The 57,671-nt window shown below is 47.9% G+C and carries 50 protein-coding genes, 1 pseudogene and 1 riboswitch (2 of these 52 cut by a window edge); of the genes and pseudogenes, 22 read left to right on the top strand and 29 right to left on the bottom strand.

Annotated features, from left to right (window positions below; all coding sequences use genetic code 11):
- Positions 1 to 820, top strand: the 3' end of a protein-coding gene (smc, locus tag PP769_RS00470) for a chromosome segregation protein SMC (protein WP_312643852.1). Its footprint begins 2,855 nt before the window's first position; the window shows 820 of its 3,675 coding nt (coding positions 2,856–3,675); its start codon lies beyond the left edge, outside the window; the stop codon is at positions 818 to 820.
- Between the two features lie 104 nt (positions 821 to 924).
- Here the strand turns inward: smc and PP769_RS00465 are convergent, their stop codons facing one another.
- Complete coding sequence (locus PP769_RS00465) at positions 925 to 1,272, bottom strand: 4Fe-4S dicluster domain-containing protein (protein WP_312643850.1); 348 nt, start codon at positions 1,270 to 1,272, stop codon at positions 925 to 927.
- Positions 1,273 to 1,805: 533 nt separating this feature from the next.
- Here PP769_RS00465 and PP769_RS00460 point away from each other — a divergent pair.
- Positions 1,806 to 2,729 (top strand): DMT family transporter, encoded by a 924-nt coding sequence (locus PP769_RS00460; RefSeq protein WP_312643848.1) that lies wholly within the window; start codon positions 1,806 to 1,808, stop codon positions 2,727 to 2,729.
- A gap of 37 nt (positions 2,730 to 2,766) precedes the next feature.
- Entirely contained in the window at positions 2,767 to 3,159 is a 393-nt protein-coding gene (locus PP769_RS00455) for a nuclear transport factor 2 family protein (protein ID WP_312643846.1), read from the top strand.
- Positions 3,160 to 3,306: 147 nt separating this feature from the next.
- Here PP769_RS00455 and PP769_RS00450 read toward each other — a convergent pair whose 3' ends face one another.
- The gene (locus PP769_RS00450) at positions 3,307 to 3,528 is read right to left on the bottom strand and encodes a hypothetical protein (protein WP_312643844.1); all 222 of its coding nucleotides are present in this window, start codon (positions 3,526 to 3,528) and stop codon (positions 3,307 to 3,309) included.
- Between the two features lie 238 nt (positions 3,529 to 3,766).
- Between PP769_RS00450 and PP769_RS00445 the strand changes: the two genes are divergently transcribed.
- Positions 3,767 to 4,243 (top strand): hypothetical protein, encoded by a 477-nt coding sequence (locus PP769_RS00445; RefSeq protein ID WP_312643841.1) that lies wholly within the window; start codon positions 3,767 to 3,769, stop codon positions 4,241 to 4,243.
- Positions 4,244 to 4,291: 48 nt separating this feature from the next.
- Here PP769_RS00445 and ygfZ read toward each other — a convergent pair whose 3' ends face one another.
- From ygfZ to rffA, 8 genes are all read right to left on the bottom strand, one after another.
- A complete protein-coding gene (gene ygfZ / locus PP769_RS00440) occupies positions 4,292 to 5,386 on the bottom strand; it encodes a CAF17-like 4Fe-4S cluster assembly/insertion protein YgfZ (RefSeq protein WP_312643839.1) in 1,095 nt (364 codons plus the stop codon).
- Positions 5,383 to 5,766 (bottom strand): histidine kinase, encoded by a 384-nt coding sequence (locus tag PP769_RS00435; protein WP_312643837.1) that lies wholly within the window; start codon positions 5,764 to 5,766, stop codon positions 5,383 to 5,385. The genes ygfZ and PP769_RS00435 overlap by 4 nt, the downstream gene beginning before the upstream one ends.
- Positions 5,767 to 5,788: 22 nt before the next feature.
- The gene (locus PP769_RS00430) at positions 5,789 to 6,304 is read right to left on the bottom strand and encodes a tetratricopeptide repeat protein (protein WP_312643834.1); all 516 of its coding nucleotides are present in this window, start codon (positions 6,302 to 6,304) and stop codon (positions 5,789 to 5,791) included.
- A gap of 51 nt (positions 6,305 to 6,355) precedes the next feature.
- A complete protein-coding gene (locus PP769_RS00425; protein ID WP_312643832.1) occupies positions 6,356 to 7,156 on the bottom strand; it encodes a sulfide-dependent adenosine diphosphate thiazole synthase in 801 nt (266 codons plus the stop codon).
- Between the two features lie 124 nt (positions 7,157 to 7,280).
- Positions 7,281 to 9,215, bottom strand: a complete 1,935-nt coding sequence (gene thiC, locus PP769_RS00420) for a phosphomethylpyrimidine synthase ThiC (RefSeq protein WP_312643830.1) — start codon at positions 9,213 to 9,215, stop codon at positions 7,281 to 7,283.
- A gap of 105 nt (positions 9,216 to 9,320) precedes the next feature.
- A riboswitch (TPP riboswitch) is annotated at positions 9,321 to 9,423 on the bottom strand.
- Between the two features lie 106 nt (positions 9,424 to 9,529).
- The gene (locus tag PP769_RS00415) at positions 9,530 to 10,744 is read right to left on the bottom strand and encodes a glycosyltransferase family 4 protein (protein ID WP_312643827.1); all 1,215 of its coding nucleotides are present in this window, start codon (positions 10,742 to 10,744) and stop codon (positions 9,530 to 9,532) included.
- A 96-nt stretch (positions 10,745 to 10,840) separates the two neighbouring features.
- Positions 10,841 to 11,578 (bottom strand): GNAT family N-acetyltransferase, encoded by a 738-nt coding sequence (locus PP769_RS00410; RefSeq protein ID WP_312643825.1) that lies wholly within the window; start codon positions 11,576 to 11,578, stop codon positions 10,841 to 10,843.
- 76 nt (positions 11,579 to 11,654) lie between these two features.
- Complete coding sequence (rffA, locus tag PP769_RS00405) at positions 11,655 to 12,851, bottom strand: dTDP-4-amino-4,6-dideoxygalactose transaminase (RefSeq protein ID WP_312643823.1); 1,197 nt, start codon at positions 12,849 to 12,851, stop codon at positions 11,655 to 11,657.
- Positions 12,852 to 14,378: 1,527 nt separating this feature from the next.
- Between rffA and nadA the strand changes: the two genes are divergently transcribed.
- The 4 genes from nadA (at position 14,379) to PP769_RS00385 (ending at position 19,622) form a co-directional block, all read left to right on the top strand.
- A complete protein-coding gene (gene nadA, locus PP769_RS00400) occupies positions 14,379 to 15,476 on the top strand; it encodes a quinolinate synthase NadA (RefSeq protein ID WP_312643821.1) in 1,098 nt (365 codons plus the stop codon).
- A gap of 176 nt (positions 15,477 to 15,652) precedes the next feature.
- Entirely contained in the window at positions 15,653 to 18,511 is a 2,859-nt protein-coding gene (gene ileS, locus PP769_RS00395) for an isoleucine--tRNA ligase (protein WP_312643819.1), read from the top strand.
- Positions 18,508 to 19,029, top strand: coding sequence for a signal peptidase II (lspA, locus tag PP769_RS00390; protein ID WP_312643817.1), 522 nt, complete (start codon positions 18,508 to 18,510; stop codon positions 19,027 to 19,029). The genes ileS and lspA overlap by 4 nt, the downstream gene beginning before the upstream one ends.
- Before the next feature lie 92 nt (positions 19,030 to 19,121).
- Entirely contained in the window at positions 19,122 to 19,622 is a 501-nt protein-coding gene (locus tag PP769_RS00385) for a DUF2141 domain-containing protein (protein ID WP_312643815.1), read from the top strand.
- A 400-nt stretch (positions 19,623 to 20,022) separates the two neighbouring features.
- On the opposite strand, the gene PP769_RS00380 is transcribed toward PP769_RS00385, so the two are convergent.
- Positions 20,023 to 21,288, bottom strand: coding sequence for a glycosyltransferase (locus PP769_RS00380; RefSeq protein WP_312643813.1), 1,266 nt, complete (start codon positions 21,286 to 21,288; stop codon positions 20,023 to 20,025).
- Positions 21,289 to 21,334: 46 nt separating this feature from the next.
- Positions 21,335 to 22,339 carry a glycosyltransferase family 2 protein gene (locus PP769_RS00375; protein WP_312643811.1) on the bottom strand — a complete coding sequence of 335 codons (1,005 nt, stop codon included), beginning with the start codon at positions 22,337 to 22,339 and terminating at the stop codon, positions 21,335 to 21,337.
- A gap of 387 nt (positions 22,340 to 22,726) precedes the next feature.
- On the opposite strand from PP769_RS00375, the gene PP769_RS00370 reads away from it, so the two are divergent.
- Positions 22,727 to 23,428 carry a hypothetical protein gene (locus tag PP769_RS00370; RefSeq protein ID WP_312643809.1) on the top strand — a complete coding sequence of 234 codons (702 nt, stop codon included), beginning with the start codon at positions 22,727 to 22,729 and terminating at the stop codon, positions 23,426 to 23,428.
- 38 nt (positions 23,429 to 23,466) lie between these two features.
- On the opposite strand, the gene PP769_RS00365 is transcribed toward PP769_RS00370, so the two are convergent.
- Both PP769_RS00365 and PP769_RS00360 read right to left on the bottom strand, forming a co-directional pair.
- Complete coding sequence (locus PP769_RS00365; protein WP_312643807.1) at positions 23,467 to 24,180, bottom strand: 2OG-Fe(II) oxygenase; 714 nt, start codon at positions 24,178 to 24,180, stop codon at positions 23,467 to 23,469.
- 28 nt (positions 24,181 to 24,208) lie between these two features.
- Positions 24,209 to 25,111 carry a 2,3-bisphosphoglycerate-dependent phosphoglycerate mutase gene (locus PP769_RS00360; RefSeq protein WP_312643805.1) on the bottom strand — a complete coding sequence of 301 codons (903 nt, stop codon included), beginning with the start codon at positions 25,109 to 25,111 and terminating at the stop codon, positions 24,209 to 24,211.
- Positions 25,112 to 25,285: 174 nt separating this feature from the next.
- Here PP769_RS00360 and PP769_RS00355 point away from each other — a divergent pair, with 174 nt between their 5' ends.
- Positions 25,286 to 26,224, top strand: coding sequence for a phytanoyl-CoA dioxygenase family protein (locus tag PP769_RS00355; RefSeq protein WP_312643803.1), 939 nt, complete (start codon positions 25,286 to 25,288; stop codon positions 26,222 to 26,224).
- Between the two features lie 471 nt (positions 26,225 to 26,695).
- Here PP769_RS00355 and PP769_RS00350 read toward each other — a convergent pair whose 3' ends face one another.
- A complete protein-coding gene (locus PP769_RS00350; RefSeq protein WP_312643801.1) occupies positions 26,696 to 28,015 on the bottom strand; it encodes an SGNH/GDSL hydrolase family protein in 1,320 nt (439 codons plus the stop codon).
- A 607-nt stretch (positions 28,016 to 28,622) separates the two neighbouring features.
- On the opposite strand from PP769_RS00350, the gene PP769_RS00345 reads away from it, so the two are divergent.
- Positions 28,623 to 29,309, top strand: a complete 687-nt coding sequence (locus PP769_RS00345) for a phytanoyl-CoA dioxygenase family protein (protein WP_312643799.1) — start codon at positions 28,623 to 28,625, stop codon at positions 29,307 to 29,309.
- Between the two features lie 400 nt (positions 29,310 to 29,709).
- Complete coding sequence (locus PP769_RS00340; protein ID WP_312643796.1) at positions 29,710 to 30,327, top strand: class I SAM-dependent methyltransferase; 618 nt, start codon at positions 29,710 to 29,712, stop codon at positions 30,325 to 30,327.
- Between the two features lie 86 nt (positions 30,328 to 30,413).
- On the opposite strand, the gene PP769_RS00335 is transcribed toward PP769_RS00340, so the two are convergent.
- From PP769_RS00335 to PP769_RS00275, 12 genes and pseudogenes are all read right to left on the bottom strand, one after another.
- The gene (locus tag PP769_RS00335) at positions 30,414 to 31,250 is read right to left on the bottom strand and encodes a class I SAM-dependent methyltransferase (protein WP_312643794.1); all 837 of its coding nucleotides are present in this window, start codon (positions 31,248 to 31,250) and stop codon (positions 30,414 to 30,416) included.
- 353 nt (positions 31,251 to 31,603) lie between these two features.
- Positions 31,604 to 32,311 carry an acylneuraminate cytidylyltransferase family protein gene (locus PP769_RS00330; protein WP_312643792.1) on the bottom strand — a complete coding sequence of 236 codons (708 nt, stop codon included), beginning with the start codon at positions 32,309 to 32,311 and terminating at the stop codon, positions 31,604 to 31,606.
- A gap of 113 nt (positions 32,312 to 32,424) precedes the next feature.
- Complete coding sequence (locus PP769_RS00325) at positions 32,425 to 33,117, bottom strand: HAD family hydrolase (RefSeq protein ID WP_312643790.1); 693 nt, start codon at positions 33,115 to 33,117, stop codon at positions 32,425 to 32,427.
- On the bottom strand, positions 33,114 to 34,697 hold the full coding sequence (locus PP769_RS00320) for a D-lyxose/D-mannose family sugar isomerase (protein ID WP_312643789.1): 1,584 nt from the start codon (positions 34,695 to 34,697) through the stop codon (positions 33,114 to 33,116). The genes PP769_RS00325 and PP769_RS00320 overlap by 4 nt, the downstream gene beginning before the upstream one ends.
- A gap of 24 nt (positions 34,698 to 34,721) precedes the next feature.
- Positions 34,722 to 35,813 (bottom strand): Gfo/Idh/MocA family protein, encoded by a 1,092-nt coding sequence (locus PP769_RS00315; RefSeq protein WP_312643787.1) that lies wholly within the window; start codon positions 35,811 to 35,813, stop codon positions 34,722 to 34,724.
- 93 nt (positions 35,814 to 35,906) lie between these two features.
- Positions 35,907 to 37,298 carry a surface carbohydrate biosynthesis protein gene (locus PP769_RS00310; RefSeq protein ID WP_312643785.1) on the bottom strand — a complete coding sequence of 464 codons (1,392 nt, stop codon included), beginning with the start codon at positions 37,296 to 37,298 and terminating at the stop codon, positions 35,907 to 35,909.
- Between the two features lie 64 nt (positions 37,299 to 37,362).
- Positions 37,363 to 39,798: an ELM1/GtrOC1 family putative glycosyltransferase gene (locus tag PP769_RS00305; RefSeq protein ID WP_312643783.1), complete on the bottom strand. Its 2,436-nt coding sequence runs from the start codon at positions 39,796 to 39,798 to the stop codon at positions 37,363 to 37,365.
- 61 nt (positions 39,799 to 39,859) lie between these two features.
- Positions 39,860 to 41,090 (bottom strand): annotated as a pseudogene (gene spt, locus PP769_RS19695) (serine palmitoyltransferase).
- A gap of 2 nt (positions 41,091 to 41,092) precedes the next feature.
- Positions 41,093 to 41,338, bottom strand: coding sequence for an acyl carrier protein (locus tag PP769_RS00290; protein ID WP_312643775.1), 246 nt, complete (start codon positions 41,336 to 41,338; stop codon positions 41,093 to 41,095).
- A gap of 39 nt (positions 41,339 to 41,377) precedes the next feature.
- A complete protein-coding gene (locus tag PP769_RS00285; RefSeq protein ID WP_312643773.1) occupies positions 41,378 to 42,322 on the bottom strand; it encodes an NAD-dependent epimerase/dehydratase family protein in 945 nt (314 codons plus the stop codon).
- Positions 42,323 to 42,358: 36 nt separating this feature from the next.
- Positions 42,359 to 44,125 carry a fatty acyl-AMP ligase gene (locus PP769_RS00280; RefSeq protein ID WP_312643771.1) on the bottom strand — a complete coding sequence of 589 codons (1,767 nt, stop codon included), beginning with the start codon at positions 44,123 to 44,125 and terminating at the stop codon, positions 42,359 to 42,361.
- 217 nt (positions 44,126 to 44,342) lie between these two features.
- Positions 44,343 to 44,786: an HIT family protein gene (locus tag PP769_RS00275; RefSeq protein ID WP_312643769.1), complete on the bottom strand. Its 444-nt coding sequence runs from the start codon at positions 44,784 to 44,786 to the stop codon at positions 44,343 to 44,345.
- Positions 44,787 to 45,174: 388 nt separating this feature from the next.
- Between PP769_RS00275 and PP769_RS00270 the strand changes: the two genes are divergently transcribed.
- The 3 genes from PP769_RS00270 (at position 45,175) to PP769_RS00260 (ending at position 47,970) form a co-directional block, all read left to right on the top strand.
- A complete protein-coding gene (locus tag PP769_RS00270; protein ID WP_312643767.1) occupies positions 45,175 to 45,909 on the top strand; it encodes a sterol desaturase family protein in 735 nt (244 codons plus the stop codon).
- 99 nt (positions 45,910 to 46,008) lie between these two features.
- A complete protein-coding gene (locus tag PP769_RS00265) occupies positions 46,009 to 47,133 on the top strand; it encodes a GNAT family N-acetyltransferase (RefSeq protein ID WP_312643765.1) in 1,125 nt (374 codons plus the stop codon).
- Between the two features lie 27 nt (positions 47,134 to 47,160).
- Positions 47,161 to 47,970: a nucleotidyltransferase family protein gene (locus PP769_RS00260; protein WP_312643760.1), complete on the top strand. Its 810-nt coding sequence runs from the start codon at positions 47,161 to 47,163 to the stop codon at positions 47,968 to 47,970.
- A gap of 96 nt (positions 47,971 to 48,066) precedes the next feature.
- Here PP769_RS00260 and PP769_RS00255 read toward each other — a convergent pair whose 3' ends face one another.
- A complete protein-coding gene (locus PP769_RS00255; protein ID WP_312643750.1) occupies positions 48,067 to 48,786 on the bottom strand; it encodes a phosphocholine cytidylyltransferase family protein in 720 nt (239 codons plus the stop codon).
- 59 nt (positions 48,787 to 48,845) lie between these two features.
- Between PP769_RS00255 and lptF the strand changes: the two genes are divergently transcribed.
- The 6 genes from lptF to PP769_RS00225 all read left to right on the top strand — a co-directional run bounded on the left by lptF (position 48,846) and on the right by PP769_RS00225 (position 55,383).
- Complete coding sequence (lptF, locus tag PP769_RS00250) at positions 48,846 to 49,904, top strand: LPS export ABC transporter permease LptF (RefSeq protein ID WP_312643746.1); 1,059 nt, start codon at positions 48,846 to 48,848, stop codon at positions 49,902 to 49,904.
- Between the two features lie 96 nt (positions 49,905 to 50,000).
- On the top strand, positions 50,001 to 51,071 hold the full coding sequence (gene lptG, locus PP769_RS00245) for an LPS export ABC transporter permease LptG (RefSeq protein WP_312643743.1): 1,071 nt from the start codon (positions 50,001 to 50,003) through the stop codon (positions 51,069 to 51,071).
- Positions 51,072 to 51,349: 278 nt separating this feature from the next.
- Complete coding sequence (locus PP769_RS00240; RefSeq protein ID WP_312643740.1) at positions 51,350 to 52,555, top strand: CDP-alcohol phosphatidyltransferase family protein; 1,206 nt, start codon at positions 51,350 to 51,352, stop codon at positions 52,553 to 52,555.
- 107 nt (positions 52,556 to 52,662) lie between these two features.
- Entirely contained in the window at positions 52,663 to 53,628 is a 966-nt protein-coding gene (locus PP769_RS00235; RefSeq protein ID WP_312643733.1) for a diacylglycerol/lipid kinase family protein, read from the top strand.
- Between the two features lie 5 nt (positions 53,629 to 53,633).
- Positions 53,634 to 54,587, top strand: a complete 954-nt coding sequence (locus tag PP769_RS00230; protein ID WP_312643730.1) for a hypothetical protein — start codon at positions 53,634 to 53,636, stop codon at positions 54,585 to 54,587.
- Positions 54,588 to 54,798: 211 nt separating this feature from the next.
- A complete protein-coding gene (locus tag PP769_RS00225; protein WP_312643728.1) occupies positions 54,799 to 55,383 on the top strand; it encodes a hypothetical protein in 585 nt (194 codons plus the stop codon).
- A 615-nt stretch (positions 55,384 to 55,998) separates the two neighbouring features.
- Here the strand turns inward: PP769_RS00225 and PP769_RS00220 are convergent.
- Positions 55,999 to 57,003, bottom strand: a complete 1,005-nt coding sequence (locus tag PP769_RS00220) for a polyprenyl synthetase family protein (RefSeq protein ID WP_312643727.1) — start codon at positions 57,001 to 57,003, stop codon at positions 55,999 to 56,001.
- A gap of 311 nt (positions 57,004 to 57,314) precedes the next feature.
- Here PP769_RS00220 and gltB point away from each other — a divergent pair, with 311 nt between their 5' ends.
- Positions 57,315 to 57,671 carry the start of a glutamate synthase large subunit gene (gene gltB / locus PP769_RS00215; protein ID WP_312643726.1) on the top strand. The gene runs 4,215 nt beyond the window's last position, so the window shows 357 of its 4,572 coding nt (coding positions 1–357); it begins with the start codon at positions 57,315 to 57,317; its stop codon lies beyond the right edge, outside the window.

The raw sequence follows: 57,671 nt of genomic DNA, 5'->3' as shown, positions 1-57,671 counted from the left end.
GGCGAAGTTTCGTGCTGTGGAAGAAACGCTAACCATGACATACGAAATATCGACGGATGACCTCAAAAATCCTCCTGATGCCGGACGGATCGCGGAAGGTCTGGAAGGGAGTGAACAGGCTTCTGAGGAACAAACCGGCCAGTGGAGAGAGCAATTACAGGGTATCAGGAAAAAATTAGAGCGTATCGGTCCAATTAATTTGGCTGCTATTGAGGAGCATGCTCAATTAGAAGAACGCTATCAATTTTTATTGGCGCAAGAGGAAGATTTAGCCGGTTCAATTCAATCCCTTCAGGAAATTATTCAGCGGTTGAATCAAACGACCAATAAGCTGTTTGCGGAGACCTTTAAAGAACTTCAAGTGAAATTTAGCGAAGTCTTTTCAGCCTTGTTTGCTGGAGGACGTGCTGAATTGATTTTAGTCGAAGATACTCAGGAAGGACAGGAATCAGAAGGGCCCAATCTTGAGCCAGGCGTGGAAATTGTCGCTCAACCACCAGGGAAGCGCTTAAAAAATCTCAACATGCTTTCCGGAGGGGAAAAGACCATGACGGTCATGGCTCTTCTCTTTGCGAGCTTTCTCATTCGACCTTCCCCATTTTGTGTGTTGGATGAGGTGGATGCGCCATTAGATGAGACGAACGTGGTCAGGTTTGGTCAGTTTTTACGCCAAATGGCGGACCGATCTCAATTTATTGTGATCACACACAATAAACGAACCATGGAGACGGCCAACTCCCTTTTTGGTGTGACAATGGAGGATCCTGGCGTATCGAAATTGATTGCTGTCCGGCTCCATGAATTAGAAGAGGTAAGCTGAGGTTACACAGTGGGTCTCCATCAATAGTTGGAGTCCCAAAAAAAAGCCCCTTCCTTGGAAAAATCGGAAGGGGCTTTTCTACAGAGCCATGTTTTTCGGGTTGATTAATTTCGAACGCCGGCCCAAACTTTCGCTGGATCGATTTCTTTGTCAGGATTCAGCTGTTTGGCCTTATCCAGTAGTGTATCCGTTGTCTCAGGGATTTCTGGATCAGGTATGCAGCAATCGTCGACAGGGCAAACAGCCGCACATTGAGGCTCATCAAAATGCCCGACGCACTCTGTGCAGCGCTCATAGGTGATCACGTACACCGTGTCCCCTTCACCCTGACCTTCCCCGACCTTATTGCCCTTTTCCTCCGCGGCACTTCGTGTCTCAAAAATTGCCTCGTTGGGGCATTCCGGGAGACAGGCACCGCAATTAATGCACTCTTCTGTGATTAGCAACGACATAATTCCTCCTTAGGGGACAGATAAACCGTCATGTCAATTGTAGGAAGCCAACGCCTACGATTCTTATTAAAATTTGCCTTGGCATGAGGGCCGGTACAGTATCAACTCTCTGGCGATTTTAACGGTGTAAATTTCTTTGCGTCAACCGGACAGAAGACCTATCAGATAAGCCATTCGGACCTGGGGTTAAATGATGAATATTTAGAAACTTTTCAAAGTAATTGTTGGACCCCGTAATCATACCAATCAAGAATGTATTTATACATTGGCTGGAAGACTGTCATATAGTCTGAGCTTGACGAACCTAGGGACGATTGTTATAGCAGCGATGCCTCATCATAGCTGAGGGAGAGGGCGCATCGCATTCGGAGTTATCTTTGAGTAATGGAGAGCGAAAGATTTTGTATGTGCGGATGGACTCTTGGTAGGCTCGGCTCAGAGTTCGTTCGAGATAGGGGTTGTCTTGCCTGACAGTACGATTGGAGATACAGCCCCTTCCGTATTTTTCTCACTTTTTTCTCATTTACCTCCCCATGAAAAACGCTAGCTCGGAATCCTCAGCGTTTTCCGCCTACGCTGCCCTCACGACTGCTGCAGTGGTCTGGGGAGGGTCGGTGGTTGCACAAAAAGTCGCTTTAGGTCCTTTCTCGCCAGTAGAGACATCTGTTTTTAGAGGGTTGGGAGCCTTACTGATCCTTATTCCTCTTTGGCTCTGGAGGGAAGGGGTCGTTCCTTTTTCACGAAAAGATTGGCAAAACTTTTTTTTTCTAGGAATCGGAGTCCTTGGCAATCACCTGTTCGTTCTCTTTGGCCTGCAATTTATTGGGGCAGGGGCTGCTGGCATCATAATAGGTTCAAGCCCGGCCATTACCGCCTTCTTGTCCTCGCTCATCCTTAAGGATATTCCCCTGCGTGTGATTTGGCTTGGCTGTCTTGTCTCGTTTTTAGGAGTATTGAGTATTTCCGGGCGCGAGGCGGTGGATGGATTGGGTTCCAATCCTTTACTCGGAGGGAGTCTGGTGGTCTGTGCATTGGTCAGTTGGGCCTTATATACCATTGGCTGTCGAAAAACCATGGAACGGTTTTCTCCGCTGACGGTGACATGGACGACTCTTCTACTCTCCATGATCTTTGAAATCCCTTTGTTAAGCCTAAGTCACAAAGTCCTGGTTACAGGGGTAGAGTCGGTTCCGGTATCTGGCTGGCTGGCACTTCTTTACGTTATGGTGTTTGCTACGGCATTGGGTCAACAGGCCTGGTTGTTTGGCGTCAAAGGAATCGGTCCTTCCAGAGCAGGAATTTTTGGGAATCTTATTCCCGTTTCTGCGCTGTGTTTTTCGGTGATGATTTTGGGGGAACCGGTTGGCATGAGAGAAATAAGTGGGATAGGATTGATTCTGATTGGGGTCTGGTTGGTTGATCGACAATCCTGTGCCGTGTTAGTGAAGGTCCCCTGATTAGGAAATGGGCGAAAATGAAGAAAGAGAGCGCACGATGCTGAAGGAACGGATTGAGGAAGTGACGCAGATGAATGAGTTGTTTTACCGCGGGTTTGAACAGCTGGATGTTGCGCTGATGGATTCTATTTGGGCTCATCAAGAGTATGTAACCTGCATTCATCCAGGGTGGAGTATCCGGGTCGGGTGGCCGGCGGTTAGGGATTCCTGGGTGGTCATATTCAATAATACATTTTCAATGAAATTTGAACTGACGGAAGTACAGGTTCAAGTTGCCGCCGATGTTGCCTGGGTCATTTGTACGGAAAATATCACCAGTCGGGTGGGAGAGAACGAACAGAATAGCCAGGTGGTATCGACCAATTTATTCGAGCGGATCGGAGACGAGTGGAAGATCATCCATCACCACGGATCACCGCTCATGGAATAAGGTTTAATCGTCCATTGGGTATTGGCGACGCGGGTTATTCTTTCTTTTGCTTGGGTAGCAGGAGAGATTTCCTCACTTTTGGGATCGAAAAAGAGGCGTGAAGGCGGGATGATGATTCAACGCGTGTGAAGGCCAAGAGAAAACTGTTCAAGAGGCAGATGTACTGAATGTCGTCTTAGCCCATTCTTCAACAATCACGTCTCGTTCTTCCATGTTCAACGCGCAATATTTTTTAAACATACCCAGTCCGCCTTTTTTCCGGCGCCATACGACGAATTGTAAAAAGTGTTCCTTGCATAAGGATTGGGTTCCGGCAGGGGCGTAGAGGGGTTCGGTGCATCCCCCGATCAGACATGTATCAGCATCCATAAGCTGGTTCTCCTTGAAGGTTCATCCGGCGACTTTTTCCATTCGAAGTATGCCCAACTGAGAGCGGAGAAGGCAATCAATTCACGCCATGAAATAAATAATTATAGGTGGATGCCATTAATAGAGGGGATTGGTTCCCTTGCTTTCTCTGTCAAATGGCGGGTATCGTAGGCACCCTGTTATAGCCAAACCAATTCGACATAATTTAATAGTGTCGTGGAAGAAAGGAGCGTATTCTGTGTTGACTGCTACAGATGTTTTTGAACAAACGAGGGAGATGGCTTTGCGTGCTACCAGCCAGGAAGAGCGGGCTCTTCAAATCGATTATCCGGCTCTGAGCACGAAGATCGAACAGGCATTGGCAGGTCGGAAGGTTACTCTTCTGTATGTCAATGAATTTTTGCCGGAAGGCTATGAAGATCAAGGGCGTTTTAACGTCATGGTTATGACCTCTGGCCAGGTTCTTTTCGATATGGTAATCGGGGACTCCTACTTTCGGTATGACGTATTTTCTTGCTGTGATTTGGATAAAATTCAATTGATTGATGGGACTTGGGATAATAAGGAAAAACGCACGGAAGAATCATTTCTTAGTCTACGATTGATGCATGGTGATGAGGCGCATATTCTTCTTGCGCTGAACGACGCACAACGTCCGGCGGTATTGTCTTTTGCGGAAAAAATCTCTCATGGCCGACACCCGGAAAAAGCCTGATCCCTATCAGAGTGCGGAAGAATTATTTTGGAATCTTGCGACAGCTGCTTAAGAGACCGTAAACGGTAAGGCGCAGACAGAGGCTGGGAAGCGCTGGTCTCTGATCTCGATTTCTAGGTTTGTCCGGGGTTGGGTAAAATCTCGTAATGGAAATCCAAGGGCAATCGGTTTTTTTACAAGAGGGGAGTGGGTGGAACTGGACACCCACCCCACTTCCCGAGTCCCACTAAAAAGTTTCGCCCCGAGTTCAGGAAGTTGTGGGATTTCGGTTTCAAGAACTAAGCCGACCATGCGTCGCTTCACCGACCCGTACGTATCCATTCTAGCGACGACTTCCTGCCCGGGATAACATCCCTTCGATAGACTAAAGGCGTTCCCCTCAAGGTTGGCTTCTGGCGGAACGATTTTTTCATTTAAGTCTGGCCCAAGGCGAGCCAATCCACTTTCAATTCTGGATGTCTCAAGTGCCTCTCTTCCGACTGGGAGCAGGCCTAGCTCTTTTCCGGTATTCAAGAGATGAGACCAGAGCGAAGGGATGGCTGCGACCGGTATAAACATTTCGTAGTCTTGTCCACCCGTTTCTTCCGTGCGAGCAAGAAATCCTTGTGTATTACCTAAAGTGAAGGTGATGGAATCCAAGACCTGGAGCGATCCCACTTCCAAATTCAAGGCTTGCTTAAGAATCTCCGGACCATTTGGCCCGGTAACAAGGAGAAGTCCCCAACTTTCCAGGCCATTGTGAAGTTTGGCTTTTGTCCCATAGAGTAGAAATTTTCGAAAGGCTTGATAGGTGAGGTCTCCCACCTCTCCCACATCTTCAATGATCAGGGATTCGGGTTGCCGGAACACCCGAAAATAGGAGAGCATTTTCCCTTTATGGTTCATAAAGGCAGAATACCGACCCTCCCCGGATTTTAGAGGAAGAATATCATTGCTGATGAGGCTTTGCAGCCAGGTGACCCGGTCATCTCCAGTGACCATGATTTTTCCGCGTATGGAGAGGTCGGCGAGCCCAGCTCGCCGATGAATAGACTCATACTCTAGGAGAGCATTTCCGTAATGCAAAGGGACTTCCCACTCGCCACAAGCTTGAAACGTGGCTCCCAGGGCTTCATGTTGCTTATGAAGAGGAAGGGTTTTCATGATGTAGCTGCCGCCATGGTTTCCTCAAACAGCGCGAGTGTCCGCGCAGAAAACTCATTGCGCGAGACAATTTTTTGAATTCCCAGGTCTTTGGCCAGTTTCCATGTTTGAACCTCTTCATGATTGGCAAAGGCCAGAATGGGCAATGAGTGTGTTTGAGGAAGGGTTCGTAGAGATTTCACAATATCGGAAGCATTAAGACGGTCATCATTCATGTTAATAATGATGCCCATGGGTTGGCTGGCAAGAGCTTTCGTTTGCCAGTCATCTCCAGTACGGAGACGTTCCAGTTTGTAGCCTTGTGGTAAAAAGGCATCGCGTATTTTGGTGTAGAAGAAAATATCACTCACGGCTACAAGAATCGTTTTGGTGTCTGGCATTTGGTAAGGCCTTTACAAGGTACTAGTTCATGAGAGTTAAAATGCGCATGAGCGCTTGTTTGGCTGTTTTGTATTCGGGATTAAGAGCCAGAGACTTTTTGTAGGAATCGACGGCCTGGTCCCATGCCCCTTGTCGTTCGTACACCCGGCCGAGATTCATATGAGGAAAGGAGGGATTTTCATATCTTTTGGCTTTCATCGCTTTTTCAAGCCAGGGAATGGCCTCTTCCAGCTGGTTGAGCTCAATAAGGTAGGCCCCGATATCGTTGTAAGGATTTCCGAATTCAGGGTCCTGGCGAATAGCCATTTGGCATTCCTCAATGGCTTCCTGCAATTGACCCATGAAACTATAGGCCCAGCCTAGGAATGTGTGGGCTTCGGCGGTCGGAAAAAGGTCGATGGATTGCTTGTAGAGATCCACCGCTTCTTCCAGTTGTCCCTTCATTTGCAGCTCATAGGCCTGCTGGAAAAGGTTCCAGGCTGCCACCTTATCCTCTTCGTTGCCCTCACCCTGGTCGAGAAAATCTTGAATATCCATAGGAAATTGTGTTGCGCACCGTCCTTTTTGTGTTCTCAGGAAAAGAGGCGGTTACTCGCCTTTGAGCTTGTGTTGAACTAATTCAGCTGCGCGTCGGCCGGAAAGCAACATCGACCCAAACGCCGGTCCCATGCGTGGACTGCCATCAACTGCAGCAACGGCCAAGCCGGTCACAAAGCAATTTGGATAGATCTCACGGGTGTTTTCTACCACTAATGCTTCAGAACGCGCTACCCACATGGCCCCGTTTCCAGGAACTTTCTGATATAAATTACGTTGGTGGAGTAAATTAACCACGACGGCGTCATGACCGGTAGCATCAACCACAATTTGACTTTCAAGGGCAATGGGATCTACGTGAATGGTATCATGTCCCGCCATTTCCACAGTGGAATTATTGACAACGACACCTTCGATTCGATGATCTTGCCGAAGAATGAGATCGACCACTTTGGTGAGATTCATGATCTTTACACCGGCTTCGTAAGCAGCGGAAATGAGCCGGCTGGTCACATGGGGGGGGTCAACCATGGTCATCCCAGGGCAGTCTTTAATCGGTTTAAAGGGTATGCCCAATTCTTCAAGAATCCGATCCGCCGGTTCGCAAATCGTGGCCTTATTCATGAGAAATCCACCGGACCAGAAGCCGCCACCAAGAGCCAGTGATTGTTCGATAAGAAGAGTCCGGAAGCCGATCGCGGCGAGATCGCGGGCACAGAGGAGTCCGGATGGACCTCCACCGACAATAATGATATCGCTTTCAATCAGTGAATCGAATTCTTTGTAATACTCCCGTGCAATGTGACGGGTAATGTCCCGTTCTCGTAACGGAGCGATATTAATAGGATTCATAGGGGAGCTCCAGGTAAAATTTCGATTTTTCCACCATACATACAATGCCAATTACGTTTTGGCCCTTGTCTCTGTTCAAATTCCTGCTGGTTTTCTGCAGGTTCCATCATTGACTCTTCCCGCTTTATCGATATAAGTCTCCACCGGTTTTTCGGAACTCTTCTGATTTTTCCTCCATGCCTTGTTTCAAGGCGGCATCATCTGCCAATTGTTTTTCAGCAGCATACTCTCGCACGTCCTGGGTAATTTTCATAGAACAAAAATGTGGGCCACACATGGAGCAGAAATGGGCCAGTTTAGCCCCCTGAGCGGGGAGTGTGGCATCATGGAAATCCTTCGCCGTTTCCGGGTCAAGCGATAAATTAAATTGATCCTGCCATCGAAATTCAAACCGTGCCTGGGAGAGGGCATTATCCCGGTGTTGAGCCCCCGGGTGGCCTTTAGCCAGATCTGCGGCATGTGCCGCTATTTTGTAGGCCATCACTCCGGCTTTCACGTCTTCCTTGTCAGGAAGCCCTAGATGTTCTTTGGGGGTGACGTAACACAGCATCGCGCACCCGTACCAGCCGATCATGGCTGCGCCGATCGCGGATGTGATGTGGTCGTAGCCTGGAGCAATATCAGTGGTTAGCGGGCCCAGGGTATAGAATGGGGCTTCGTCACAGGCAGCCAATTGCTTGTCCATGTTTTCTTTGATGAGTTGCATGGGGACGTGCCCCGGGCCCTCAATCATGACTTGGACGTCATGTTTCCAGGCGATCTTTGTGAGTTCTCCCAGCGTTTCCAGTTCGGCAAATTGAGCCGCATCGTTGGCGTCCGCCAGTGAACCCGGTCGCAATCCGTCTCCTAAGCTAAATGACACATCATAACTTTTCATGATCTCGCAAATTTCTTCAAAATGCGTATAGGTAAAGTTTTCCTGATGGTGAGCAAGGCACCACTTAGCGTGGATGGATCCGCCCCGTGAGACGATGCCGGTCATCCGAGAGGCCGTTAGTGGGACATAGGCCAGGCGAACACCGGCATGGATGGTGAAGTAATCCACGCCTTGCTCGGCCTGTTCCACGAGAGTATCTCGAAAGATTTCCCAGGTCAGTTCCTCAGGTTTCCCCCCCACTTTTTCTAAGGCCTGGTATATGGGTACGGTCCCTATGGGCACGGGAGAATTTCGTATGATCCATTCACGGGTTTCGTGGATGTTTTTTCCTGTGGAGAGGTCCATGACGGTGTCTCCTCCCCATCGGATGGACCAGATTAATTTTTCAACCTCTTCTTCAATAGAGGACGTAACGGCAGAATTTCCAATATTGGCGTTGATTTTTACCAAAAAATTGCGCCCGATAATCATAGGCTCAATTTCTGGATGATTGATATTGGCAGGAATAATGGCCCGTCCTCGAGCTACTTCATCACGAACAAACTCCGGTGTGATGTAGGAGGGAGTGGACGCGCCCCAATTCTGTCCGGGATGTTGAGCCACCCCGAAAGTCTGTCCTGTCCCCTGTTGGGCGGATGGGTGCTCCTCACGTGCCTGGTTCTCCCGAATAGCAATAAATTCCATTTCCGGTGTGACGATTCCCTTCCGGGCATAATGCAATTGCGTGACGTTCCGGCCTGATTTTGCCCGAAGGGGCGGGCGTTGCAAATGGAACCGGATGGCCTGTAAAGCGGGGTCGGTTGCACGCATTCGTCCATACCGTGAGCTGACCTCTTTCAAGGGTTCGACGTCCTGACGTTCGGCGATCCAACCCTTTCGGACGGGATAGAGCCCCTTGCGCACATCAATCTGAACCCCGGGATCCGTGTAGGGTCCTGAGGTATCATAGACAATGACAGGCGGGTTCTGAACTTCGGTGTTATCGAGCACGCTCCGACTGCTTGTTTGATGAATTTCTCGCATGGGGACCCGTACATCCGGTCTCGAGCCCGTTCGATAGATTTTTTGTGAGCCGGGAAACGGTTGAATCGATAGGGAAGAAAGAGGAATGCGGGGCTCCTCCGAAATGACGTGTAATGATGGTGTCGAAGGACTGGATGTGGTGGTTTGGGCTGGTGTCATGCAAACCCTCTCTTTCTGGGATTAGGGAATTGGTCCAGGAAGCTTATTCCAAAAAACAAAAAGCCGCCCCTTTTTTTAGCTAAAGAGTGCGGCTGCTTGTGCGGGCTTTCGTGGCTCCTGCTTCCCTACGCTGGTATTATCCAGGTCAGGTCGTGAGGGTCGTCCCCCTTATTGGGACTCTCAGCGTGTCGCACCCCTAGCGACCTCATGGTAAGTCTCGTTCAGTTTGTTTGTCAAACAGTGACAGGCTCCCATTTTTTATAGTTTGTTAAAAGTTCCTTAACAAAAGCCATTTTCTTAATGGTAGGGGTATGTCAACCTCCATTCTTAAGGTACTTATACACTGTGGTTATATCCTCGATTCCCAATCGAATGTCCAAATTGGCCTGACAAAATTCTATGCCACGACCACCAAGTTCTCTTCCATGATCAGGCAGTGTCAGGATCTGAGCGACAGCCGCCGATAAACCAGCAACACTTTTATTGGGTACTAAAATTCCATGACCAACCTTTTTTAGGAGCTCCGTTTCACAGCCTGTATCAAATCCCACGATAGGTATTCCCATAGCCATGGCTTTATAGGTCGAAAGATTAGTTTCCTCAAAAACCATGGTACGAAGGTACACTGTGGCCGCTGCGTAATAGGGCAGAAGGTCTTCTTGATAGCCAACGAGACGTACATGGCCATAAATATTTAATTTTTTTGCGCGGGCCTCGAGTTCTGATAGCTGATTTCCATCACCAACTAAAAGCCAATGAAGCTTGGGAAACTGTCGGAAAAGGTCAGGAAGGGCTTCCAAAGCATATGCGTGTCCTTTGGATGAATCCAATCGCCCGACAGAAAGAGCAATTAAAGCATCTGATGGCAAATGATAATTTTCTCTAATTGCCTGATGGAATTGTTGTCGTTGATGTCGAATCTTATTAATTTCCTCAAGATCAAGAAGCCCGCGAAGAGGAACGATTTTGGAATCGGGAATGCCTATTGAGAGCAACTCATCTCGGCATCGGGAGGCAGCCGTGAAGAAACAATCGAACAAAGCATGAAATCTGGCGAATACCTTAGGCACCCAGGCTTTTCCATCATCTACCATTTGGGAAAAGAGGGATGGAACCAGATGAACCACCGGGCGTCGCAATATTATTTTTAAAGGCAGGCCAATAGTTAAAACATAATTCGTATGCAAATTGATAATGTCAGGCCGAAACCAGATTAAGGCCTTACCAACATTCCACAACGCATTCATGTACCGTAGGAGAAACCATGTCATATCCCAGCGATCTAATATTTTGAGGATACGCCGTTTGGGAACTTGGGCATAGGCGCCTTTCTCTCGCAGAAGATCTGCATAGATCCATTTCCCTTTGTTCGGTGAAAAGGAAATGACCAAGTGCTTGACCTTATCTGATGGGGTTAACCGGACAATATCCCAGAGCAATCTTGTTGTCCCATATCCGGTAATTCTATCAATCAGATGGAGGACCCGTATCGGCGCTTTATCCTCGATCACTTCGGTTACTTTTTCCATGCCAGGCTGCTTGTTTATTTCTGAGTGTCGTATTCCTTGAATGCCTCGATTTCTGATGTACGTCCTTTAGGCAATGTTGATCCAGGCAGGACCCACCTACTGTGGGATCCAAAAATGATAATAATTCTGAAGAGATTCCGGTAGGTAGCCGGACCTTTCATAAAATTTACAGGCTTGCACATTGTCTTTCTGGGTAATCGCCTCAGAAATCTTTATACCATTGGATAACAGCCATTCATGTAATCGCTTAATCAACAATGAGCCGATTCCTTGACCTTGGACTTTTTTTTGAACCCCCATCAGGCCAATTTTCCCCATACCATTTTTTGTAGACCCGGTAACCATCCCGAGATATTCCTCTCTATTTCTGGAATCCGGCACGACAAACACCACATCAGCAACTTCATGTAAAGTGCTTCGATTGATCCAAATATGATACAGGCTTGCAAACTTGTCCCTGGGAATACATGGATCTATATAAAATCTGGAATGGCCACCTCCGATTAATGCTAGATTCACGAGCTGCTTATTGGCGGGCAAGAGAGGGTATTCAATTGCTTGAACCGGAATGCTCGGCATCTTTTCCCCACCCACGGTGGAGTCGGAACTTAGCTTCCGTCGATAGGTGATCTTTTTATCTACGAGGGAACCTGAAAAACTTCGAAGGATAGGCAAAGGGATCATCCGTTTCGGGGACGTGGCCCAGTAAATCAAGCGATAGCCATTTTCTTTGGCATAAATCAGAATGCTCATGAGTTCTGAGTCGGTTAATTCTGGAGTAATAATCTGCCCTACCGAAATCTCAAAATGCTGAGAGTCCCAGGGTAGTGGCATAAGAAATGTGAAAAGATTATCCCTGATTTTCTATTCTCACTTCGTGCAATGAGTTTACTCTTTAACCCTCTCGGCACTAATTGACGAATCGGAGTGCCGGTGGTTCTTCTCGTTTTAGGTTTATATTTTCTTTCACGATTTTTACCCCTTCGGTAATACATTTTACGATGTATTCCTGCTCCACTTCAGTCATTTCGTAATAAAAAGGCAAACGCAAAAGTTGCCCGCTTAATTGCTCTGAGATTGGAAAATCGCCCTCAGCATATCCGAACTTTTTCCCCATGGGCGAAGTGTGGAGTGGAACAAAATGAAAAACTGCCAAAACATTCTGTTGTCTTAAATGCCCCATGAGGGCATCTCTGGTTTCCATATCTGGCAGAAGAATATAAAACATATGGTAATTGGTTTTGCAGTCTTCGGGTATGGTAGGAAGACTGAGTAGTCCTTGAATTTCAAGGGGTCTCAACAGTTGCCGGTACTGTTTGTAAATAGCCTTTCTTCGCTCCGCTATTGAGTCCAACATTTCCAATTGGGCATAGAGGAATGCACAGACGATTTCACTTGGCACATAGGACGATCCAATATCCACCCATGTATACTTATCAACTTCTCCACGAAAAAAATCGCTCCGGTTGGTTCCCTTGTCTCGAATAATTTCCGCTCGCTTAATCATTCCCGGATCGTTGATACACAGGGCCCCTCCTTCTCCGCAAATATAATTTTTGGTCTCATGGAAACTATAGGTACCAAGATGTCCAATACTTCCGAGGGGGCGTTCGTTATAATATGCGCCTACTCCTTGTGCCGCATCTTCTATGACGAAAAGATCATGCTTGTTTGCAATCGCCATAATGCGGTCCATTTCGCACCCGATCCCGGCATAATGAACAGGGATAATGGCCTTTGTTTTAGGGGTAATGGCTTCTTCAATCCGATTTTCATCCAGATTCAGCGTGTCAGGTCTGATATCCACAAATACGGGCCTGGCGCCCAATCGAACAATCGAATTGGCAGTGGAGACAAAGGTATAGGATGGGAGAATGACCTCATCACCGGCCTCCAGCTTACATAGCATTGCGGCCATTTCCAAAGCTGCCGTGCAAGAAGGGGTCATGAGCACTTTGGGAATTCTGAACTGTTTTTCAAACAAATCCGAACATTTTTTAGTGAAATACCCATCACCAGCCAGATTTCCAAACGTCACGGCTTGCGCAATATAATAAAGCTCTTTTCCCGCAATGAACGGTTTGTTAAAGGGTATAATATTTTTCATCTTTCCCCCTCCATTTATTTGCAGTCCCTCTCTATTCCTTCTCCGTTTGAGATTTCTTGACTGAGCTGAGAATTTCGTTCCTCACAGGGTTCTGAAAAAATCCGGAGGCGATTAGTCTTGACAGTGGAAGTTCCAAATGCGCTGTTGAACTTTAACTCTTTTCCCCTTGCACCTATTCGAAATACCAAAGGGCATACTTTGCTGGAATTGCATGGATTCGGCAAAGTTTGGTTGCCCTCACTGGGAATTTTTGGCACCTCTATCCAGTCAGGCAAACTCTTGACCATGTATTGCTGAGCCCAGCTGTCCCGGACTAATTAGTTTATTTATAGCAGGATATCCATTTTCTTACGGCTGAAGTCTATAGAACTTCGAGAATCCTGGCTGCCTGATTTTTGAAAGTGTAAACGTCTGCGGTTCTTTATGTGAACAAGGCGATGCCGATTTATTAAAGGGAAAATCTGCATCTCCGTTCCGTGATGTTAACCCCAATTATGGAATGTGATGATGCCAGGTTCTTCCGGAACATCAGGGCCCAACTGTTTACTTTATCTGAATTTTTTTAAACAAATTTCTCCCTATCCTTAAAGCAACTCCCCAATTGGTGAGGAAGGAGCATGCTTTATTTTTGAAGTTTAGCTGAAAGGCATACTTATGGGAATTACCGATTTTTCTCCACCATCTAACAGCATTGCTAGAGCCATCAACTTTGCGGAGAGACAGGCCACCGGACTGTTATGGATAGCGGCCGATATCACCCTCGGCAGAGGCTCTTAGTTTATTGACCGATCCAAACAGGAAATTCTCCAAAAACGGTTCCTATTGGGATTTCCAAGAGTCCTTATTAATGAAGAAATGATGGAAATAGTAGGCTGTAAAAATAAGTCCGGCGGAGACAAGCCTGATATACTAGATAAAAGGTCCCTCGGTTGACGTTAAATTTGGCATCACCCTTTTGGGGAGACGGTCCAGATGGGAGATGTAAAAATACTTTGTCAGACTGCTATTCCGGCTATCCAAGCTAAAAGGTAAGCTAGGAGGACAACACATTCTCGTGACTTCTCCCATGGGCGACCCCAAGGGGATCTTTTAGAACACTGTCTCAGGGATAGCAAAAAGTGGCAAGTGAGAGCCCTAGGGACTGGAATCAATACCACGCAACCATGCTAAAAAAAATTGGTCAATGGCCAAGCTGTTCCCTCATGGAGAGGATGAGAGCCTATGTGTGTATGCATGGCACGAGGAAGGGCGCTTACAACAAGTTTAGGAGATCACTTATAGTTTTATTGATCTCAAACCAACCCAGAAGGTCGATTTTGGTCACTGCATGTACCTAGCCGATCGCCAAGAGGTGGATTATTTGGAAAGCTCAAAATAGTAGTTATTTAAAGAGAATTCCTTTCTTAGGCACCTATAGATTTGCTAAACTTAAGTTTTACTTATTGATTTCCTAGGAATGGTAGTTATCATCGAACAGATAGCCATCTTCAAATCGAAAAAATTCTGAAAGCATCTTTGGAAATAATTATGCCTACAATTACCGAATTCCCTATCACTGACTATCAAACTCTTCCGGATCAGGAGTTGTTTGATCGAATTGTGGAAGCAAAGGTCAAGTTAGGACGGAAAGTATTGATATTGGGGCACAATTACCAGCGGGACGATGTGATTGTGCATGCCGATTTCCGCGGCGATTCTCTTCTTCTTGCCAAGTATGCGGCCGAGCACCCTGAGCATCCCTACGTAGTATTTTGTGGGGTGCATTTTATGGCTGAAACAGCCGACATTTTGAGCCGTTCCAATCAAACCGTCATTCTGCCTGACATGGCTGCAGGCTGTTCAATGGCGGATATGGCATCCATGGAACAGGTGGATGATTGCTGGGACCGCCTCGGACGGTTTTTGCCGGTGGAAGACACCGTAACCCCAATTGTGTATGTGAATTCGGCTGCTGCGCTCAAAGCCTTTTGCGGGGAACATGGCGGTGTGACGTGTACTTCCTCCAATGCCAAAGCGATTATGAATTGGGCCTGGAAACGGAGAGAAAAAATTCTCTTTTTCCCTGATGAGCATTTAGGGCGGAACACCGCGAATGCCATGGGGTTTCCTCGCGAAGAGATGATTGTCTGGGATCCTTTCCAGCCCAACGGTGGACATACCCGGGAAACGATACAAAGGGCTCGCCTGATTCTTTGGAAGGGGCATTGTAGTGTGCACCAGATGTTTCAACCGGCACACGTGGCCTATTTCCGGAAGCAGTATTCTGATGTTCAGGTTATTGTGCACCCTGAATGTCATGAAGATGTGGTCAATCAGGCAGACCTGGTGGGATCGACGGAATTTATTATTCGGACGGTGACCCAAGCCGATCCGGGAACAATTTGGGCCGTGGGAACTGAGCTGAATTTGGTGAATCGGTTGAAACATGATCAAGCTGACAAGCAAATCTATTTCCTTTCCCCAATGGTGTGTCGGTGTTCGACCATGTACAGAATTGATGGGCCTCATTTATGTTGGGCCATGGAAAATCTCGTACAGGGCCATGTGGTCAATCACATACAAGTTCCCGACGAGGAGAAAGTGTTTGCCAAGCTGGCTTTGGACCGCATGATGGATCTGAGCTGATTTGCCTTCCTTTTGTGGTTTCTTCTTCCCTTAATTTGTGGCGCTTTCAACTTAATAATATGGTCCTCGCTTATGGCTGTTTGTTGGCCAGATGCCTGAAGGGCATTGTTTGACGGGTTTGAGGGGCATGGCTAGAATGGCCTTGAGTTTATCCCACTATTCTTGAGAATTTCCCCATGGACTACAAAGCGACATTGAACCTTCCCCGGACTGAGTTTCCGATGAAGGCCAACCTGCCACAAAAGGAACCGGAGCGATTAGCATGGTGGGAGCAGGAGCGGGTGTACGACCGTATTCAGGAGGCCAGAAACGGCAGGCCCCGTTATATCCTTCATGATGGCCCTCCCTATGCCAATGGGCATATTCATATTGGGCATGGGCTGAATAAAATCCTTAAAGATATCATTATTAAATCGAAAACCATGGAGGGTTTTCAGGCTCCCTATATCCCTGGGTGGGATTGTCACGGGTTGCCGATTGAACATCAGGTGACCAAGCAACTTGGACCCAAGAAAAAAGACCTGAGTGCGGTGGAACTCCGAAAACTTTGCCGAGAATACGCCAAGAAATTTGTTCAGATCCAACGAGACGAATTTTGCCGGTTGGGAGTATTCGGGGATTGGGAGCATCCCTATCTGACCATGGATCATGGCTATGAGGCAGCGATTGTCCGGGAGTTCGGAAAGTTTGTGGAAAAAGGGAGGGTCTATAAAGGGTTGAAACCGGTCTTGTGGTGTCCCGTGGATCAAACCGCGCTGGCTGAAGCCGAAGTGGAATACGAGGATCATCTCTCACCGTCGGTGTATGTGAAATTTCCCTTTACCGTCTCGCCAACTGAAATGGGTTCCGACCAACGATTGGATCTGCCAACAGTCAAAGCGTTAAAAGCCGTTTCGGCTGTTATTTGGACCACGACCCCTTGGACCCTTCCCGCGAATCAAGCCATTTGCCTGCATCCGGATTTTGACTATGCCGTTCTTCAAGCCGGTGAAGAGGCTTTTATCGTGGCTTTGGGATTGGAAGACGCATTTGCCAAGGCCTGTAACATTGAAAAGTTTGAGGTATTGGGCATAAAGAAAGGAAAAGATTTTGAAGGGTGGACGTGCCATCCTCCATTTGCCAAGAAAGAGGTCCCCATCCTCAATGGAAATTTTGTCACATTGGAGCAAGGGACGGGGTGTGTCCACATTGCTCCCGGACATGGGATGGATGATTATCTTTTAGTTCTGAAATATAACAAATCCCCTTATGTCGAAATACTTCCAGATCGGAAGCCTTTAGAGATATTGGTGCCGGTCAATGATGCTGGACGGTTTACGGAGGAATTCCCTGCGTTTGCCGGTCAACCCGTTTTGGAAGCGAATCCCGGGATTGTAGAAGTCTTAAAGACCAAAGGATTGTTAGTTGGCGAAAAAAAACTTGAGCATTCTTATCCACATTGTTGGCGCTGTAAGCAACCGGTCATCTTTCGGGCTACCCACCAATGGTTTGTATCCATGGAGGTAGCCGATCTTCGTCAGAAAGCCTTGAAAGAAATTGATAAAGTTCAATGGATTCCTGAGCGGGGGCGAGATCGTATTTATGGCATGATTGTGAACCGTCCGGATTGGTGCTTATCCCGGCAACGCATGTGGGGGACCCCCATTCCCGCGTTTTCGTGCGAAAGTTGTTCGACCCCCCTTTCTGATCAAAATGTGATTGAGCATATCAGTGTTCAAATACAGGAGAGTGGAGCCGATATTTGGTTTAGTCGATCCGCCGAAGAATTACTTCCGCAGGGAACTACATGTGTGCAATGCGGCCATGGGTCGTTTAAAAAAGAACATGATATTTTAGATGTCTGGTTTGAATCGGGCGTGAGTCATGCGGCCGTGTTGAGGCCTCGGGGCGATGGCTGGTATCCCGCGGATTTATACCTTGAAGGTTCCGATCAACATCGGGGGTGGTTCCACAGTTCGCTCTTGACGTCTGTGACCACGGATGAGCAAGCGCCCTATCGGGCCGTGCTCACACATGGGTTTGTTTTGGATGGGGAAGGCAAGAAAATGTCGAAATCGGCAGGCAATGTCGTGACCCCACAAGAAATCATCAAAGAGTCTGGTGCGGAAATTCTGCGACTATGGGTGGCCTCGCAGGATTATCAGGAAGATCTGCGGATCTCAAAAGAGATTTTAAAACAATTGACGGATGCGTATCGCAAAGTGCGCAATACCTGCCGCTTCCTCCTGAGTAACCTGTATGATTTTGTTCCGGGCGTTCATTCGGTGCCCCATGCCGATTTGCCGGAATTGGATCAATGGGCACTCTGGCGGCTTGGGCAACTAATCGACAACGTGAAAAAGGGATATGCACAATTTCAATTTCGACAGGTTGTGCATGAGTGGGATTATTTTTGTTCCACGGATATGAGTGCGACCTACCTGGATATCTTGAAGGATCGGTTGTATACCTTTCCAGCGAACTCTCCGCTTCGGCGTGGATCTCAAACGGTCTTGTATGAAATTGTGTCAGCCTTAGCTAAGCTTATGGCGCCTATCCTGAGCTTTACAGCTGAAGAAATCTGGCAGGTTCTTCCGGAATCCACGAAAGATGGATCTAGGCCTGTGAGTGTGCATTTAGCCGATTTTCCGGAATCCCCCACAGTCTTTCAAGAGCCCCAGCTCCACAAGATGTGGACCTACTTGTTTCAAGTCCGGGATAAGGTGCAGTCCGCCTTAGAGAAGTCGAGACGGGACAAAGTGATTGGTTCTTCCCTGGATGCCGCCGTGATCTTGCATTCGACTGAACCCCATTGTACGTTGCTCAAACGATATCTCACTGATTTGCCGGCGTTGTTTATTGTCTCGTGCGTGAAGGTGGAAGGGGTTGCAACCCTGCCTGGAGCCGGATTGGTAGAGGCAAGTCTTGGGCTGGCGATTGAGGTCGTCAAAGCCGAAGGCACCAAATGTGATCGATGTTGGAATATTCGCCAGGATGTAGGCTCACAGGCCCAACATCCAACCCTCTGCGGGCGATGCGTGGAGGCCTTGGGATGAGCGGGGGCCTTCATCGGTTTGTGTTGTTGGGCCTCGTCGTCGCGTCCATCGTAAGCCTTGATCAGGTCACCAAGTATTATATTGCCACTTCGATGTATCTTCACGAATCCATCCCCATTATTCCGGGATATTTTTCTTTGACCTACATCAGAAACCCTGGCGCCGCATTTGGGATCATGGGCACGACCAGCAGTGGGTTTAGGCTCATTTTCTTTTTCCTGACCTCCCTATTTGCCATGGGATTATTAATCACCATCTTCTTGCGGCTGGAACCCCACGATTGGTGGGGGCAATTGACCATTGCGTCTATTTTTGGTGGTGCGATTGGGAATTTTATCGATCGCCTCCAATATGGAGAAGTCATTGATTTTTTAGATTTCTATATCAATGGCTACCATTGGCCCGCTTTCAATGTGGCCGATTCGGCGATTAGCGTGGGGGTGTGCTCCCTTCTCCTCCTGTTTGCCTTTGAAAAACGGAAACCCAACTTGACCCCTCAGGAAAATCATCCTCTCTAATCTTTCGGATTATCTTCAGTTGCGGATTACGTGTGTATCCGCCTATTTTGCTCTCATCATATGATGTTCATGTGTGAAGTATGGAGGACGAGATGTTTTCGCGCATAGCCTTTTCACGACCACATGGGGTCGGCCTGTATTTTTTTTGTATAATGTTGTTGCTCAGTGTTTCAGTAAGTATCGGTGCAGAGTTTCAGCTACCGGTTAATACCTGCCCCTCTGAAGGGAAGCCCATTCACGTTCATGTGCATGGAATCAAAAACGCTGCAGGATCCCTTAAGGCAGTCCTGTATGGACCTGATCCAGAGAGTTTTTTAGTCAAGGGAGCCAAGGCTGATAAGGAACGGGAACCTGCCCTAAAAGGTTCTATGACCCTGTGTTTGGCCGCACCGGCAGAAGGAAAATACGCCGTAGTCGTCTATCATGATGAAAACGACAATCATAAATTCGACCGGAATTTTTTCGGTTTACCTACCGAAGGTTTTGGTGTGTCGAACAATCCCTCGTTATTTTTAGCCGCTCCGAATTTTGAAGAATCCTCGTTCGAGGTGAATGGGGAAGTGACCCATGTAGATGTCGACATGAAATATTAGTCCCATTTCATCACCGATACCTGGGCATGTATTCCCTTACAGCCACTGGATTGTTGCTAAAGGGATAGACAGGTAAACTGGAGATGTCGTCACAGAGTCGTCGACGTCAATTGATTATCTGCCAGTTGGCTATTTTGCGTATTTGCTCGAAGCTTCAAAGCGATAAACTTCCTGGGCAGGATATCACCGCATAGAAGCGTCGTGAAATAGGTTTCCGGCAACCATATTGATTGGCTATGAGGAGCGGGGCTCGCTATGACGATAAGCCTTACTCCTCCTCATGCCAAATTTTTTAAGCGGGGGATTCAAGACCGTCACGACGGTAGTCCCTATCGAAAACCGTTCCGCACGTAGTCCTATTAATATCAGGCCTCTTTTAACGGAGCCATTTGAAGGGATATTAGGGCGCCGACATAAGTTGGAGATATTCTGCCGCGATCCTGCCCACCTCGAACTCCGTTGCACGGGCACGCAACTGCTCCCGGCCAAGTGGACGGTCAAGAACCTCAAGAATAGCTTCAGCCAGCGCTTTGTCATCGCCTACCGGTACCAATGGTCCAAAAGCCCCCTTTTGGAGAATCTCGGTAGGACCGCTCGGGCAGTCTGTGCTGACAATCGGACATCCACACGCTAACGCTTCGATCAGCACATTCGGACAACCTTCCCATGCTGACGAAAGCACAAATACCGAAGCTCTGGCCATAAAGGCGAAGGGATTATCGACAAATCCAGGCATGGAAATATCTTGGGTGAGGGCCAAGGTTTCAGCCAGCTCTTCAAGCTCATTCCGCATCCTTCCCTCCCCGAGGATCACCAGCCGGGCTGGACGCACGGAACGAACTCGTCCAAAGGCCTTTATGAGGCACGCGAAGTCCTTTTGTGGCACATGTCTCCCTACACCTAAGATGACCGGCAGAGTGTCTGCCGGAAACCACGGATGGTCAACCTGGGTGCGCGCTTTTTCTTGGACCTGGGTGAGAGCTACCGGATTGTAAATCGTCGTAATACGGTCACGGTGGATTCCCGTCAACGAGGCCACATCTTCGGCGACGCCATCCGACACGGTTACAATTTCATCCGCTCGTGGATACACGCGTTGCAAGAGAGGTGCAAGGAAACGCCAACGCCACTTTTTGGATGTCTTGATGATGGGAGACAAGCTGGTTTGTTCGTTGATCACAATGCGAGTTTTGCCACCTGCAAGGCGTGCGGCTAACAAGGCGATGAGGTTCGCAGGAGTTTTCGCCGTGAGCATCGTATCTGGTTTCTCACGTTGTAAATATTCAACCAAATCCGGGAGATACCCGATAGTTTTGGGAGGATGAGACGATAGCAAGATTGGGAGGAGCATTGACCATAAAGCCCCAAAATCAGCTGACACGGCATGGAAGCATCCCCGCCATTTTGTCCCCCCCTTGAGCCCGATGACCGTAACCTTCGGGGAAATGCTGTCTAGGTAAGGCCCTGAGACCTGACATAAGATCAGGTCCACTCTGTGGTTGCGATCGGCAAAGGCCTCTGAGAGATAGACCATTGCCCTTGCGACGCCGCCCCCGGCTAGAGATGGTAAAAATATCGCAAGGTGTTTACGGTCGGGTGATTCACCTTCTACATTTATCGATTGACTCGGGAGTGAGGCGAAATCCGAGGAATTCGTCGTCGTCATATGATTAAAGGTCGCTTGAGACTTAATTGAATAGATACTGGGCTGATCAGGTGAGAACGTGTTCTCGTATTGTATTGCCGAGACTTTTGCGCAGGGGGGAGTGAACATAATATTTCAGGGCTTTCCACCCTATGCCGTTCCAGGCCGCCCAACAGGTCCGTATCCACTTTTCGCGGACCGCTTGTGCAATTGCACGCTGCGAATACCGGTGTGTAAGCAAATTGGCTTCTTGAAGTTTCAATAACCAATTTTCCGCCCATTGAAGGTAATCATAATCCGGCGTGAATTGGGATTTTCGCATCCGGGACAACGTCAAATGCGGACCGAGATCCTCTTCTGTGAAAGGCACCCCCAAGACGTTGAGTTGATGACGGATGATTGCCCGCTTTTTTTCATCACCCAGCTCCACCGTTTGACTGGTAATTTGATCGGCGTGAATACGGCCGTAGACCAGGCATTCAGGGAGGTTGCCGAGTTTATATTTTTGGGCCAGTCTCACGTGGAGGTCATAATCCTGACAGCGTGGGTAGTCATTTCGATATCCATATTCCCGCAAAATTTTAGTGCGAGCCATTATCGATCGGTTACTCAGGGAACATCGAAACAACAGTTGAATGTCGACGTCCTCGGGTAAAATGGGCTGACGCTTGATCCGTTTTAATGGCCGACCTTGTTCGTCCATCATGCGGCACCAGCTTCCTATTTGGGCAAAATCATGATGGGCATCCAGAAAGTTGACCTGTTTCTCCAGTCGTGTGGGAAACGCCCGATCGTCGCTATCTAACATGGCGATAAATTCACCACGAGCCTGTTCAATGCCTTTATTTCGGGTCTTGGGAATCCCGAGATTGTGTTCATTCCTGATGATGCGCACACGAGGATCCTGATATGAACGCATGATTTCAATGGTACGGTCTTTTGAGCCATCATCTATGAGAAGTATTTCGAAATTGGTAAACGTTTGTGCCAAAATACTTTCAATGGCGTCTCCAATATATTTTTCGCGGTTATAAGCCGGAATAAATACGGTAACTTTTGGGTTGTCAAGCATCGTCGTCTGACCGGAATGTTTTAGTTATACCGGAGGAGTTCTCAATTCAGGCGCTATTGGAGCTAAAATTAGATAAGATATTGACTCTTTTTTAAAAAAAGTTCATAACACACCTCCTGAAAGTTCACGTACCCACGGTAATCGGAGCTTCTCAGGGAGGCCGTAGTAACGCATTCTTCTCTAGGGGCCTCAAATCATATCCGATGTATCCCCTGTTTTCCAAATTTTTGGTTTTTTGACACCACCAGTTTAACCCAGACACTCTTCAACACGATGTCTTTTCAATTACAGGTCAAACAACGATCGCCCTTTTTCTTGAAGCGAGCCCGATATTTTTTATCTCGGCTTTTTGGAGTTCGCTTGCAAAAGGACAAAAGCCTACATTTTGTGACAATCAATGGGCAGCAATTTAAGCGATTGGTTTTTTGTGATTCTTCCCTGGCTGTTGAAATTGAACGGAATCTCGAGTGCTTCGGGGGGGACGGGATCTTCCCGAATATGGTGATTCGTTATGAGCGGGAAATCTGGGTGGAGTTTGTTCAAGGGCGTCTCATCAAAGAGGTTGATGACGCACTCGTTGAAAAAGTGGCCATGTTTTATAGTCGTTTATACTCTGAAGCTCCCCGGTTGGTGGAAACAAATACGACCATGTTTCCCGATCGCCTGGATCGGGATCTGCATTTTCTCAATCAGATTGGGATCCTTTCGAATGGATTGTTGGGGGAGATCAGAAAATCCGTGGATGTCCTGCAGCCTACACATTGTTGGATCGGGTTTGATTATACCGACCCCGTCAAGAAAAATTTTGTCCTTCATCCCAAGTCTCATTTGCTTTGTGCCGTCGATGTGGAAGGCCTGGTCAGCGAGCATCTCATAGGCATGGGTGCTGCCAAAGCCTTGGTGCGATGGCTGAATCCCTTCAAGAACGAGTTTCTCCGATTGTTGGCGACTAAGGGCGCGCCGGATATTCAAGCCTATTATGGATTTATCGAATTATGTTTTCTCGCCCAGTGGACGAAACGGGCATTTTTTGAAAGAGATTGGAAAGCCATAAAGCCCGACTATTTCGAAGGGTATCGGGGACTGTAGGGGGTATCGGCAATGAGCGTTAAAACGTATTGAGAAAATCAGTACCCCTTAGGGCTTTTTCCAAATACCCGCTGGATTCGGTCAGTCAGCGAGAGCCGATTGATGACGACAATGAACACCTTTCGCATGTGCCCTTCGGGGCATTGAACGGGGCGGACCCCATGCCAGGATTTATCCAATCGTTGAAACAACAGACTGAAATTCCCAATGGCTGTTGAAGCCAACGATTGTGGGAAATCTTCAAAACTGGGAGCGCTTTTTCGGCTAAACTGCCCTTGATCGTCGAGGATAACGGTCTCGCCACCCCAGGCGGGGTCCCAATCCTCTTTCGTATTAAAGTAGAAAATGTGAGACCCAAGTTTATGTTTGGCATCACAATGTGGAGAAACAGAGCACCCATTGGGTGTATAGTGCCAATGGAAATTCAATTCAAGGGACTTGATCCCAAATAATCGTTTTAAAAAATTCGAATAGGGTTTTCCCTGAAGCTCGGCTAGAAATTGATCCCAATGAGGAGAGAGAGGTAAGCCCGGGCGATACTCTAATGTGTAGCGATCATGGCTTTGTTGCCCATGAGCCCGTTTGACCCCAAAACGCTTTTGAAACATGGAGACATTCGGAAGGGTCTCAACCAGGCCTTGATAACCTGTCTCCGTCAGGAGATCCGGGGGATTCATCCACGGATAGGGCTTGGCTTCCTGAAAGGATTGGGCCGAAATAGCTTCTAGGGCTGAAAAGTTTAGATATGTCATAACCTCAAATGATCAATCAATAATGAACTTAGGGGAGGCAGTATTTCAACAACCTTTGAGTGCAATCCTTCAACTTTGGCTTCCACCGCATATAGGAGTAACTGATAAGATTGCCATTGGCATCAAATTTACAGACCAAGGGTTCTCCGGTTCTAATCGTGATTTGTTTAATACTGGCTTCATCGAGATGAAGAAGGAATTGTAGCAAACTTCGGATACTATTGTTGTGTGCAACCAGCAGAATCCTTTTTCCCTCTTTGAGCAGAGGAGCCATGTTTTCCTCCCAGCAAGGAATCAGCCGGCGTTGGGTGTCCTGGAGGCTTTCTGTCAAGGGAAGGTCCTGAGGATTCAAATCTGCATATAAGGGATCCAGGCCGGGAAATCGAGAATCCTGAGGAGAGAGGGAAGGAGGAACCGCAGAAAAGTGTCGCTGCCATATCAGAACTTGTTTCGCACCAAACTGTGTTGATGCTTCCCACCAGGTCATTCCCTGGAGAGCGCCGTAATGACGTTCATTCAACCGCCAACTTTTCCGCACCGGGACAGAGGTTAAATCCATGTTCTTCAGTACAATGGTTGCCGTTTCATGCGCTCGGCTTAATACCGATGAGAAACACAGGTCAAACATCATTCTTTTCCTTTTAAGAATTTGGGCTGCCCGCTGAGCTTCATTAACACCTTTTTGGCTTAACCCGATATCGGTCCAGCCTGTAAACCGTTTTTCGCGGTTCCATAGGCTTTCCCCATGGCGTAAAAGAACGAGAGTTCCCATTTCGTTATAAGGAAAGTTTGTTCCTTGATGTTTCGATTGACAGGTAATCGCTTTGCAGGAATAAAAGCGAAAGGCATTGAATATACAACCTTCGGATGCAATCCCAAGAATAACATAGGTTTCCTCAAGAATGAATAAGGATTTTGAAAAATAGGGCATTCTGGTTCACGGGGAGTTCAATGTGAATGATTGACAGGAAGGGTATTTTCAGGAATCATGAATTGCTTTACCTAGATGCCCATCTGCAGGGATGGTTCATAGGCATTCATGGAAGACCAATGAAGCCTAAGCGATACAGCCAGATTCTCCATTTTTCCGCACGGGATCGTATAAATGCCTCTATCCTCTGAAAATACAGAAATGGTCAAGCAGCCGATTCGTCAGAATCGGCTTTATAAGATACTGCATAAAAATTTGAGAATTCCCCCGTGGGTGGTTCGACCATTTTATCGCGCTCTGAAAATCACTGGTAGTCCTACACAATATCGTTTAAGAAAGCGATTGGCCAGAGAGATTATTACGATCACTAAGCCCTTGATGACCATTCCAGATAGAGCCGGATACCGGCTTTTTGGGCCTAATGATATTGAAGGAGTCGATTGCATTGTCAGGTATTGCGAAACAGTATATCAGCAGTCCCGAGCGGTTTTTCCCCCGGAATACTTTCAGAAACATCCTCATAAGAAATTTCTGTTTCCGATTCTTGAAGGTGCCGAATTCTGCCACCATCCGGAATTGCTCAGGCTTATGGTATCCCGCCCAATTCTTGATGCCGCAGCCGCATATTTGGGGACGGTCCCGAAGTTGACCGGCGCCCGGCTCTGTTGGTCGCCTGAAAATGAAACGGCTCGATCCAGCCAGCTCTTTCACTTCGATTATGAAGATCTCAGGCAAGTCAAAGTATTTATTAATATCTTTGAGACGAAGGAGGACCAGGGGCCGCTGACGTTTCTTCCCGCCGATATATCCCATCAAGTGCAGCGAGCGATCGGGCGTGTGCTTGGTCGTGTGCAGGACGAACGAATTTATGAGGGAGGAGGAAGAAACCATGAGGTGAAGTTGATCGGACCGCCCGGATCAGGGGCGTTCCTGGACACGTCCCGCTGCCTTCACTATGGGAGCCGGTGTAACCGACGAGATCGCGTGGTCCTGATCATCCAATTTCTCAATTGCTATTCCGCGTTCCGACCAACGGCTCCCTTCACTGTGCCTCCCGACCTTCCTGGATTTAAGCCGGACCTTATTCAGAGGCTCGCCTTAGGAATCCATTAATCAAATCGGTTTCCGTATAGCAAAATTTCAGTGAATGAGCTGGCAGAGAAACAGCTGGAAATCGAGTTCGGTAATTTTGAAGAAATTTACCTCACAGAAGCCCAGGGTTTAGATCAGTGAAAAGTGGCTTCAAGTATTCTGGGAAGTGGACGACATTATTTGCGATTAAGTGAATCTAGTCACGGTGGTGAGTCAATGCAAATTTTTTCCAATTTTGAACTGATGAATTTCACCAGGGCTTCTGATCCGGCTGGCAAAAAATGAATATGATCGTAAAAAGCCCAATCCATACCAGAGAGCTGATGAGACGCAGCAAAAACAGGTATGTTTTTGCTATGTGCCAATTTTTTGATAATGGCATCCTGACGAGAGAAGGGTGACCATAATGGCACCGATTGAGTTTTTTTGGCATTTCCACGATCTGGGAGGTCAACAAGTTTCCGGCCAATGAAAGCTCTGAAAAGTTTTACTTTAAGGAATGGGAGATGTTTTCCTATTATGCCGGGAGTTTTCTGGTAAGACACCACTGCTAGGGAAAGCCTCGGACTCATTCTCACAGCAAAACATTCTCAATTTGTTGTGATTCAATAAGGCGGTGGCAATCCATTCGCCGACCACCCCATTGGCGATTAAAGAATAGTGGCTGCTATTCTTTGCAAAGAGACCTTCAAGTGAATCTTCTTTGGTTTGAGCGATGAGGCCAAAGGCTGGGTCGATGAGGTCATATTTCGAACTCAGGTCATCAAGGAGTTTTTGGTACTTAAGAGGTTCTCCGTTAAGAAGATTTTGCAGTGAGCTCTTTGTAGGTAGGTGCACGATGATAAACCTGGATTGTTCCTCAAGAACTTCACGTTCAAACTCCTCAATGATCTCTTCTGTTAATCGCCGGGAGGGGGATTCATCGGCAAAAAAATCATAATCTTTCCGCCTTGATGAAAAATTATTTGTCAGACCGGAAATAATAAATGCCACCAATCGGCTTGCATACCACGGACTCATTTTATAATCGTCTTCCTGGTAGAATAATTCATATGGTTTAAGCGGCCACTGGTCAAAATCTGAATAAATAGTAATAATGTCTTCTGGTTTAACCGTGGGCGTGTTAAGAAGGTTGAGAGTGTCTACAGGGGAAAGAATAAAACGAGGTTTTGAAAAAATAACGTCGCTATCCGGACTATAGAACATTCTGATGATATTCATGTTCCGTTTAATGTTTGAATGTTGAAAACCGAACAGAACCAAATGAGGCTTTAGCAGTTTCCCATGTTTTTTCCATCGAAGAAACGCCTGGTCTATTCCGTATCCCTGCCCTCCGAGGTTGAGAACTTCGGCTTTGATCCCATTACGATTTAAAGAATTCTCAAGAATAGCTCCCCAAGATACTTCAAATGGTACATCATCTCCGTGGGTGAAGGAATCTCCTAAAATGGCAATTCGAAAAATTGCCGGAGGAGCTTCTTGGGTAATCTCCTGGCCTACTTGTGCAACCCTAACCCCTGCGGCATTGGACGCATACAATCCATTTTCACTTTGACTGTTTGGTCGCACAGACCAGCCCAGGTCTGGATCGTACTGGTTGTATGGCCTTCTCTTCCCATAGAATTCTTGACTTTTTGACACTAAGCTTTTGACTGGCAGGAAAAATGGTCTCAATCGAAGTTTTCCAATATAGACATTTCCATCAATATCTTTGTGAGAAAGTGCGCGCAAAACTACTTCAGAAACCACAAGCGCACAAATAACAGAAATAACAAGAAGTAAGAGATTTAGTGAAGTCTCTCGACGAGCCATCGGTAGTGGGTTGTTCCTAATAACATACTTGGAGGCGGTAATTGAATGATGAAGTTTTGGCCGTTGTGAGGTGGTTTAAAAAACAATCAATTGGAGATGCCATCCAATCGGCAGTAAAAATTGCCCCTAAATCATTTTAGGCTTGGACAGCGAATTACTTAAATGCCACAATATTTCCCGTGGATGAACGGGACCCCCTCAGGCTCACACTTTCTAGCTGAAACGGAAGATTCTATGCCTGATTGACAAAATGTGTCCCCATCAAGAATGATAAACGTTGTTTCGAAGGCATCGGAACAGCGGGGCTGCTTAGGGTCTACTATCGGAGGTCTGAGCCATAAGTCAAACTTTGGATTTAAACCCGCCAAGAAATTGCACACATGCCTTCTGAAAATTCTGAACTGGTCAAACAGCCGATTCGCATACATCGATTCTATAGGGTGCTGCATGAAAGGTTGAATCCTCAGGCTGTTATTTAACTGTCGCGTAGTGTCCTGAAAATTGTTTGAAGCCCAACTCGATACCCTTTGTGAAAGCGATCGGCGAGAGGAATTATTGCATTTACCACCTCCCTCGTTACTATTCCTGACCGAAATGGATATCGATTTTGGGACGGACCATTTTACCGGAAACTGAGGACATTGTCAGGTGCTGGGCAGTTGTGTATCAGGAAACACGAGAAGCGTATCCGCCAAATTGTTTTAGAAACATCCTCAAGAAATTTCTGTTTTCGATTCTTGAAGGTGCCGAATTCTGCCACCATCCGGAATTGCTCAGGCTTATGGTATCCCGCCCAATTCTTGATGCCGTAGCGGCGTATCTGGGAACGGTCCCCATGCTGACCGGAGCCAGGCTCTGTTGGTCGCCAGAAAATGAAACCGCTCAATCCAGCCAGCTCTTTCACTTCGATTATGAAGATCTCAGACAAGTCAAGGTATTTATTAATATCTTTGAGACGAAGGAGGACCAGGGGCCGCTGACGTTCCTTCCCGCCGATGTATCCCATCAGGTGCAGCGAGCGATCGGACGTGTGCGAGACGAACGAATTTATGAGGGAGGAGGAAGAAACCATGAGGTAAAGTTGATCGGACCGCCCGAATCAGGGGCGTTCCTGGACACGTCCCGCTGTCTTCACTATGGGAGCCGGTGTAACCGACGAGATCGCGTGGTCCTGATCATTCAATTTCTCAACTGCCATTCCGCGTTCCGACCAACGGCTCCATTCACTGTGCCTCGTGACCTTCCAGGATTTGAGCCGGACCTTGTTCAGAAACTGGACTTTGGAATTCATTAATCAAAGAAGCTTTCTCATGGATATTACTTTTGTGCGATAGCGATATCATAAGGATGATAGATCTCCTTTAAAAAATACGAAGAGGCTACGGCTTATGGCTCAATCTTTACAATTGAATTTTCGTGTTTCACGTGAGGAAATTTACTCCGCGTTTGAACCATTCGTTCATCGACGTTTTCGCAGTAGCGATATTCGTTGGAAGCGAAGAGTGTTTCGATCTTGGCAGAAAAAAATTCTTGAATTTTGGCAACACAAAATTTTCAAGCGTTTAAACACCTCCTTTGGGGGGCGGCAGTATAAAGTTAAAAACACATACGAGAACTTTTGGGGTTCCACTGAGACTGGCGCACATCTGAGCACGAAGGGCAAGACTACTCCGTGTTTGTGGGGAGAGGATAGGATGTTAGCCAGAGGAATCGGGACAAAACGCGTACACCTTCTCTTATTGAAACGGGCTCTTGAGGCCGTGCAACCCGAAAGCGTTCTTGAGGTTGGGAGTGGCTATGGCATTAATTTGTTTGTTCTATCCGGGTATTTTCCTTCAATACAATTCTCCGGTTTGGAATTGACCAGGAAGGGGGCCTTGGCAGCAAAAAAGATCGGAAAGATGGCGTGTCTTTCTCAGGATATCGTCAATTTTGCCCCTGATCAAATTATAGATGTGAACGCAAATAGGCGCGTAAATTTTTATCAGGGAAGTGCCAAGAATTTGCCTTTTGCGGATAAAAGTTTTGATGTGGTCTATACCGTGCTGGCCTTAGAAGCCATGGAGGAAATTCGCCATCAGGCTCTTCAGGAATTGGCCAGGGTTGCAAGGAAATATGTCATCATGATCGAACCTTTTTCTGATTTCAATGATAAAGGCATCCGGTACTTCTATCATACCAGCCACCAATATTTTCGTGGAAGAGTTGACGAATTACGCCAGGATCGTCTCGAGCCCCATCTTGTGTATTCTGACATTCCCCACAAAATTCGCCTATGGCCTGCAATGGTGATTGCCAGCCCAATATCATAATTTCACCTTCTTGAAGCCGATTTACTTTCTAGCTGAAGTATGGAGGCTTTCCTGATTTTGGCATCCTTTTACCAAGACTATTCGTGTTAGGTGGATGCAATCCGTCGACGGATTCGGCGTAGAAGTTTATGGGTTTTGCGTTTTCCGAAGAAAGAGATCTGTCTAAGTGTCCATGTCTGCTCAAGCCACCATAATCGCCTTCTGATCCTTTCTAGGGATGAACCATGCTGAATGGTTTGAGGTGGTACCCCGGAAAGTTTTTGAGCCTCAGGCTTTCGTGCTACCGCCAGGATGTGATGGAAATCGCTTGTCCGGCCGCGGTCAATCGTGCATTCAATCACTACAAAGCCGGTTGCTTCAAGGTATCTGGCAGTGGTCTGTGCGGTGAGATGATATTGATGGACGGGACCGGACTGAAAAACCGATCCGGTTTTGTATCGAGCTGGTCTCAGCACATCCTTTTCATCAAGAAAGAGATAGCCACCTGGCGTGAGTATGCTGAAAATTTTTTCCAGGAGCATGCGGGGGGACAGGACGTGGGCCAGGACATGATGTGTCAGGACATTAACCGCATCGAAGGGGCCCTCAAAGGGAATTGGTAGCTGCGAGAAACGGGAAAATGGCAAGGGGAAAATTTCGGATAATCCGCGTCGCTCCTTAGCGAACCATCTGTTTTTTTCGAACGGCTCTACGCAGAATACATTTGCCCCTCCCCCCTGGAGATGTGCCGAGAGTGCACCGGTTTGGCATCTCAGATCGAGAATTTGTTTGTCTTTAACCTGAATGAACCGGTTGATGATGTTCAAACCCCACTCCGCGACGGCATCCTGTTTTTGAATGTCATCTTCATCTTCGATTCCTTCTCCAGGCCTACTGCGGCTACCGGGGTCGTTGGCAAAGCTACTTTCATAGAATCTGTCCAAATCCTTCTGTTCAATTTGTGGAAAAGCGTACATCAATTGACAATGGATGCATATGACAATGCGGCAATTCAGTTCCGAAGGTTCTGCAACAACACACGCTTCTGTCGAACGGCAGAGATCACAGTTTCCCTTTACGAAGCGATCTTGATCCATTGCCTGAAAGGGTTGGTCTAGGAAATTACTCAAGACACCATTCCTTGCCTAAAGAGGAAATGTGGAATTTTGAGGAAATGATTCGGTTGGTCTGTTCGGGGCTGAACATAAGGGAAATACATTGCAATGAAGCAATTCGATCTGCGAGATGACTCCTGATTCACTGATGGTTCATCCGCATCTTGATTCGCATTCAGATCTTATGCCTGATTTTTGGCAAAAATGTATTCGGCAAGTTCCAAATCCCACATGGTATCGATACTGACCAGATACTCATCGATGAGGAGTGCTCCAGTCCGTTTACCCATAATGCTCCTTCCTTCCAGAAGACAGTTTCGTGTCATGACATATGCCACCCCGTTCCTGTGATAAACCGGGGTGAGTTGTTGCCGGGCAATGATTTGGCTTCCATCTGGGTCATAATAGTCGATTCTGCCTGAGTCCAGGGTCAGTTGTTTGAGAGGGTGTGACTTAGAATCAGTTTCGGACAGCGTCCAGACGGCGTCCCACTGTTCATTTACCAGCATCTCAAGGGCGTGTATGACATGCTCTGGTCGACGAAGAGGGGAAGTCGGCTGGAGCATGATCACAATGTCATACCGCACAGCATCCAGGCGTTCCATTTCTTCTAACGCATGGATCAAAACTGGCGCGTCCGATATTCGGTCACCTGAGAGGTCCGGAGGCCGGAAGAAAGGGGCATCCAGGCCGGATTGTTTCGCACACTCGGCAATTTCAGGATGATCGGTCGAAACCACCGCTCGATCGATGATGGGGATTTCTTTCACCAACTGGCCAACTCTGGCAACTAACGGGATTCCAAGAAATGGAGTCAGATTTTTGAGCGGAATTCCCTTGCTGCCGCCCCTGGCTGGACATACCGCCAGAATGCGTTGAGTACCTATCATGGGGTCTTTTTAGCGATACACGCCGTTGATGGTATAGTCATCGGTTTTGTGCAAATCATAACTTCCTGTTACGAAAGTGTAAAGAATCTCCAATAAAGGCGGCGTTTAGATGCTTAATGGTTTGGGACAAGTTTGTTAGGTTTCTCCTGAAGATTCTCCACGATTGCTCTGAGTTCAGCTAGGTGTGTCATATGGAGTGGCGGTACCTGTGTGAATCGGCTGTTACCATCCAGAATGATTCCGGCAAAGTGGCAGCCAAATTCAGCTGCAGCTTTCCAGTCATCCTCACTATCTCCGACAAAAAGTATTTCCTCTGGTTTTGCCTGAATTTGCTCTTGGATGTGCAGCAAATTTTCGAGTTTAGTTGCGGGGGCTCCATATATTCCCGAGAAATAGTGGGTAAGGTTTCGTCGGGTCACAAGACGATTGAGAGCTTTGGCCGGCGTTCTTGAATTGAGGTATAGAGGAATCTTTTGATTCAGCAGCCATGAGAGTATCCCTGAGGCCCCAGGGACTTCCGGACATCCGACAACAGCCGTTTCGCAGGTGGTTGTGTAAGTCTCGGCCCATTGTAACCCGAGGACCTCTATGCCTGTGTGGGGCGGAATGAGCCCTTTCGCCATGAATTTCCGGGCAAGTTCACGGGTGATTCCGTACCGATCCTTATGGGAGCACTGTTGAAGAACTTCGGTAACGGTGTCTCCGCTGGGATCATAATTCTCGACAAGCTTATAAAAGGATTGAACCTTTACCTGGTTGGAATCAACCAGCGTTCCGTCAAAATCGAAGGTGACGCAAGCAATCATTGCGCATGAGGATCGGGCAATGGCACTTCGGGAGCCTTCTCCGCGGCTGGCTGCTGAGCGATTTGAAAACGTCCCCAATGATCAACCATTGTTTTTCGCTCAGATCGTTGCAGCTTATTGATTCGTTTGTCGGCATAGAAGGAATCGTTGTTATAGTGGGTGGTGGATACTTCTTCAAAAACAACCCCGGTGTCTGTCCAAAAGGAATGCCATACTCCGGGTAGGATGAGAATGGTTTCACCGGGATGCAAAATGCGGGGATATCCGTCGATATTCACGTGGAGGATACCAAAAAGTATTTGAAATGTTTCCTCCTTCCTCGCATGATAATGTGAGGGGTGTCGCTGTCCCGGCAATTGAATGACGAGTTTTTTACAATATTCCCGGTTAATGCATTCGATAAGGACCGCGCCGGTTTGTCGGAAATTTTCAAGGCCGTAGTGGTGCGAATATTCGACTTTAAACTCACTGCCTAATTGAATGTTGGCTTCGTTGAGTAAAGCTTTGACTTCGTGAATCGCCTGTTTAAGAGTCACGAGACCTTGATTGAGAATGATCTCGACAGCATCCCGCATGACCGGTTGGTCCGGCGTTATGTCCTGGACGGCGGTATAGCCTTCTTTCCATGCTCCGCTTTCCATCTGCCCTTCGACGTAGGGCATGGCAAAATACACAAGATCCCGTGTGAGTTCCCGGCCTTTTTTAATGGATCGTTTGGCAAAGACTCCCCGACGAAGGCCGTCCAACGAGGACTGTTCCACTTCGGAGGCCGGTGGACGGGTTTTTGAACCACACAATTCTTTTGCCCGCCGATAGGCTTCCAGCCAGGTGTCCACTTGTTGTGAGGTGGACGAGTAGGCATTCAATTTGATGGATTCGGTTTCCAGTCCAATGTGGCGTTCAAAAAGTCTGGCTCCAAGAGCGACGGCTATTTGAACAGGGACGGTATCACCGGGGTTTTCATGCGTGGACCAGCCGATAGGAATATTGGGGTACCGGTTGCGCAACATCTGTATTTGATTCAAGTTCATCAACGGGTCTGGAGTTGGATACACCGACACGCAGTGCATTAACGCGAATTGCACGGCCCGATGTTGGAAGAAACTCACCACATTATCGATGTCCTCCAGTGTCAGGCCACCGGTTGAGCACACGACCGGCGGCCCTGCGCCGGCAATTTCCTCAAGAAGCGGCCAATCCTTGGCTGAACAACTGGCGACCTTTAACACATTAAAACCCATGTCGACGGCAATATTGACAGACTCTTCATCGAAGGGGGTGCACATGGCTAGCAGCCCTTGGGCCCATACTTCATTGAGCAATGTTTGGAATTGGGTCTGGTCCAATCGGGTGGATTGAAATCGTTGGATGTATTTGAGTTCGCTGTTTGACTGATGATCTGTATGAATAAAGGTGTCGAGTTGGCGGAATTGGAATTTAATCGCTGCCCGGACTTGGTGCCGTTTGATCACCTCAGCCGCTGATTGGATGATTCCCAGGCCGTGTTCCACACTTCCCTGGTGGTTATTGGCTAGGTCCAATATGAATAAATCATGGAAATTGAAATCTTGGTCTATCATGCTTTTCCCCTTCCTCTGGCGGTTCTACAGCAATTCTAGTGCCTCTGGTGTATAGCCTTTCCGGTAATCGATGCGCACAGTGCGTTTCTTAGCTGACGAGAGATGCGCGGCGGCGACCACCAGCATGGTTTCCAGGCCTCGCTCCAATGAGAGGACGGAATCTTTTGTCTTGCCTGTCATCACGTCCTCGATGTGCTGTAATTCCCAGATGAAATCATCGGGTCGCGTTTTTTGAATGGTACGGAATTGGGTGTCATCGCCACCGGTTTTCCAATCGACTCTATCGACCCCTGGTTGGTGCCCGATGGTGAGTTCCGCGAAACCGTCCTTTCCTTGAATTCTTGCCCACTTTCTGGAAGGGGAGGTAATGACGTCTTGCACGACCCTTCCGAGTAAACCCGCTTCAGTCCTCAGGCTAAGCAGGCAGAGCTTATCGTACTCCACCATATTTGTCTGGACATAATCCAGTGTCGCGGATACTTCGGTGATGCGGCCTTTTCCCAGGCCTCCACTCAAAAATTGCCATAGGTTGATTGCGTGGGAATGTTCCCCGCTGGCACCTCCACCTCGTTTCCAAAAACCTAAATAACTGTCCTGTGGACCCTGTAACCATGGATGAGCCGCAAAAATGCCGCCCCAATGTTCACGAAATTCCACGTCGATGGTTTCAATGGTGGCTAATTGGCGACCGGCTTGAAGTGTTTCCTGCGCGGCCTTTCCCACGACGTGGTCATATCCCACAAATGCGAATGTGCCAGATTCGACCACCATCTTCTGTAATGCCTGGGCCTGTTCCAAGTTCGGGGGGCAGAGAGGTTTTTCCACAAGAATGGCTTTGGGTTTTTCCTCAAGAGCCCCAAGTGCCAGGGAGAGGTGGGAGTCTGGAGGGGTCCCAACAACCACGAGATCAAATCCTCCTCTCGGGGCGTCTTTGACCAGGGAAAGCTTGATGGCCTCGTCCCATTTTCCATAACGAGTCGGATAAATGGTCTGTTTGGTTCGATCCAATGCCGCTTGGTCCACATCGCATATCGTGACGTTCCAACCCAGGGAACGGGATGCATGAGCCAAATGGTTGCCGATAGACCCGGCTCCAAAAATTTTTACGTTATACATGTATCCTCCTTAGAGTGTTCACCGGATTCCGTATATGGATGCCCATGCATGCTCAGCATGATTGCGGTATAGGCATTCTTCATGATGGGGTAGTTAGTTGCGAAATATTTCAAAAATATTGTCGTGCAAGGGCCTGACTTGTGTGTGGTGAAATCTTCCTAACGCGTGTTGCAAGCGCCCAATGCGTTCTTCGATATGCGCCAGGTTGATTTCAGGGAAAATATGGTTCAAATAATTGTAGCGTTGCGATCGGTTTTGATCCCCCATCCGAAATTGAGCATTGAACCGGCGTCGTAGTTTTCTGCCGAGGGCCTGAGATTTTGCGGCGAATACCGTTCCCCATTTCGGGGTCGAGGGTGAACAGGTGGCGTCGAATGTCTCTAGAGTACTCACGATGTTTTCTGAGGCAAAAGGCCCTTGGAGGGCCGAAAGATATTGTTCAATTAACCGTGTTTTGGCTTCAGAGCCATTTTCTTGTGGAGACTGATCACCTGAAAGGGTTGTTTTGATGAGTTCAATTAATTCCCTGGAGGAGGTTGCCCGGCGGCTCACGGCATTCGGAAGTTGTTTGTCAAAACGGTCGGAGATGATCGGCTGATAGGAAAAAACGGGACGTTTCAGGACATACCCTTCCAAGCCGGTGGTGCAACTATTATGAATGATGGCATCGGCTGCCAATAGCCAGGGAATGACATGCCCCTCTATATGCACCTGGACGTTCGCATAACCGTTTGCGGCCTGCTTCCATGTCTCGTGGTTTTCAGAGGGGTGGGGACGGATTAAGATGGTATGAGCGGGAAAGGCTGCGGCCATTTGGCCTACCATTTCCTGAAAATACCGGAATAGCGCCAGACGGTGCCGGGCCATTCCAAGATCAAATTCGTCCACGTCCGATGGTGAAACCGTCGCCCGTTCAAGCGCCTCCTTTTCAGCACCCTTGTTGGGCCTAAAGTGGTTCAATTTACCAAAATTGGTATTGATCAGGATGATCTTCCCAAATTTTTTATGGATTGTTTCGACTTGCGGGTCCCAATATTGACGCATTTCCGGCCGTAGTAAGTCTACCCGGGAATTTCCAGTAATATGCACAGGCATTCCATTGTATGCGGGCTGTGATTTCCAGATTCTCGCATTTTCTGGTCCCCATGCTAAAAAGAGATTTGGCCGGGAAAATTCTGTGGAGCCCAATTTTTCTTTCACATACACTTCTGGCGAACAATACACAATGGCTTCCTCGTCCGTTCCTACCAACGAGTGCCCCAATTGGGCCAGAAGGGAGAACACGATAGCATTCCGGTTATGAAGATTGGTGGGCAGGTAGATGGATTTGGGTAAAGCGGCCAGATTGAGTTGAATCTCGTGTTTTTCCCCAATAATGACAGTAAATCCACGATCGGCGGCGAAGCAGGAAAGCAGAATTTTGGCGTCAAATTCCCTATTAAAGATTTCAACGGGAATGGTCAGACGGCGTCGCGGTTGTGTCATTTCATAAATATCCGAACACGTTTCGGAGAGGGTTTTGCTCCGGTTGTGCTGATGGTGACTTTAGTTATAGGTGATCAAAGATTCCAAGAGTGGCTTTGACTTTTCGCGCGACCATTTCCGTTTCCTTTAATTGTGGCCGTGCTCCGTTTGTAATGGGTTCTCCGAACGGCCGGGCTATCCCATTCTTGATAAGAGAATCATGCAGCATGGTGAGATTTCGTCGTGGTTGCACCAAACCGGCACGAATCAACCGAGCGCAAAGCCGTTCCAACCCCTGCTGTGGACGAGCCGTTCCCCGTTTATTCAAGGGCTGGGATTGGGCTCGTTGAATAATCTTTTCACTGAGCCGTACTTTCCACGTTGGGGAATTTTCCGGAAGTGGGACAATATACACCGGCTTGCCAAGAGAAGCCGCCTCAGCCAACATGGATTCGCTTTCACCTGTGACAATAATGACATCGGCACCTGCCAAATAGGCGAAATAAGGGTTATCAGACTGGTTGGGCTTCCACTTATGCACAAAATGATCAGGGAGCAATGTTGACTCAAGAGCGTGAATCAGGTCTTTGCCCGTTCTAGGAGACGTAACAGCAAAAATTTTTCCATGGCATTTTTGCGCCAGGTGTTTGAGTTGGCCTCCAATCGTGCGAACCATATCGGGAGTAAATTTAAACCGTGCAGTGGCACCTCCCACGACGAAGACGATGCGAGGATGGGGAGTGTTGTCGAAAAGATTTGACCATCGCTGCTTCACCCTATCCAAACTGTCCTGAGTTAATTCGTTCAAGGGGGCCACTGTTTCGATGCGGTGTGGATGTGGAGGGAAGCCGTAATAGGACGGAGTAATGACCACATCAAATAGGTCAGCTGAACACCCTCCTTTTCGCCCCAATTGAATGATACGTGTTTTTCCCTGGCTTTGTTCACGAATCCATCTGGCAATTGGTGCGGGTCGCCATCCGGTAGAAATCACTAGGTCTGGCCATGGGGGGCAGAGAGGGGAAGAGTGAACTCTATCTACACCTATCAAATTTGGAGGTAATAATCCCCACACGAGTTTTTGGATTTTATGCCATCCATAGAATCGCAACTGTTTAATTTCAAAAGGCCACCCCAACGACTTCGCAAGTACTTCTGATTGAGTGGTATGTCCAACTTTGCCGTCTGAGAGAATCCAGGTTTGTGGGGGAGAACCGATCCAATGGCCTCCACAACGGATAAATCTTTTTGCAATTCCCTTAGGTGTTTTTGTGTGAAACACAAGCTTCCAGTGAATAGCCGGATAGCGGGCGCCAATTGATTCAAGGTGACTCATCCACCGGTTAATATTTTGTTTCAAGCTGGCGTGGGGATTTTCAGCAGCATTGGATTGGTCGGGGTTGGTGATTTCTATCGCCATATAGACCATGCCATGTGCACGGTTAAACATTTCTTCGATAACCCATGGGATATCTTCTTCTGGGACGAGATGAAGCCATCCGGATGACAGGACCAGGTCGAATTGTCGGGAAGGCAGGGGGCCAGAGTCCTCCTGACAAAGATCCATTGTGGTCATGTTTAATGAGGAAAGGTCTGTAGCTCGAAGGTGTTCGGGAACATTTTCGAACAGTTGCCCAAAATGACAATACAGAAGCGACTTGGCCTGCAGGGTGCGCATCGCTTCTTGAAGTTCGTTAATCGTCTCCACATCCTGGAAAGGAGATAGTTTCGTCGGGGAAATATTCCGGAGATCTCTCGTTTGTTTAGCAAATTCTGTAAAAAGGGAGGAGGGATGCTTTCGAGAAAATACAAGGAATCCTCTTTGATTGGCACTGTGCTCCAAATCAAACCAAACATCGCCCTCGAGACTTTTCTGGTACACAAATTCTTGAGGAAAGGGCTGCCAAGGTTGCGTATGGAGAGCCGTATAATGAAGGACTTTAGATTGTCCTGCCCGATATTCTTCATCACGGGCATTCCATTCGGGTTCCAATGGACCCCAGAGGTTGGGTACTTCCAAAGCGCGCTGCACCAGTGCATTTTTTTTCTCGAATTTTGCCGCCTCAAGGGACCAGATGCCGGCCATTTTTTGGCAATCCATGACCATCACCGAAGTATCATTACGTGCAATGGACAGGAAGCCATGATCGTTCAAATCGTGGTCGAATAATGTTCCAGGATCCGCCAGGTAGATTTGATCGACATCGTTGTAAATCGCTCGCCCTGCCTGGCCCGCAAATGCCGGGATCGCAAAACGATAATTTGTAAACCCCGTGAGCCATTTGCGTCGGTCAAATCCCTTTAATTCCTTCATGAGATAAATTTCGTATACTCGACCTGGATCCCGAACCTGTTCAATTGACCAGATGAGTATGCGTTCGGCTCGGCCTTGGGCTGATTCGCTTCCAACGAAAATTCGAACGGGAGTTTTTCCAGAGGAAGCTGTGCCTTCTCTGACCTCCAAGATGATTTTTTCGGGTATTACCCTGATGCCGTTGGGTCTAGAGCGGTGACGTGACATGGGACATTTGGGGTATGATCAGGATCCATGTTTCGACAGGTAAGCGAAACGCTAGCATTTTTTAATTGAGGGTTGCATCTGGTTGTAAGTGAGCAGGGTTGCTATGGGTTTGAGGTTCATGAGGCAAATCGGTAAATGCCGAAATAATTTTTTCAATTTGGTTATGTGTATGAGCGGCGCTCACACTGCATCGCAAGAGACATTCGCCATTTGGAGTGGCAGGAGGAATCATGAGGTTGACATAAATCCCATTTTCCAAAAGTTGTTGCCACATGGCGAGAGCCAATTCTTTATTGGGGACCATTGCGGCAATAATAGGTCCTACCTCCGCCCCAAGCATGTACCCACTCTTCGTTAACCCCTCATACAAATGCCGGGAATTAGTCCACAAATGCTGACGGAGTTCTGGATGAGCCTGGATGATGCGAATGGTCGCTCGTGTTGAAGCAACAACTGAGGGACATGGGGAAGCGGTGAAAATATAGGGTCGACTGGTGTACCGGATTAATTCGAATTCTGGATGGAAGCTAACGCCAAACCCCCCCCGTCGAGCCCAGGCTTTTGCTGAAAGTCCCGACAATACAATCGACGTCCTGTTCGACTCCGGTTTCTTCGGCTAATCCACGGCCATGTTGTCCAAGTACTCCCAACGAATGCGCTTCATCAACAATCAGGGTGGCCCCATATTTTTTCTTCACTTCGACGATTTCAGCCAACGGGGCTCGATCCCCCAGCATGCTATAAATGCCCTCAACGACAATTAAAGTCCGATAACTTCGATCCCCCAATCGGCGGAGCCGTTTTTCCAAATCTGCCACGTCGTTATGCTTAAACCGGATAATCTCCGCGCCTCCCAGTCGGCATCCATCATAAATGCTGGCATGGGAGTCCCCATCTATCAAAATAGTGTCCCCTGGGCCTGCAAGAGCAGAAAGCACTCCCAGATTGGCCTGGTAGCCTGTGGAAAAGACAATCGCATAGGGGGCACCATAGAAATCCGCGATGGCGTTTTCCAGCGCCTTGTGGCTCGCAAAAGATCCATTGGCCATCCTCGATCCGGTGGTGCCTGTTCCTTCCTGGGCAAGCGCCTGTTGGCCGGCTAGAATGGAGTCGGGATGAAAGGTCAAACCTAAGTAATTATTGGTCCCAACCAGGATGGTATTGCGACCGTTGATGAGGGCTTCTGTCGGAGAAATGATCTTTTCGACGGTGACGTGAAAGGGGTTGACTCCACTTTTAAGTAACTCGTTTCTGGCTTCTTGAATGGGAAGAAATTTGTCAAATAGTGACATGATTACCCTTTCAGCAACTTCTCAATCTCTTCCCCAAGGTCCTGGACTGTTCGGATATTGGGAAGATTGTTCAGGGGGATGGAAATATCAAAATGATCTTCGATTTTTAAAAGGACTTGCATAACTTGTAAAGAATCCAATCCCAGTTCTGCGACCAGCTCGGTTGATTCTTTTAACCGAAAGCCCTGTTTGGTAAAAGGCTTGAGAGTGTCGAACAGTTGGGAAAGGATGTCGGAATAACTCAACATATAATAGCCTTTTCGATGGATGAAGAGAACAAACCCGTGCTAATTCCTATGGAATGGCATGAGCCTATCCGATGTGAACAACCGACGCAAGCCTTCTTTGAGGCTGATTTGCGGCCTCCAGCCAAGGGTCTGCGTTGCGTGAGAACTATGACAGACCCAATTTGGGTGGAGGAGTTCAGCAACCTTCCCGGGGGTGAAAAGGGGAGAATACCCAAAGAGGCGGGAACTTATTTCATTAATTTTCCCTCCCACTTGTAACAGACTTGGTGGAATAGCCAAGCACAGCCGAAGGCGAGGGTTGGAAAGACGAAAAATATCCTCCCAGGAATATCCTCCAGGGAAGCCATCATCAATCTCAAAGGTCTGAAAGGGTGGGTCTCCCATTTTTAGCCAATGAAGAATAGCGTTGGCGAGATCCTCGACATGAATTAAGGAAAATTTGGCGTGGGAGGGCCCAAGTTGAACCCCAATCCCTTTGCGTAACAAGGTAAAAAGAGGGAGTAGCGCACGGTCCTTTGGTCCATAGACGGCAGGTGGACGAAAAATACTCCACTTCAGTAACCCCGCCTCACGGATTAAAACAGATTCACCTTCATGTTTACTCCATGCATATGGTGAGAGTGATGGCTCACGAGCAGCGAGAGATGAGAGGAGAACAAACCGAGGAAGAGAGGACTGTGCAAGGCAGGCCTGAACTAGGTTAGAGACTCCCATCACGTTGGTCGGAAAGAAGTCTTCTCGACTCACACCACGAATCGCTCCTGCGCAGTGAATGACACCAACCGAGTCTTTGACTAGGGTTAACAGGCTGGCAGGATCTCCCAATTGGCCTTGGACCGGTGTGATTCCCAGGTTCTCGAGCTGTTGAGCCTGGCGGGGAGAGCGCGCGAGTCCACGCACATGCCATCCACCCATCCTTAAATGTTGTGCGATGACTCCCCCAATGAAACCGGAAGCCCCGGTTAGGGCAACGGTAGTGCGCATAGACCGTGGAGGACGTCGGAGGAAAGGTGCCTGGTCTTAGGCAGACCTAGCGGTGGTAGACAAGTGTGTAGTTACCTCTTCCCACTGAATGCGGGTGAGGAAGTCCGCTTTGGCACGGGATCGAGAGAGTTTTCCAGATGACGTCCGCGGAAGTGTCCTTGGTGGGATAAGTTCAATGTAGCAAGGAATAGACAACTCTTTATGCACTAAGGATCGTAGGCGCTGAACCAAGTCTTCTCGTTTTTTGTTATCCATTTCCCGACATTGAACCACCATGATCGCGATCTCATGGCCGTCTGGCGTGGAAACGGAAAAAGCGGAGGAATCACCTGGTCGGACTTCCGCCTGTTGCTCTGCCATGAATTCTAAGTCCTGAGGCCAGATATTTCGGCCATTAATGATAATCATATCTTTCGAACGACCAATAATGACGAGGCTGTTTTCGACCCAATAGCCGATGTCGCCCGTATTGAGCCAGCCATCAGTGGAAAGCACCTCCTGGGTCAGGATGGGATCATTGAAGTATCCCGTCATGGTGCTTGCCCCACGAACAAAAATAATTCCACTTTCTCGTTCTTTAACGACCTCTCCCGACATATTTCGAATTTCGACTTCATATCCGGGTAGAGGAACTCCGCAATTTACAAATTTGCTGCATCGAGCCTGCTCCTCATCAGCCGAGAATGGAACAAATGGCATGGCTAGCCTGTTATGGGAAAGCTGATTTGCGTCAACTCTGTCGACCTCGAGGCCTTTGTTCAAGGGAGCAAAGCTGATTGCCAAAGAGCATTCAGCCATCCCATAGCAGGCCAGAAATGCTTCAGGTTTAAACCCGCTTGTCTTCAGAGTTTTGGCAAAACGTGAGAGGCTATCGGCACGAATGGTTTCTGCTCCGGCACCGGCAATTCGCCAAGAGCTGAGATCATAGTGTTCATTAAAGTCTTCGCCCAGTCTTCGCACGCAGAGCTCGTATCCAAAAGAGGGGCTGAATGAAATTGTCGCCCGACTCTTCGTCATTAAATTCAGCCACTGACGCGGTCGCATGGCAAAATCGCGTGTGCTCAAATAATCAACAGAAAGCTGGGAAGCGATTGGACCAAGAACGAATCCGACCAACCCCATATCATGGTAGAAGGGAAGCCAGGAGACGCAACGATCGCCAGATTGAACTTGTAAGCCATGCTGAATGATTCCGGAAAGATTGGTCATCACGGCCGCTTGAGTGACCTCGACACCTCTGGGCCAACGGGTGCTGCCGGAAGTGTATTGAATATAGGCTAATTCTTGAGGCTCAAGTGGGCTGAGGGGACCTTGTATTTCTTCTAGCGACGCAAACGTTTCCGGACCTCCAATGAGGACCAGGTTCAACCCGGTTGCAGCTTCTTCCAAAAAAGGCAAGAAGCCTTCAGGTGCCATGGCAATAGAGGCTTGGCAGCTATCGAGCAGCCGTCTAAGTTGGGTAACGTATGCCTGATGCCCCCCTAAGTGCAATGAAATCGGGAGAGGAACTGGAATCAGTCCCGCATACTGACAGGCAAAAAAGAATCGAATGAAATCTGGGGTGGTATCAGCAATCAGAGCTACCCGAGACCCTCGTGATAATGCCAATCCATTCAATCTTCTAGCAAGATTTTGCGCCTGTTGTTTCAGATCGGCATATGTCAGGACGTGGGTGAGTTTGCCCCTCCCTGAATAAAAATTACAGCCGGTTTCTCCTGCAGCTGCATAGTCAAGGGCTTCTGAAAGAGTGGAGAAGTTCCCATGTTTTAGTTTGAGTTGGTGATGAGTTGGTGTAGCGTTCATTCTATCTCAAGGATTAAAGGCAATATTATTCCCAATGGTTTGGTAAAAAGCATTTAACTAAGTAAGCAATTGTAATGCCATGAAATTTTGTCGGTTAATTGCCAAGAACGAAGGAAAAGTGAAACCAAATTTTTCCATTCCCATTAAGTTGTAGCAAAAAAACCGCAAATTGAGTCTATTTTGCAACACGATTTTTGTGGTTTTTAAGTATTTACGACTAGCTTGCAGGCTCATGAATCCAGCTATTTTTTAGATGACTTAAAAGGTTTTGGTATACCTCTTCCGATATGTCATTCGCATTTTTAAGAAGTGGTGGCCCCGGCCATCCGTGGTCAAGAAATTGCTGTTGAGAAAATAATCGAGGTGTGTCATATCGGGGAATGACATGAAAATGAACCTCTGGGTCAACCATCATCAACATGAGGTAATTTATTTTGCTATAGGCAAATGTGCGTGAGACACTTGTCTCAATCTCACGTATGATCTTTGGCAGTTCTGTATAGGCCTCCGCACTAATTTGGGAAAATGCGGTAGCTTCCTCTCGACAAATTAAGACCAGTGAGCCAAGGGTTACCTGTTGGGGGCGTAAGAGCACAACCCAATGGGAAAACTCTTTGAGGCAGGTGTTAGGATACCCAAATTTTTTCATCGTGGTGTTCATGAGCACGCCCTTATACCCAAAGAGTCATCCTTGTGTCTATGAGCCAATGGAGTCCCTTCGTTCCCATAGGCCTATGTTGGCATCCTGCCCGGCACGTCGAAATATAGCACAGCTTTTGTGTCAGAAACGGATTTCAACATTATCATGTGGCAAGGTTAGGCAACGAAGCCGAAGAGGAGTGAAGCAAGTGTTTGGGTATTGCTGAGGGAAATTTAGGCTTTCGTCCATGATCTCTGCCGGATTCCAATTGGAGGGATCGTTTCCGGATTGTATTCTTGTGGCTTCTTCTGAAGGTTTCTATAATTGGTACGTGAGGAATTCACTGGCGAGTCAGGTGATGGTGGATTGATGGCAATGGTTAAATGCAGAAAGGGATGGAGGCTCTAGGGTGTTAACCAGTCAATGGTATCGTGAAAAGTATCTCCTTGATCGCATGACATTTCGGGATCTAAGGAGGGCGTATATTCTATACCCGAGTATTCAAATGTATGCGGTGTTATTGGCTTGTAGTATTATCGGGGCCTTCGTAATTTTCCCTTATTTCCCTGTTTCTCCATTGCGTGTGGCAGGAAGTATCGTGGGGACTCTGGTGGCTTACCCATTCGTGGAATATGCTGTACATCGGTTTATTTTACATGGGCGATATCTCTATCGCTCGCCATGGACGGCAGCTTTGTGGAAACGAATTCACTATGATCACCATCAAGATCCCAATGATTTGCGGGTGTTGTTTGGAGCAGGTTCAACCACCCTGCCGACGATTGTTGTGGCCACCTTCCCCATTGGAATGAGTCTTGGGGGGTGGGTGGGGGCTGCTCTGTCTTTTGCGACAGGATTGGCGTGTTTTATGGTGTATGAACTCTGTCATTGCATGCAGCATTTACGTGTGAGTCCTAAAAATAAATTTTTACGGCGGGTGAAGCGACATCATTTACTGCATCATTTTCATAATGAAAAAGGAAACTTTGGCATCACGAGTCTGTTCTGTGATCGGATATTCGGAAGTGAGTATGGGAATGCCGAAGACGTGGCCTTCAGTCAGACTGTTTCCAACCTGGGCTATGCGGATCAGGAACGATCCCACTATCCGTGGGTGGCCCAACTATCCGAACAGAAGCCATAAGAGACACATGGCTATTCAGAAGAGTGACCCTCATTTCGGCTCACAAATCCTGTTTCCCTGGACTCGAGTGATGTTCCAAGGTGGTTGGGGAAAGGCGTTTTGATTCGTGTTGAACCGGTTGCCGACCGGGCCGCCCTTAAAGAATTTATTCGTCTTCCCTGGAAATTGTACAACTCAGATCCTCATTGGATTCCACCTTTATGGCTTGAGCGGCTTCATACTTTTTCCCCCAAAAATCCATATTTTCAGCATGCTCGTTGGCAATGTTGGCTAGCCTATCGTGGGCAGGAACCTGTTGGGCGTATCTGTGCTCAGATCGACGACCTGCATCTCGGCAAGTATCAGGATCAGACGGGGTTTTTTGGCTTGCTTGAAGCAGAGGAGGAGGACAGTGTCTTTCAGACGTTGTTCCAGGCTGCCGAAACCTGGCTTCAGACTCAGGGGATGACAAATGTTCGGGGGCCGTTTAATTTGTCCATCAATCAGGAATGTGGTTTGTTGGTCGATGGATTTGATTCACCGCCCATGATTATGATGGGCCATGCCAGACCTTACTACGCGCAATTTGTTGAACGAAATGCCTATAAAAAGGCCCAAGACCTTCTAGCCTATCGGATTGGAATACATTTTAGTTTTCCTCCTGGAGTATCCCTGTTTCTCAAAAAAGCGAAAACTTCAATGCGCATTCGTCCGTTACGGCGGGTGCATCTGAAAGAGGATTTGGCGATTATCAAGGATATATTCGAAGAGGCCTGGTCAGACAATTGGGGGTTTCTTCCATTTACCGATGCCGAATTTGCCGAGGTCGGTCAGCAGCTTAAGCTTTTGGTCGAGGATGATTTTGTGCAGATCGCTGAAATCGATGGAGAGCCAACGGCGATGTTGGTTGCCTTTCCCAATATTCATGAAGTCATTCGAGATCTCAATGGGCAGGTGTTCCCCTGGGGGTGGCTAAAAATCTTATGGCGGGTGAAAGCCACCTATCCCCGGTCGGCTCGGGTTGCCTTAATGGGAGTGCGTAAACGATTCCAATCCAGTCCCATGGGGGCGGCGATGGCCTATGGGTTGATTGAAGCTGTGAGGGAAGCCGGCCTTCGTAAAAATATCCAGCAGATCGAAACCTCCTGGATTTTGGAAGGGAATAAACGCATGCGTCACATCCTGGAATCACTCGGAGCCGAACCATACAAGACCTATAGAATTTATGAGAAGCATCTTCAATGATTGCAGATACCTGTTTCGTGAGGACATATGGGGCTTGAACGCCAAGCTGTCACGGCTCTGGTATTGGCTGGTGCCAGAACCGGTCGAGACCCAGTGGCCCGGATGGCAGGGGTAGCCAATAAGGTTTTGGCGCAGGTTGGTGGGGAACCTATGATTTCCCGTGTATTAGAGGCCTTAGCCCAATCGGACGGAGTGGGAAAAAGAATATTATGCGGGCCATCCTGGGAAACGGTGCAAGATAATTCGTTTTTAGAGAAATTGATTGCGTCAGGAGCGGTCCAGTGGGTGGAACCTGCACAAGGTCCGAGTCTCAGCGTTGCGAGGTTTCTAAATGAACATCCTCAGGAATTCCCTGTCCTGGTCACGACGGCGGACCATGCCCTGTTAACACCGGAGATGGTTGATTATTTTTTGCGTGAAGCCCAGGAAAAGCAAATGGATGTGGCCGTAGGTCTGGTGCCCTATTCCCTGGTAGTGGCGTCTTATCCTCAATCCAAGCGAACAGTCACTCGACTGACGGGAGGAGGGTTCTGTGGATGCAATTTATTTGTCCTCTGTACACCAAAGGCTAAGCGAATGGTGGAGTTCTGGAGCCGGATTGAGCGTGAGCGTAAGCATCCCCTTCGCCTGATTCGAACGCTTGGTGGGCTGGCCCTCGTTCGCTATGTGCTTGGTTGGTTATCCCTTGCAGAAGCTCTAAGACGGCTGGGGCAAATGCTCAATCTTCATGTGCAAGAAGTGCTGCTTCCGTTTCCTGAAGCGGCCATCGATGTGGATACTCCTGAAGATCTTTCCTTAGCGGAAGAAATCTTGGCGAAACGACAAGAAACCCTCTAGCAGGGAATGGCTGTATGGTGCATCAGGTATTGGCAGATCCGAATTTCGCAACAATCAGCTAGCGTGAGCAATCAATGAAAGGGCTTTTCGTGATTGCTAATTTTTGAATAGACGTTCCGCCTGTTCTAAATCAGAAGGATTGTCGATCTCAGCCCACTTCAACCCTTTGATGCAAAAGGTCGACACATGACCCTGTTGGGCTAATTCGTCGATGAGTGATAAATACCATTGCTTGAGTGCCTCCGGTTTGCGAATTCGTTGGTCTAACGTGGAAAGAAAGATTTTAGGTCCATTGCCCTGAAATCGTATCATCCCGATGGACTCTCCGTTCACCTGTTCGATGGTCAGGGTTTTGCCAATTCGATCCAATTGTGAGCCATGTACGATGACTTTCATGTCGTCAGCATCGTAGCGAATTTTCTCATCGGTCACTAAGGTGATGGGATTAGAGGGAGCCTGCAACAGCCCATCAAGAACGGCTGATTCAAATAGGGTATCCCCATTTATTAAAAGGAAATCCTGACTCATGTCGTTCCGAGCCGCCCAACAACTCATCAAATTATCTGCCATCGCAAAAAATGGATTATAGATGGTGCGGACAGAGCCAGAGGCCATTTCGTCGGTTAGAAGAGCTTCAACCTTTTCAGCCCCAAACCCGACCACAATGTGAATGGAATCGATTCCTGCGCGAAGGAGTGCTTGGATTTGCCGTTTCACAATGGGTAGTCCATTGACGGGAACGGTACATTTGGGTTTATCGGCTGTGTGCGGGAGTAACCGTTTTCCCTGGCCAGCACTTAATATTACGGCTTTCATCGTTGCAGTTCTCCTAATATGGGATATTCCATCTGGACCGTTGGGCTGAGGGTCGATTGATGTTGGTCAAATATTTAATTCGCGAAGTCCTGAAGCCATCAGCCGTGGTCTGTGGACTTTTGGTGGCGTTATTTGCCGGATATAGTTGGGTCACATTTTTAGCCAAAGCCGTCAATGCCCTGTTGCCGGCCAATATGATTCTCACGTTAATTGCCTTAAAAGTGGGAATCGCGCTTGAAGTCCTCATTCCCATTTCGTTGTATTTCGGCGTTATTTTGGGATTTGGCCGATTATATACCGACTCTGAAATGAAAGCCTTTATGGCGTGTGGTGTCAATCCATACCGGATCCTCCTTACGGTTTTTTCCCTTTCCTGTTTGGTGGCCGTCCTTGTCAGCATCTTTTCTTTATATTTGCGTCCATTGGCTTATGAAGAAATCTATCGATTAAAAGATGAAGGAGAGGCTGGATTTCGTTTGAGCAATTTGGATGCCGGGCACTTTTATGAACGACGTAATGGATCTTTGGTTTTTTTCGCAGAGGATATTGATGAACGTCACCAAAAATTAAGTGAGGTGTTTGTTCAAAGTGAACATGGAGAGACGTTGCAAGTCTTTTCAGCAAAGACAGCTCAAGAGCAACTTGATCCCCAAAGTGGCATCTCGATTCCTGTTCTCTTTGATGGATTCGAATATAAACTGACAAGGGAGGGGGAGATCAAGCACATTTCTAGTTTTTCACGGATGGCGATTTATCCTCGGGAGCTTGTCGCGGAGTATAAACGTAAGGCCGAATCCACGGGAAATTTATTAAAATCTAATTCTCGCAAGGATATCACAGAACTGCAATGGAGGTTTTTAGCCCCTTTTTCGGCCATTCTCATGGGGCTGCTGGGAGTGCCGTTGAGTCGGGCTTCACCGAGGCAGGGCAGATACGCCAAAATTTTCACAGCGACGGTAATTTTTTCAGTCTATTACTTTACGGGGCTGATGGTGAGAAATCTTGTTGAGCAGGGCATGCTCCCCATTATTCCGGGACTTTGGTCGATTGTTATTGTCTTAGGAGCCTTATTGGCATATTGGTTGGCGCCCTCGCGATTCACCCGGGGCATGTCCTAAAAAATCCCGGTTTCATACTCTCTTACGATATTCAGATTTTCTGAACAGAGCCAGTAAATAGGAAATGGCGTATCTGGCTGGTTTTACGATAATTTTATGAAAATTCTCAATCGGTATCTGGCGGTCAGTTTACTGAAAGGGTATTTTCCTGTGCTGGCCATATTTTTGGCGGTCTTCAGTTTAATCGTATTTGTTGAAGAGCTGGATGACGTGGGTAAGGGGCGCTATACCTTTTGGAGCGCTGGTGAGTTTTTATTGCTGACTCTGCCAACCCGGTTGGTGTTTCTCGCGCCGTTTGTGGCGTTGTTAGGGAGTATTATGGCCTTAGGGAGCCTTGCCAATGGCCGGGAGCTCATCGCGATGCAGGCCGCTGGAGTTTCTCCCTACCAAATTGCCGGGGCAGTGATGAAGGTTGGAGCATATTTCATTTTACTCGTGGGCTTTCTTGAAGAGGTTGTCAATCCCCCCCTGGACCAGGAGGCCTATTTTAAGCGATCAATGGCATTGTCGGATTCTGGAGCATATAAGGGAAAGCAGGGCTTCTGGTTTCGTGAGGGAAGACGCTTTATCAGGATTCATCAGATTCGCTACGGAGAGAGTCCCCAAGGCCTTGATATTTTTGAATTTAATGATGCCGGACATTTGGATTTCTATATGCATGCTCAAGAGGCAGAAATTGTCAATTCTCAGAAATGGATTCTGAGAAATATCAAAAAGCAGGTCATTCACGGATATAGTGTTTCCCAGGAGCAGATGGAGAGTCTGGAATGGGACTCTCCGCTTAAACAGAATGAAGTCCGGTTATTGACTCTTCCTTCTTCCACATTGGCCCCTTCCGAGCTTTACCAATACATGGAAATCTTAAAACGAAAAAAGCAAAATTTTCTGAGATATGAGTTAAGCTTTTGGGACAAAATTTTTATGCCCTTGAATACCGGGCTTATGATCTTGGTGGCCATCCCGTTTGTTTTCGGTCCCTTGCGAATGTCTGCAGCGGGAAAGAGGGTATTCATTGGATCCCTGGTCGGTCTGGGGTATTATTTGATGATGGAAATTTCTAAGCATGTTGGAATTCTGTTCGGAGCCTCTCCTCTATTGACCACGGCCGCTCCCTTCCTCCTGTTGTCTCTTGTCACTTTTGTGTTGTGGCGGCGTTATCTCAATTGAAAAACAGTGGAAAGTAGGCGTAGAGATCGTGCATGATCAACGGCTATTTCGTCTCTAAGGGTGTCTGGTCATGGTTGATGTTATGTATTTGGAGGTATAAGCAAGGTTGCATACAAATTCAGACATATGCCAAAGGGATTTTGTTGGAATGAATTCCGATTGCAATCATAGACGGGATTATGGTCGCAATCATATTTGTCCCAGTCAGTTATATGATGGAAAAGTCGGTCGACTGTATTATTTTTTAATGTATAAGGGGAATAAGGCGTGGTAGTTCAATGACTGTGTCTGCCTATATTATTAAGGATCCGAAGATCCGTTTGTGGAATTTGACATCCCGTATCCGGTATCAACGCATGTTAAGCCGATTAGGGGTTGGAAATTTTCTCAATAATCTCGACGAACTTCCATCCGATCATTCACTTCTGATTATTAGAGGGGATTATTTATTTGATGCGCGAATATTCTCCTTTCTCTTAAAGCAACCCAATGTTGTTCTGGAAGTTGAGGCTCAAAGCGGATTATGCCCGGTTGTGGCCCATGTGGATTCCTCCTTGGCTGTCGCAACGTGTGATGGGATTCAACGAGAACACACACGAGATGTTGCAAACTTACAATCTGTGACATTGCAGGATCTTTCTATTTCCTTTTCCAACGAATTGCGAAAAACTGATCATCCCTATGTGTTCCCCATTCGCGAAAATAACCGAGTGGCTTTGGAAGAACATTTATTTACGGGATCGTATAAAGGCGTCACTGATCTGGTGACGAAGTTTCTTTGGCCCGTTCCGGCCAAATGGGCCACACGGCTTTGTGCGCTTTGGGGAATTTCGCCTAATCAGGTAACATCGCTGAGCTTATTACTTGTTATTGCAGCAGGCGTGTTGTTCACTTTTGGGCAGTTTTTCTGGGGACTTGTCCTTGGCTGGATCATGACGTTTCTCGATACGGTGGACGGAAAATTAGCTCGAGTAACGGTGACCTCCAGTAAATGGGGGAATATTTTTGATCATGGCATTGATTTAATTCACCCTCCACTTTGGTATTTAGCTTGGGGAGTGGGTCTCACCGCATTTGCCCCTTTGCTCTCATGGTTGACGGTGGAAACCACCATTGGAATCATTTTGATCGGATATGTGTTGGGACGCATGGTTGAAGGAATTTTTCAATGGTGGTTGGGGGGATTTGTCATCTTTTGTTGGAAACCCCTGGATTCCTATTTCAGGCTTGTCACGGCTCGGCGTAATCCTAATCTCATCCTCTTAACGGCCAGCCTTCTTTTTGGACGTCCCGATTTGGGCTTGGAGGCTGTGGCCATTTGGACGGTGGGTTCAACCCTGATTCTCATCGCGAGACTTCTTATGGCGGGTTGGGGGAAAGCCAGGATGGGTGGCCTGACTTCCTGGTTGGCTGAGATCGATCCAGTCAATCGAAATTCCCTGGCAGTGAGAATGTTTACTAATCCTCCGGTCACGATCAAATGATCTTTCATGTGGACTTTGCACATTATTACGTCTTGCCCGTATTCCCCAATGTCAATAATTCCCATTTCATCCTTGCCGTCGCTTGAGGTCGGTTGGACTGGTCTACGATGCATGTGGGGATCCTTCATAATTCGTTGAGTGGTCGTAATAGGCGGAAGCCGGACCTTTTCCAAGAAATTTACACCAAATACCCAGAAGTGCAGCGGGCTGAGGTCAACACGCCTGCAGATATCCTAGAATCGCTGAAGATGTTTGCTGACCGCCAGGTGAATTGTGTGGTCGTCAATGGAGGGGATGGGACCATTCAAGCCACCCTGGGAGCTTTGTTTCATTATCGTCCTTTTGCTGTCATGCCCCGGTTGGCTGTGTTGCCCTCAGGGACGGCTAATCTGATTGCGGGGGATGTGGGTTTAGGGAAATTTGAGCCAAACACGCTTGACCAATTGTTAGTACAGGCCGAAGCCATGACTCCGAGATTATCGTTTGAAACACGACCGGTTCTTCGTATTCGATTTCCAGAAAACCGCGAGCCCCTGCATGGAATGTTTTTCGGGGCCGGAGCCATTTATCATGGGACCCAACTAGGCCTCGAAACCAAACAGTCGATAGGCCGGTTAGGGGAATGGGGGGCAGGGTTGATTCTGTTGAAATTTTTATTGGCGTTGGCCATCGGGTCCCGAAAAGGATTGAATCCGATCACGGTGGGTGTGGCAACTGGAGAATCAGCACCTCTCCAGCATGAGTATTTAGTCTTGCTGGTCACCACCTTGAATCGCTTATTTTTAGGGATGAAGCCGTTTTGGGGCAAGCAATCCAGGCCTTTACACTATACGAGTCTTCGAGTGCCGTACCGCTATTTGTGGCGTGCCTTACCAACCTTGTTTCGTGGAACGACGCATCCTTTAGCAACGACAGAACATGGCTATGACAGTGAAAACCTCTCAGAGCTTCGCTTGGTGTTAAACAGTGGATTTGTCTTGGATGGCGAAGTGTACGCCTCTTCCATGCCTGAAGAGCCTCTAACCCTGGATTCTCCCGGCGAGCTGTCATTTGTCAGGCTGAAGACCGAATAACTGTTATGGACGGTTCTCTATCAGTCCTCGAAATCGTTAGCCAACCGAGCACTCGACCCATTCCTGCGTCCATTCAAGCAGCGGGAAATTTTCTGGCTACAAAATACGGGCAGGCGGTTCAAGGAATCTTATTATATGGCTCGTGCTTGCGGGTGGGAACGGATCAGGACGGATTAGTGGATTGTTATGTCATTGTGGATCAGTATGCCTCGGTCTACCCGTCTATTTGGTTAGCTCTCCTCAATCGTTGGCTCCCACCGAATGTGTTCTATGGAGAAGTGAACCTGGAAGGGCGAATCGTTCGTATGAAGTATGCCGTGCTCTCGTTAGAGGATTTTGAGCGAAGTGTGACTCCAAAGTGGTTTCATTCATACTTTTGGGGGCGCTTCGCGCAGCCGACGGCTGTGATGGCATGTCCGAACCAAGCGATGAGTCAACGGATTATCTTAGGGCTGGGCAGGGCGGTCTTAACCTTTTTGGGGAACGTGATTCCGCGAATGCCACAAAAATTTTCTGCCAAGGATGCATGGAGTATTGGTTTGACCCTCAGTTATGGCGCCGAATTGCGTGCCGAATCAAAAGGGCGAATTGTAACATTGTGGGACAGTAACCACGCTTATTATGAACAAGTCGCCCATGCGACCTTTTTAGGAAATTTCCCAAAGATCAAGGTCATTCAGCGGGATGACATAACTATGTATGAGATGGAACATTCCAGGTGGGAATATATCAAGAATCGCATAGCCTGGGCTGTTCGAAAAGTGCAGGGGAAGGTGTTATCTGTTTTGCGGCTTATGAAAGCCGCCTTTACGTTCCAAGGGGGGGCGGACTACCTTATCTGGAAAATCGAGCGGCATTCCGGAGTGAAAATTGAATTGACCCCCGCCCAGCGGCGACATCCCATTTGGGCCGGGCTCACGACATTCTGGCGTCTTTATCGCCAAGGGGCATTTCGGTAGATGCCGGTTCTCGGCCCGGCAGCCGAGCCACTTTTGTTTCGGCAAAAGTAGCCAAAACCCTGTTGGCCGTGGTGTGGCCCTTCGGGTCCCCTGCGCGGTTCGCCGACTCCGGCGGCGCGCAAACTCGCTGCGCTCAAACACTGCGCGCCTTTTCTCCGGTGTCGGCTGCACTGCTCGGCCACACCACGAGGCCAGGGGAGACTGTGAGATAATGTCCCTTACTTATGGCGGGCCAACTCGCTCCGCTCAGACAAGTCCCACCGATTTTTTGAGCGTCCACCCATGGGGCCGGACGGCAGGCGTGACATCTGAAATGATGAAACGATGTCTCGCATGTACGATTGTAATCGCTTTGCACTTCTCAGCGATTTCGTGGGCCGAAACGTACCAGGAAATCACCCTCGATAAGTTATTGACCTCATCACAGCAGTTGGCCCTGGGTATCACCAAGTTAACCCCCGAAGAGAAGGAGGCGCTACGTCTAGCTCTAATCCAGACCTTCCGCAACGGGTTCGATTTCGGCAAGGCTGAGGGCGCCAAGGAAACTGTTAAGCAAGCGCCGCCGAGCCGAGCAGTCCCCAATGTAATCAAAAGCCAGATCGATGGAGATTTCGAGGGTTGGGAAGGAGAGACGATCGTTAAGCTGTTAAACGGACAAATCTGGCAGCAGACGGAATATTGGTATCATTATCACTATAGCTTCATGCCCTCGGTCCTAATCTACAATCAGGGTGCGTCGTATAAGATGAAAGTTGAAGGCATAGATAAGGCCATTGGAGTTGTACAACTTAGGTAAGCCCGATCCGTTAGGTGATAGATCAAATAACTATGAACTATCACACCAAGACAAAAATGGTACCGAATACCCCATTCTGTATATAGATTGGTAGATGGGATCCTTCCTGTCCACTTTTTGAGCAAAAATGGAACTCTCCATTTGCTCCGTGCCTTTGGTACAGCGCCTGCCAGCCGCTTTTCCCTTGGTGTGATGGGCATTTGTTTCCGACGCCTGCTGTCCGACCATGGGGACGGACGCTCTTCTATCTCGGCGGGCCTTGTCTGAGCGGAGCGAGTTGGACCGCCCTCTTGTATCCCGCGGCCGTCCTATCTTATGAGGTCGGACTGGGCGTCAATGGTTTTGGGTCCTTTTGCCGAAACAAAAGGACCTCGCCTGCCGGGGCGAGACCCGGCAACATCAAATAACCGTTTAGACATGGTAATTTGATAAACGAGTAAGACGCGTTGTCTTAAAAAAACGTTTTGGTGATTTTCAAAAGCTAAAATGGGTTTCCGCTAAAAACTGGTCGGAAAAGCAGGAGGTGTAGGATCGACTTAGGCGAAGAATGAGCCAATTCTCGATTCAAATACTTCGAAAAGGGAACTACGAATAATTTTGGGGGGTATTGGGGTATTATTGGTCGCGGTTGACCATGTAGCAGGCGGTGATAGAGAGAGAACGTTTGGCCATACAGGCGGGGAACGGTTCAAGGTCGAGGGCCGCGGCTTCTACGTATTCTCGCGCTCGAGCAGTGGAATAGGACAGAGAACCTTGTTTCTGCATTAATTGGATGATTTTCGTGACGTCTTCATCCTCTATGGCATGTGCTAAGATCTTTTCAGTGATCCATTGGTTGTCTTGGGGGGAACAAGTCTGGAGAAGGTGAAGTAGGGGAATGGTAATCATACCCTGGCGAATATCCTGACCAAGGGCTTTGCCGAGCTTTGCCCGATCTGCGGAATAATCCAAGCGATCATCAGCCAATTGGAATGCCATTCCAAGATGGTAGCCAAACCGATAGAGGGCGGCTTGTTCTTCTATCGAGGCACCTCCCACGATCGCCCCGACCTTACAGGAGGCAGCGACCAGGGCAGCAGTTTTATATTCAACAATTTTAAGATAGGCGGCCTCAGACAGGTGCGGTTGACTGTTGGCGCAGAGTTGAAGGACTTCCCCTTCTGCCATCTTTCGGCAAGCATCCGCTAAGGCTTCGTTGATACCATGGTTGTGAAAGGTGGCAATCAGGGCCATGGCCTGGGAATATAAATAATCCCCCACCAGAATACTGGCTTGATTGCCCCAGATTTTTCTCGCAGTGGGTTGTCCCCGTCTAAGATCGGCTTCATCTAACACATCGTCATGTAGCAACGTGGCCGTATGGATAAATTCGACGAGACTGCCCAGCAACAAAAAATCTTTTTGAAGAAATCCACAGAGTCGGGCACAGAGAATCAGGAGCAGGGGGCGGATGCGTTTTCCTCCGCTGGCAAAGATGTGCCCAGCGACGGTATTGATGAGGGGGGCATGCGATTCAAGGTGTGTGGTAATTTGGCTTTCAACCTCAATGAGGTCCGGCCGAAAGGCTTCCCACACATCCTCCATGGACTCCAGGTCTCTTAGGGCTGGTTCCTGATGCATGGCGGCGATACTAGGGGCTAGCCTGTGGATTGTCAAGCTGAACCATAGCTTGGAAATCAATCAGCATTTTTTGAAAACCCGCATGCATGTGAGGGAAATATTGCGTACCGGAAAATGGATCGTCTTGACAGATTTTTTGACCATCCATTAATCTTGTCGTTTACAATTTTGTTTTAGACTTCCCTTTTCTTCCGTCGCTCTCCGGGACCACACAACGACACCATGGCCCATAGAGACTCTATTAAGGGGTAGCGTGCCTTAATCTCCTTTTTAATGATGGCCAACAACATTTTAGGTGAAACGTGAAACAGGTGACTAATCAACCAGTGTGGAATCTCCCTGGATTTCCTTCAGTTCAAGGCCTCTACCATCCCGGAAATGAGCATGATGGCTGTGGAATCGGGTTTGTGGCCCATATGAAGGGGCAAAAATCACATGACATCATAGAGAAGGGTCTGGAGGTCAATAAAAATCTCACTCATCGGGGTGCACAAGGGTGTGACCCATGTACCGGTGATGGAGCAGGAATTCTCTCTCAGATACCCCACGAATTTTTTCATCGGGTTGCCGCCGAAACGGGCGTCGACCTTCCTGTAGCCGGAGCCTATGGGGTCGGCATGGTATTTTTGCCGCAGGATGCCAGGACCAGGCAACAGTGCGAAGCCATC

It is taken from the genome of Candidatus Nitrospira allomarina (assembly GCF_032050975.1).
GTDB classification, from domain to species: domain Bacteria; phylum Nitrospirota; class Nitrospiria; order Nitrospirales; family UBA8639; genus Nitrospira_E; species Nitrospira_E allomarina.
This window is presented reverse-complemented; position numbering and strand designations above follow the sequence as displayed.

Excerpts from the sequence above, each read along its gene's own strand:
- PP769_RS00465 (WP_312643850.1), bottom strand. The coding sequence starts at position 1,272 with ATGTCGTTGCTAATCACAGAAGAGTGCATTAATTGCGGTGCCTGTCTC.
- PP769_RS00460 (WP_312643848.1), top strand. The coding sequence starts at position 1,806 with ATGAAAAACGCTAGCTCGGAATCCTCAGCGTTTTCCGCCTACGCTGCC.
- PP769_RS00455 (WP_312643846.1), top strand. The coding sequence starts at position 2,767 with ATGCTGAAGGAACGGATTGAGGAAGTGACGCAGATGAATGAGTTGTTT.
- PP769_RS00450 (WP_312643844.1), bottom strand. The coding sequence starts at position 3,528 with ATGGATGCTGATACATGTCTGATCGGGGGATGCACCGAACCCCTCTAC.
- ygfZ (WP_312643839.1), bottom strand. The coding sequence starts at position 5,386 with ATGAAAACCCTTCCTCTTCATAAGCAACATGAAGCCCTGGGAGCCACG.
- PP769_RS00435 (WP_312643837.1), bottom strand. The coding sequence starts at position 5,766 with ATGCCAGACACCAAAACGATTCTTGTAGCCGTGAGTGATATTTTCTTC.
- PP769_RS00430 (WP_312643834.1), bottom strand. The coding sequence starts at position 6,304 with ATGGATATTCAAGATTTTCTCGACCAGGGTGAGGGCAACGAAGAGGAT.
- PP769_RS00425 (WP_312643832.1), bottom strand. The coding sequence starts at position 7,156 with ATGAATCCTATTAATATCGCTCCGTTACGAGAACGGGACATTACCCGT.
- thiC (WP_312643830.1), bottom strand. The coding sequence starts at position 9,215 with ATGACACCAGCCCAAACCACCACATCCAGTCCTTCGACACCATCATTA.
- PP769_RS00415 (WP_312643827.1), bottom strand. The coding sequence starts at position 10,744 with ATGGAAAAAGTAACCGAAGTGATCGAGGATAAAGCGCCGATACGGGTC.
- PP769_RS00410 (WP_312643825.1), bottom strand. The coding sequence starts at position 11,578 with ATGCCACTACCCTGGGACTCTCAGCATTTTGAGATTTCGGTAGGGCAG.
- rffA (WP_312643823.1), bottom strand. The coding sequence starts at position 12,851 with ATGAAAAATATTATACCCTTTAACAAACCGTTCATTGCGGGAAAAGAG.
- nadA (WP_312643821.1), top strand. The coding sequence starts at position 14,379 with ATGCCTACAATTACCGAATTCCCTATCACTGACTATCAAACTCTTCCG.
- ileS (WP_312643819.1), top strand. The coding sequence starts at position 15,653 with ATGGACTACAAAGCGACATTGAACCTTCCCCGGACTGAGTTTCCGATG.
- lspA (WP_312643817.1), top strand. The coding sequence starts at position 18,508 with ATGAGCGGGGGCCTTCATCGGTTTGTGTTGTTGGGCCTCGTCGTCGCG.
- PP769_RS00385 (WP_312643815.1), top strand. The coding sequence starts at position 19,122 with ATGTTTTCGCGCATAGCCTTTTCACGACCACATGGGGTCGGCCTGTAT.
- PP769_RS00380 (WP_312643813.1), bottom strand. The coding sequence starts at position 21,288 with ATGACGACGACGAATTCCTCGGATTTCGCCTCACTCCCGAGTCAATCG.
- PP769_RS00375 (WP_312643811.1), bottom strand. The coding sequence starts at position 22,339 with ATGCTTGACAACCCAAAAGTTACCGTATTTATTCCGGCTTATAACCGC.
- PP769_RS00365 (WP_312643807.1), bottom strand. The coding sequence starts at position 24,180 with ATGACATATCTAAACTTTTCAGCCCTAGAAGCTATTTCGGCCCAATCC.
- PP769_RS00360 (WP_312643805.1), bottom strand. The coding sequence starts at position 25,111 with ATGCCCTATTTTTCAAAATCCTTATTCATTCTTGAGGAAACCTATGTT.
- PP769_RS00355 (WP_312643803.1), top strand. The coding sequence starts at position 25,286 with ATGCCTCTATCCTCTGAAAATACAGAAATGGTCAAGCAGCCGATTCGT.
- PP769_RS00350 (WP_312643801.1), bottom strand. The coding sequence starts at position 28,015 with ATGGCTCGTCGAGAGACTTCACTAAATCTCTTACTTCTTGTTATTTCT.
- PP769_RS00340 (WP_312643796.1), top strand. The coding sequence starts at position 29,710 with ATGTTAGCCAGAGGAATCGGGACAAAACGCGTACACCTTCTCTTATTG.
- PP769_RS00330 (WP_312643792.1), bottom strand. The coding sequence starts at position 32,311 with ATGATAGGTACTCAACGCATTCTGGCGGTATGTCCAGCCAGGGGCGGC.
- PP769_RS00325 (WP_312643790.1), bottom strand. The coding sequence starts at position 33,117 with ATGATTGCTTGCGTCACCTTCGATTTTGACGGAACGCTGGTTGATTCC.
- PP769_RS00320 (WP_312643789.1), bottom strand. The coding sequence starts at position 34,697 with ATGATAGACCAAGATTTCAATTTCCATGATTTATTCATATTGGACCTA.
- PP769_RS00315 (WP_312643787.1), bottom strand. The coding sequence starts at position 35,813 with ATGTATAACGTAAAAATTTTTGGAGCCGGGTCTATCGGCAACCATTTG.
- PP769_RS00310 (WP_312643785.1), bottom strand. The coding sequence starts at position 37,298 with ATGACACAACCGCGACGCCGTCTGACCATTCCCGTTGAAATCTTTAAT.
- PP769_RS00305 (WP_312643783.1), bottom strand. The coding sequence starts at position 39,798 with ATGTCACGTCACCGCTCTAGACCCAACGGCATCAGGGTAATACCCGAA.
- PP769_RS00290 (WP_312643775.1), bottom strand. The coding sequence starts at position 41,338 with ATGTTGAGTTATTCCGACATCCTTTCCCAACTGTTCGACACTCTCAAG.
- PP769_RS00285 (WP_312643773.1), bottom strand. The coding sequence starts at position 42,322 with ATGCGCACTACCGTTGCCCTAACCGGGGCTTCCGGTTTCATTGGGGGA.
- PP769_RS00280 (WP_312643771.1), bottom strand. The coding sequence starts at position 44,125 with ATGAACGCTACACCAACTCATCACCAACTCAAACTAAAACATGGGAAC.
- PP769_RS00275 (WP_312643769.1), bottom strand. The coding sequence starts at position 44,786 with ATGAACACCACGATGAAAAAATTTGGGTATCCTAACACCTGCCTCAAA.
- PP769_RS00260 (WP_312643760.1), top strand. The coding sequence starts at position 47,161 with ATGGGGCTTGAACGCCAAGCTGTCACGGCTCTGGTATTGGCTGGTGCC.
- PP769_RS00255 (WP_312643750.1), bottom strand. The coding sequence starts at position 48,786 with ATGAAAGCCGTAATATTAAGTGCTGGCCAGGGAAAACGGTTACTCCCG.
- lptF (WP_312643746.1), top strand. The coding sequence starts at position 48,846 with ATGTTGGTCAAATATTTAATTCGCGAAGTCCTGAAGCCATCAGCCGTG.
- lptG (WP_312643743.1), top strand. The coding sequence starts at position 50,001 with ATGAAAATTCTCAATCGGTATCTGGCGGTCAGTTTACTGAAAGGGTAT.
- PP769_RS00240 (WP_312643740.1), top strand. The coding sequence starts at position 51,350 with ATGACTGTGTCTGCCTATATTATTAAGGATCCGAAGATCCGTTTGTGG.
- PP769_RS00235 (WP_312643733.1), top strand. The coding sequence starts at position 52,663 with ATGCATGTGGGGATCCTTCATAATTCGTTGAGTGGTCGTAATAGGCGG.
- PP769_RS00230 (WP_312643730.1), top strand. The coding sequence starts at position 53,634 with ATGGACGGTTCTCTATCAGTCCTCGAAATCGTTAGCCAACCGAGCACT.
- PP769_RS00225 (WP_312643728.1), top strand. The coding sequence starts at position 54,799 with ATGTCCCTTACTTATGGCGGGCCAACTCGCTCCGCTCAGACAAGTCCC.
- PP769_RS00220 (WP_312643727.1), bottom strand. The coding sequence starts at position 57,003 with ATGCATCAGGAACCAGCCCTAAGAGACCTGGAGTCCATGGAGGATGTG.